The 56,997-nt window shown below is 59.4% G+C and carries 54 protein-coding genes and 1 pseudogene (1 of these 55 cut by a window edge); 31 read left to right on the forward strand and 24 right to left on the reverse strand.

Features of this window, described 5'->3' with window-relative positions; genetic code table 11:
• The 4 genes from AC1D2R_RS17120 to AC1D2R_RS17135 all read right to left on the reverse strand — a co-directional run.
• A protein-coding gene (locus AC1D2R_RS17120; protein WP_477968648.1) for a SulP family inorganic anion transporter crosses the window boundary here: on the reverse strand, positions 1-1,326 show its 5' portion. 429 nt of this gene lie to the left of the window's left edge; only the first 1,326 of its 1,755 coding nucleotides appear in the window; it begins with the start codon at positions 1,324-1,326; its stop codon lies off the left edge, out of view.
• 71 nt (positions 1,327-1,397) lie between these two features.
• Positions 1,398-2,228: a polyphosphate kinase 2 gene (gene ppk2 / locus AC1D2R_RS17125; protein WP_477968650.1), complete on the reverse strand. Its 831-nt coding sequence runs from the start codon at positions 2,226-2,228 to the stop codon at positions 1,398-1,400.
• Positions 2,229-2,595: 367 nt separating this feature from the next.
• Positions 2,596-4,761: a mechanosensitive ion channel family protein gene (locus tag AC1D2R_RS17130; RefSeq protein ID WP_477968652.1), complete on the reverse strand. Its 2,166-nt coding sequence runs from the start codon at positions 4,759-4,761 to the stop codon at positions 2,596-2,598.
• A gap of 28 nt (positions 4,762-4,789) precedes the next feature.
• Entirely contained in the window at positions 4,790-6,073 is a 1,284-nt protein-coding gene (locus tag AC1D2R_RS17135) for an alpha/beta hydrolase (protein ID WP_477968972.1), read from the reverse strand.
• Between the two features lie 511 nt (positions 6,074-6,584).
• Here AC1D2R_RS17135 and AC1D2R_RS17140 point away from each other — a divergent pair.
• The 5 genes from AC1D2R_RS17140 (at position 6,585) to cax (ending at position 10,860) form a co-directional block, all read left to right on the forward strand.
• Complete coding sequence (locus AC1D2R_RS17140; RefSeq protein WP_477968654.1) at positions 6,585-6,887, forward strand: hypothetical protein; 303 nt, start codon at positions 6,585-6,587, stop codon at positions 6,885-6,887.
• A gap of 342 nt (positions 6,888-7,229) precedes the next feature.
• Entirely contained in the window at positions 7,230-7,538 is a 309-nt protein-coding gene (locus AC1D2R_RS17145) for a hypothetical protein (RefSeq protein WP_477968656.1), read from the forward strand.
• On the forward strand, positions 7,535-7,981 hold the full coding sequence (locus AC1D2R_RS17150) for a hypothetical protein (RefSeq protein WP_477968658.1): 447 nt from the start codon (positions 7,535-7,537) through the stop codon (positions 7,979-7,981). Before AC1D2R_RS17145 ends, AC1D2R_RS17150 begins: the two co-directional genes overlap by 4 nt.
• Position 7,982: 1 nt before the next feature.
• The gene (locus AC1D2R_RS17155) at positions 7,983-9,209 is read left to right on the forward strand and encodes an HlyD family secretion protein (RefSeq protein WP_477968660.1); all 1,227 of its coding nucleotides are present in this window, start codon (positions 7,983-7,985) and stop codon (positions 9,207-9,209) included.
• A 556-nt stretch (positions 9,210-9,765) separates the two neighbouring features.
• On the forward strand, positions 9,766-10,860 hold the full coding sequence (gene cax / locus AC1D2R_RS17160) for a calcium/proton exchanger (RefSeq protein WP_477968662.1): 1,095 nt from the start codon (positions 9,766-9,768) through the stop codon (positions 10,858-10,860).
• Positions 10,861-11,341: 481 nt separating this feature from the next.
• On the opposite strand, the gene AC1D2R_RS17165 is transcribed toward cax, so the two are convergent.
• The 18 genes from AC1D2R_RS17165 to AC1D2R_RS17250 form a co-directional block, all read right to left on the reverse strand.
• A complete protein-coding gene (locus AC1D2R_RS17165) occupies positions 11,342-11,641 on the reverse strand; it encodes a hypothetical protein (RefSeq protein WP_477968664.1) in 300 nt (99 codons plus the stop codon).
• A gap of 37 nt (positions 11,642-11,678) precedes the next feature.
• Complete coding sequence (gene ccoS / locus AC1D2R_RS17170) at positions 11,679-11,837, reverse strand: cbb3-type cytochrome oxidase assembly protein CcoS (protein ID WP_477968666.1); 159 nt, start codon at positions 11,835-11,837, stop codon at positions 11,679-11,681.
• Positions 11,834-14,149, reverse strand: coding sequence for a heavy metal translocating P-type ATPase (locus tag AC1D2R_RS17175; RefSeq protein WP_477968668.1), 2,316 nt, complete (start codon positions 14,147-14,149; stop codon positions 11,834-11,836). Before AC1D2R_RS17175 ends, ccoS begins: the two co-directional genes overlap by 4 nt.
• Positions 14,122-14,928 carry a DUF2189 domain-containing protein gene (locus tag AC1D2R_RS17180; RefSeq protein ID WP_477968670.1) on the reverse strand — a complete coding sequence of 269 codons (807 nt, stop codon included), beginning with the start codon at positions 14,926-14,928 and terminating at the stop codon, positions 14,122-14,124. The genes AC1D2R_RS17175 and AC1D2R_RS17180 overlap by 28 nt, the downstream gene beginning before the upstream one ends.
• Before the next feature lie 18 nt (positions 14,929-14,946).
• Positions 14,947-15,084, reverse strand: a complete 138-nt coding sequence (locus AC1D2R_RS17185) for a hypothetical protein (protein ID WP_477968672.1) — start codon at positions 15,082-15,084, stop codon at positions 14,947-14,949.
• Positions 15,085-15,137: 53 nt separating this feature from the next.
• Complete coding sequence (gene ccoP, locus AC1D2R_RS17190) at positions 15,138-16,016, reverse strand: cytochrome-c oxidase, cbb3-type subunit III (protein WP_477968674.1); 879 nt, start codon at positions 16,014-16,016, stop codon at positions 15,138-15,140.
• On the reverse strand, positions 16,007-16,177 hold the full coding sequence (locus AC1D2R_RS17195; RefSeq protein WP_477968676.1) for a cbb3-type cytochrome c oxidase subunit 3: 171 nt from the start codon (positions 16,175-16,177) through the stop codon (positions 16,007-16,009). The genes ccoP and AC1D2R_RS17195 overlap by 10 nt, the downstream gene beginning before the upstream one ends.
• Positions 16,178-16,195: 18 nt before the next feature.
• Positions 16,196-16,948, reverse strand: a complete 753-nt coding sequence (gene ccoO / locus AC1D2R_RS17200; RefSeq protein ID WP_477968678.1) for a cytochrome-c oxidase, cbb3-type subunit II — start codon at positions 16,946-16,948, stop codon at positions 16,196-16,198.
• Positions 16,949-16,951: 3 nt separating this feature from the next.
• Positions 16,952-18,598 (reverse strand): cytochrome-c oxidase, cbb3-type subunit I, encoded by a 1,647-nt coding sequence (ccoN, locus tag AC1D2R_RS17205; RefSeq protein WP_477968680.1) that lies wholly within the window; start codon positions 18,596-18,598, stop codon positions 16,952-16,954.
• Between the two features lie 580 nt (positions 18,599-19,178).
• Positions 19,179-20,150: a quinone oxidoreductase family protein gene (locus tag AC1D2R_RS17210; protein ID WP_477968682.1), complete on the reverse strand. Its 972-nt coding sequence runs from the start codon at positions 20,148-20,150 to the stop codon at positions 19,179-19,181.
• A gap of 11 nt (positions 20,151-20,161) precedes the next feature.
• Positions 20,162-20,572 (reverse strand): carboxymuconolactone decarboxylase family protein, encoded by a 411-nt coding sequence (locus AC1D2R_RS17215; RefSeq protein ID WP_477968684.1) that lies wholly within the window; start codon positions 20,570-20,572, stop codon positions 20,162-20,164.
• Positions 20,573-20,585: 13 nt separating this feature from the next.
• Positions 20,586-21,440 carry a branched-chain amino acid aminotransferase gene (locus AC1D2R_RS17220; RefSeq protein WP_477968686.1) on the reverse strand — a complete coding sequence of 285 codons (855 nt, stop codon included), beginning with the start codon at positions 21,438-21,440 and terminating at the stop codon, positions 20,586-20,588.
• Positions 21,441-21,475: 35 nt separating this feature from the next.
• The gene (locus AC1D2R_RS17225; protein ID WP_477968688.1) at positions 21,476-22,987 is read right to left on the reverse strand and encodes a sugar ABC transporter ATP-binding protein; all 1,512 of its coding nucleotides are present in this window, start codon (positions 22,985-22,987) and stop codon (positions 21,476-21,478) included.
• A gap of 1 nt (position 22,988) precedes the next feature.
• Positions 22,989-24,047: an NHL repeat-containing protein gene (locus tag AC1D2R_RS17230; protein WP_477968690.1), complete on the reverse strand. Its 1,059-nt coding sequence runs from the start codon at positions 24,045-24,047 to the stop codon at positions 22,989-22,991.
• A complete protein-coding gene (locus tag AC1D2R_RS17235; RefSeq protein ID WP_477968692.1) occupies positions 24,044-26,167 on the reverse strand; it encodes an ABC transporter permease in 2,124 nt (707 codons plus the stop codon). Before AC1D2R_RS17235 ends, AC1D2R_RS17230 begins: the two co-directional genes overlap by 4 nt.
• Before the next feature lie 78 nt (positions 26,168-26,245).
• The gene (locus tag AC1D2R_RS17240; protein ID WP_477968694.1) at positions 26,246-27,268 is read right to left on the reverse strand and encodes a sugar ABC transporter substrate-binding protein; all 1,023 of its coding nucleotides are present in this window, start codon (positions 27,266-27,268) and stop codon (positions 26,246-26,248) included.
• Positions 27,269-27,333: 65 nt separating this feature from the next.
• Positions 27,334-28,311 (reverse strand): ABC transporter permease, encoded by a 978-nt coding sequence (locus AC1D2R_RS17245; protein ID WP_477968696.1) that lies wholly within the window; start codon positions 28,309-28,311, stop codon positions 27,334-27,336.
• A gap of 137 nt (positions 28,312-28,448) precedes the next feature.
• Positions 28,449-29,393 (reverse strand): LysR family transcriptional regulator, encoded by a 945-nt coding sequence (locus AC1D2R_RS17250; RefSeq protein WP_477968698.1) that lies wholly within the window; start codon positions 29,391-29,393, stop codon positions 28,449-28,451.
• Positions 29,394-29,650: 257 nt separating this feature from the next.
• Here AC1D2R_RS17250 and AC1D2R_RS17255 point away from each other — a divergent pair, with 257 nt between their 5' ends.
• From AC1D2R_RS17255 to AC1D2R_RS17310, 12 genes are all read left to right on the forward strand, one after another.
• Positions 29,651-30,457 carry a transglutaminase-like domain-containing protein gene (locus AC1D2R_RS17255; protein WP_477968700.1) on the forward strand — a complete coding sequence of 269 codons (807 nt, stop codon included), beginning with the start codon at positions 29,651-29,653 and terminating at the stop codon, positions 30,455-30,457.
• 588 nt (positions 30,458-31,045) lie between these two features.
• Positions 31,046-32,455: an LLM class flavin-dependent oxidoreductase gene (locus tag AC1D2R_RS17260; RefSeq protein WP_477968702.1), complete on the forward strand. Its 1,410-nt coding sequence runs from the start codon at positions 31,046-31,048 to the stop codon at positions 32,453-32,455.
• Entirely contained in the window at positions 32,455-33,222 is a 768-nt protein-coding gene (locus AC1D2R_RS17265; protein WP_477968704.1) for an ABC transporter ATP-binding protein, read from the forward strand. Before AC1D2R_RS17260 ends, AC1D2R_RS17265 begins: the two co-directional genes overlap by 1 nt.
• A gap of 10 nt (positions 33,223-33,232) precedes the next feature.
• Positions 33,233-34,114, forward strand: coding sequence for a branched-chain amino acid ABC transporter permease (locus tag AC1D2R_RS17270; protein ID WP_477968706.1), 882 nt, complete (start codon positions 33,233-33,235; stop codon positions 34,112-34,114).
• A 2-nt stretch (positions 34,115-34,116) separates the two neighbouring features.
• Entirely contained in the window at positions 34,117-35,175 is a 1,059-nt protein-coding gene (locus tag AC1D2R_RS17275) for a branched-chain amino acid ABC transporter permease (protein ID WP_477968708.1), read from the forward strand.
• Positions 35,176-35,262: 87 nt separating this feature from the next.
• Positions 35,263-36,603, forward strand: a complete 1,341-nt coding sequence (locus AC1D2R_RS17280) for an ABC transporter substrate-binding protein (protein ID WP_477968710.1) — start codon at positions 35,263-35,265, stop codon at positions 36,601-36,603.
• A gap of 25 nt (positions 36,604-36,628) precedes the next feature.
• Complete coding sequence (locus AC1D2R_RS17285; RefSeq protein WP_477968712.1) at positions 36,629-37,399, forward strand: ABC transporter ATP-binding protein; 771 nt, start codon at positions 36,629-36,631, stop codon at positions 37,397-37,399.
• Between the two features lie 32 nt (positions 37,400-37,431).
• Positions 37,432-38,661, forward strand: coding sequence for an acyl-CoA dehydrogenase family protein (locus tag AC1D2R_RS17290; protein WP_477968714.1), 1,230 nt, complete (start codon positions 37,432-37,434; stop codon positions 38,659-38,661).
• 3 nt (positions 38,662-38,664) lie between these two features.
• Positions 38,665-39,690: a methionine ABC transporter ATP-binding protein gene (locus AC1D2R_RS17295; protein ID WP_477968716.1), complete on the forward strand. Its 1,026-nt coding sequence runs from the start codon at positions 38,665-38,667 to the stop codon at positions 39,688-39,690.
• The gene (locus AC1D2R_RS17300) at positions 39,680-40,339 is read left to right on the forward strand and encodes a methionine ABC transporter permease (protein WP_477968718.1); all 660 of its coding nucleotides are present in this window, start codon (positions 39,680-39,682) and stop codon (positions 40,337-40,339) included. The genes AC1D2R_RS17295 and AC1D2R_RS17300 overlap by 11 nt, the downstream gene beginning before the upstream one ends.
• A 28-nt stretch (positions 40,340-40,367) precedes the next feature.
• Positions 40,368-41,180, forward strand: coding sequence for a MetQ/NlpA family ABC transporter substrate-binding protein (locus AC1D2R_RS17305; protein ID WP_477968720.1), 813 nt, complete (start codon positions 40,368-40,370; stop codon positions 41,178-41,180).
• Positions 41,181-41,231: 51 nt separating this feature from the next.
• A complete protein-coding gene (locus AC1D2R_RS17310; protein ID WP_477968722.1) occupies positions 41,232-42,479 on the forward strand; it encodes an SfnB family sulfur acquisition oxidoreductase in 1,248 nt (415 codons plus the stop codon).
• Between the two features lie 90 nt (positions 42,480-42,569).
• On the opposite strand, the gene AC1D2R_RS17315 is transcribed toward AC1D2R_RS17310, so the two are convergent.
• Complete coding sequence (locus tag AC1D2R_RS17315; RefSeq protein WP_477968724.1) at positions 42,570-42,974, reverse strand: RidA family protein; 405 nt, start codon at positions 42,972-42,974, stop codon at positions 42,570-42,572.
• 77 nt (positions 42,975-43,051) lie between these two features.
• On the reverse strand, positions 43,052-44,320 hold the full coding sequence (locus AC1D2R_RS17320; protein WP_477968726.1) for an SfnB family sulfur acquisition oxidoreductase: 1,269 nt from the start codon (positions 44,318-44,320) through the stop codon (positions 43,052-43,054).
• 576 nt (positions 44,321-44,896) lie between these two features.
• Here AC1D2R_RS17320 and cysE point away from each other — a divergent pair.
• From cysE to AC1D2R_RS17390, 14 genes and pseudogenes are all read left to right on the forward strand, one after another.
• Positions 44,897-45,742 (forward strand): serine O-acetyltransferase, encoded by an 846-nt coding sequence (gene cysE / locus AC1D2R_RS17325; protein ID WP_477968728.1) that lies wholly within the window; start codon positions 44,897-44,899, stop codon positions 45,740-45,742.
• A 41-nt stretch (positions 45,743-45,783) separates the two neighbouring features.
• Entirely contained in the window at positions 45,784-45,966 is a 183-nt protein-coding gene (locus AC1D2R_RS17330) for a hypothetical protein (protein WP_477968730.1), read from the forward strand.
• A 275-nt stretch (positions 45,967-46,241) separates the two neighbouring features.
• Complete coding sequence (gene msuE, locus AC1D2R_RS17335) at positions 46,242-46,802, forward strand: FMN reductase (RefSeq protein ID WP_477968732.1); 561 nt, start codon at positions 46,242-46,244, stop codon at positions 46,800-46,802.
• A gap of 39 nt (positions 46,803-46,841) precedes the next feature.
• Entirely contained in the window at positions 46,842-47,015 is a 174-nt protein-coding gene (locus tag AC1D2R_RS17340) for a hypothetical protein (RefSeq protein WP_477968734.1), read from the forward strand.
• A 39-nt stretch (positions 47,016-47,054) separates the two neighbouring features.
• The gene (locus tag AC1D2R_RS17345; protein ID WP_477968736.1) at positions 47,055-47,231 is read left to right on the forward strand and encodes a hypothetical protein; all 177 of its coding nucleotides are present in this window, start codon (positions 47,055-47,057) and stop codon (positions 47,229-47,231) included.
• 211 nt (positions 47,232-47,442) lie between these two features.
• Entirely contained in the window at positions 47,443-48,144 is a 702-nt protein-coding gene (locus AC1D2R_RS17350; RefSeq protein WP_477968738.1) for a gamma-glutamylcyclotransferase, read from the forward strand.
• A 73-nt stretch (positions 48,145-48,217) separates the two neighbouring features.
• On the forward strand, positions 48,218-49,201 hold the full coding sequence (locus AC1D2R_RS17355; RefSeq protein ID WP_477968740.1) for a PLP-dependent cysteine synthase family protein: 984 nt from the start codon (positions 48,218-48,220) through the stop codon (positions 49,199-49,201).
• Positions 49,198-49,794: a DsbA family protein gene (locus tag AC1D2R_RS17360; protein WP_477968742.1), complete on the forward strand. Its 597-nt coding sequence runs from the start codon at positions 49,198-49,200 to the stop codon at positions 49,792-49,794. The genes AC1D2R_RS17355 and AC1D2R_RS17360 overlap by 4 nt, the downstream gene beginning before the upstream one ends.
• Before the next feature lie 41 nt (positions 49,795-49,835).
• A pseudogene (locus tag AC1D2R_RS17365) lies at positions 49,836-51,024 on the forward strand (cystathionine beta-lyase).
• A gap of 663 nt (positions 51,025-51,687) precedes the next feature.
• On the forward strand, positions 51,688-53,043 hold the full coding sequence (locus AC1D2R_RS17370; protein WP_477968744.1) for an LLM class flavin-dependent oxidoreductase: 1,356 nt from the start codon (positions 51,688-51,690) through the stop codon (positions 53,041-53,043).
• 14 nt (positions 53,044-53,057) lie between these two features.
• Positions 53,058-53,906 carry an ABC transporter ATP-binding protein gene (locus tag AC1D2R_RS17375; RefSeq protein WP_477968746.1) on the forward strand — a complete coding sequence of 283 codons (849 nt, stop codon included), beginning with the start codon at positions 53,058-53,060 and terminating at the stop codon, positions 53,904-53,906.
• A 23-nt stretch (positions 53,907-53,929) separates the two neighbouring features.
• Positions 53,930-55,003: an ABC transporter substrate-binding protein gene (locus tag AC1D2R_RS17380; protein ID WP_477968748.1), complete on the forward strand. Its 1,074-nt coding sequence runs from the start codon at positions 53,930-53,932 to the stop codon at positions 55,001-55,003.
• A 30-nt stretch (positions 55,004-55,033) separates the two neighbouring features.
• Positions 55,034-55,852: an ABC transporter permease gene (locus tag AC1D2R_RS17385; RefSeq protein ID WP_477968750.1), complete on the forward strand. Its 819-nt coding sequence runs from the start codon at positions 55,034-55,036 to the stop codon at positions 55,850-55,852.
• A complete protein-coding gene (locus tag AC1D2R_RS17390; protein WP_477968752.1) occupies positions 55,852-56,637 on the forward strand; it encodes an ABC transporter permease in 786 nt (261 codons plus the stop codon). The genes AC1D2R_RS17385 and AC1D2R_RS17390 overlap by 1 nt, the downstream gene beginning before the upstream one ends.
• Positions 56,638-56,997: the final 360 nt, after the last annotated feature.

The following is a 56,997-nucleotide window of genomic DNA, read 5'->3' on the forward strand; positions in this document are numbered from 1 at the left end:
GTAGAAGCCGTCGCGTCCGGGAATGCGACCGAGCAATGCATCGCGCGGGGTCATTCCTTGCATCACGAGATATAGCAGCGTCGCGACCACAGCTACCATCACCCCCTGCAGGACGCCGAGGCTGAGGGCGCCCGCAATACTGATAAGGGCAAAGAGAAACTCGATCCGACTGATCCGCCACAGTTCGCGAAGGCCCTTAAGGTCGATGAGGCTTACCGCGGCAGACGCCAGTACAGCCCCGAGCGCGGGCGTCGGCAGGATCGCCAAAGCATCGGTCAGAAACAGCACCGTCAGGGCGAGGGCGGCAGCCGAGAAGACAGCGGCCAATTGGGTCTTGCCGCCCATGAGGTCGTTGATGGCAGTGCGGGAATCGGAGGCGGTGACAGCAAATCCGCCGAACAGTCCTGAGGCCAGGTTCGCCGCGCCAAACCCAAGGAGTTCACGATTGGCGTCGACCGGGTATCGGTTCTTGGCGCCGAAACTGCGCGCGGTCACGATGCCCGCACCAAAACTGACGATCAGCACGGCGGCAGCCCCAAGGACCAGGTCGCCGATGGCAACATTCGGGATTGGTATCGACGGCGATGGTAGCTGTGAAGGGACGGCGCCAACAACACGAATACCCAGCCCCTGGAAATTGAAAGCGTAGGACAGGGCCGTCGCGAGTGCCATGGCAACAAGCGGCCCCGGCACAGATGGGAGCCATTTGCCGAGAAACCGGAGCATGACGAACAGTCCTGCCCCCAACCAGAGCGAAGGCCAGTGGATCAGGTCCGACTTTTTTGCGATTTCGAGTAGCGGCCCGAACAGCCCGTCGCTCTCGATCTTCACGCCGGTGAAGCGGCCGATCTGTCCAATGAGAATCGACAGCGAGATGCCGGTCATAAATCCGGTCAAGATCGGACGCGAGAGGAGGTTGGCGATGAAGCCCAGCCGAAGGAAGCTTGCCAGAAAGCAAAGGAGCCCGACCATTGCGGCGATGGCCGCGGAAGCCATGACGTTTTCGGCTGGCGACGATAGCCCGAAAGAAACGAGAACCGCCGCCAGCACCGTCACCGTGCCGGCATCGGGCCCCACGATGAGCTGGCGCGACGAGCCGAGCAGGGCATAGCCAAGTACCGACAGGATGCTGGCATAGATTCCGACCTCCGGCGGCAACCCGGCCAACGCGGGATAGGCGATTGCGCTTGGCAAGCCAACCGCGGCGATGGCCAGCCCGGAGGTCAGATCGTACCGGAGCCACTCGGCCCGATACTCTTTCAGGCTTGATATCAGAGGAATGTTCAGCACGGCGACGAACATCTCCAACGTGAAATTCTGACCCATTCGGTTTGGCGGGTGCCGTCGCATCAGTTGACACGCCGATCACCCCTTCTGCGATGGAGTCGGCACGACCCCTAGCTTGTCAGGTCGGGCACAACATGCACGACGCTCGTACTTTCGTGATAGTCGGATGGCCGCTTCTGGCGCTTGCCGAGATCCGGTTCGTCGAATTTGACGCGCTGGTAGGGGATGGATTTGAGTATGTGCGAAATGCAGTTGATACGGGCACGTTTCTTGTCGTCCGACGGGACGAGCCACCAGGGAGCCTGCTCATGGTCGGTGGTACGGAGCATATCGTCATAGGCACGCGTGTAATCCCACCATTTGCGATAGGACTCCACATCCATCGGGCTCAATTTCCACTGCCTCAGCGGGTCTTCGATACGCCGCTTGAAACGACGTTCCTGTTCTTCCTCTGTGACCGTGAGAAAATACTTCAGCAGGACAATTCCGCTTTCCACGATTGCCGCCTCAAAACGCGGAGTAAGCTCCAGAAATCTCTGCACTTTCTCTTCACTGCAAAACCCCATGACACGGTCGACCCCGGGACGGTTGTACCAACTGCGATCGAAGATCACGATTTCCCCGGCCGCAGGCATGTGGGCAAGATACCGCTGCATGTAGATTTGCGACTTCTCGCGGTCGGTCGGCGCAGGCAGGGCAGCGACACGAAACACACGCGGGCTCACTTTCTCGGTAATTCGTTTGATCATCCCGCCCTTGCCCGCGGCGTCCCGCCCTTCGAAGATGATCACGATCCTCGCGCCCGATTTCTTCACCCAGGCCTGCAGGTGCGCCAACTCAACCTGAAGCTTCTTGATTTCCTTGTCGTAGTTCCACGACTTGTCCTTCTTCTTCTTCCCTTCTGCAGGGGCTTCAAGGTCTACGGCGTGTATTTTGGTCATGGCTCCCTCCAGTGAATCAAGTTGTTGTCTCAGTTATGCAATCGCCACGAGGACGCGAGCTCAGCCTCCAGCCTGCCGGTCTGTCGATAGCGGCGATTCTAACGCGTTTGGAGACGATATACCCGTAGCATCGCGTAGCATCTGTGGCCGACTTGGATGACGGACCGGCAACAGTGCCCAGGGGCCCCATCCCTCAGTTCAACGGAACAGCGATCCCGACGACTCGAATGCCGTTCAGACAAATTTTTTGTTGGGAACGACGTGAGCCAATGGGCTGACAATCATGAGAACGGCCGGTTGCAAGCGTCTTCGAAAGGATTCAAGTTCTTCCTTCGAGTTGTATCTCGCTGATGTCGGAGCGCCGGCTTCACGTGGAGCCCGCCGTGATCGCCGCGTTCTGTGCTGCGAGCGTCTGCTGGGCGGCAGCGGCAATGCCATCGTCCTTCCCGCCCGAGACCTGCACTGTCGGCACAGCGATCTTGATCCCATTCTCGTTGAATGCCTGATGGATCATCCGCAGCGCCCGTCGCTTCAACGTGAACTGCTGGCCTGGCTGTGTCATCACCTTCATTCGCAGGAGAAGTCCGGAATCGCCCAGGCTGTCGATACCCTGCATCTTCAGTGGCTCGATGGTGGTTGCCTTGAACTCAGGATCCTCGAACAGCTCCAGGCCGATCTTCTTGATGATCTTGCGCGCCTTCTCGATGTCGGCATCGTAGGTCACGGTGATCGTCATCTTCTCGATCACCCAGTCGCGGCTGAGGTTTTGAACGGCGCCGAGTTCGCTGAAGGGGACGATAAAGACTGCACCGCGATGATGTCTGAGCTTGATGGACCGCAGGCTGAACGACTCGACGTTGCCCTTGTAGCTGCCGCTCTGGATGTATTCGCCAACCCGGAAGGCGTCGTCGAGCAGATAGAACATTCCGCTGATGACGTCCTTCACGACCGTCTGTGCCCCGAAGCCGATGGCGACGCCGACGACACCGGCACCAGCGATCAACGGCCCGATTTCAACGCCCAAAGAGGACAATGCCATCATGATCGCGATTGCGGCGAACAGGATCATCAGGAAGTTGCGCAGGATGGGCAGCAACGTCCTTAGGCGCGTCCGACGCCGCTCCCGCTCGCTGCCGATCTCGAGGACGGCTTCCGTGTCGTAAAGCTTGCGATCGATCAGGACCTTCACGACGCTCCAGGCAAGATCCACGACCATGAGGATGATCCCGGCGCTCAACACGCCACGGATCAGCCGGAGGGCGGGGGAGTCCTGCATCGTCATCCGTGTCAGCTCGATATCAAGCATATCCGCGAGGAAAAAGATCGCGCCAACGATCAGGACAGCTCGTATGCCGCGCTCCACGATAACCGATGCGACGGTGCTTTTTCTGCTCTCCTCTTCCGCATTCGCGCTGTGCAAAACGTTGTTGACAGCGGCCTTGGTGAGGGCGATCGCCCCTGGGAGCACGGCACACACGACCACGATCCAGAAGAGCCTGATCGCGCCGACCACCCATAGCAGCCAGACCGCGGTGAAGTAGGCGGTCCACAGCCATTTACGGGCGTTGATGCCGATCCAGCTTTGAGCCAGCGAGAACTCGACGGGCCGTCGCCAGACAGCCTCTATGCCGATGACGAGAAGGACGACACCAAGCGAATAGGCCACGAGCTGCCGCGCCTCAACGGAGAAGCCAAGACTGCCGAGCAGGCGGATAGTAACCCAGCCGAAGGCATACCATCCCACTGCATAGCCCAGCCGTTTTGCCCAGTGCTTGGCGACCTCATCGGTGACCGGCACAAGTCGGAACTGGTTCTGTTCCAGTCGATGCGGGGCCAGGATCACGTCGAAGACGGCACTCGCAAGACGGAAGATGACGACCGCAAACAGATAGCCGACGACAATCTCGCGCACGAGCGGCGACCACTCGAACACAAGGAAAAATCCGATGCTGCCCAGCCCGAAGGCGAGAACGTAGCAGACGGCCCAAAGCAGTCTTGCCCCTATAGCCACCAGTCTCTCCCGGACAGTGAAGATGGGCGCACGCGACGACATCCATTGCCGCCATCCCGTGCTGAACCGCCAGAACACCCATTGCGTCGCAAGACCTGCTATGACGAAGGCCGCGACCAGGAAAATCGGTCGCGTGCCGATTGCTTCGACGTCGCGCTCAAGGAGCGCCGCCCCACGCATCGCCTCGGTGGGGAAGGACCGCGCCGCTGCAAGCAAGATAGTGATGTGGCGGCGAAAGCGTGTTGTAAACTCACCGAAGGAAACGTCGGTGTCTCTCGCCTGCGCCGCGGGTTCCGGTGTCGTCCGCGCAGCGGCAGCCTGCTGCTGCAGGAAGGTCTGGACCGCGGGATCGGCGAACATCGCCAAGAACCGTTGAACGCTTTCCGGCTGCGAGTTCGGAACTGGCTGGCTCTGATTTGGCTGGGTCTGCGCTGCTGCCGGAACGGTGATGAGGGCAAACAGCAGCAATGCCGCCGCACAGAACACCCTTCGAACCGATGCAAAGTTCGGGACTGCTGCCATGTGTCTCTCCTGTCCTGTCATCTGACGGCTAGCGCGCGCACGTCTCTTGCGAGTGGACGCCGGGATTGCAGGCAGATGACTTCCGCTTGGCACCCGTGGGACCCGTCAGTCCGCTCACCTGGCTCGCATAGTTGTCTCTGGTGTCGGCATCGACGACCGCCACAGGCGCCGCGAGGATCAAGCCCGCCGCGCTGCCAGCCGCTGCAGCCGTGCTAGTGGTGGCAGCGAGGATCTTGTCGCCGAGGCCGACCTTGCTGTCGGTGAGGGTCTGCCCTTCGGAGATCCGGGCGCCGATGAGCTGAACGACCTCGGGCGATTCCGCGAACTTCCCGTGGTTGAGACTGTCGCCCGCCTTCACTTTCGTAAGGTCGATGACGGTGATCTGGTTGTCTTCCAATTCCTTCTTGTAGGGCGCCTGCTCAGGGTCGATCGCTCCGAGCCGTGCCACGTCGCCCCACACCCGCCGCGAGACTGCCAGCGCGCGGTCATCGCGGGATACGAACAATGTGAAGTTCGGATGCTGTTTGCCCATGTCGGCGATCTGCTGTCGGAATACGTCGACATCGACGTCCGGCGATGCAAGCATCACGTTTTCGAACTTGGCAGGTAGCCGGCCGTTGCGGATGGCCATCTGGCGCAGTGCCTCCAAGGCAAGCCAGTTGCCCATGGAATGCGCAAGGATGGAAACCTCCTTCACCTCGGGATCCTTCGCGAGAAACTGGAAGAGGTTCTCCAAGGCATTGCGGGTATAGTTGGTGCTCTCTCGATCATAGCCGTAGGCCAGCAGACTGCCGCGCGATGGCCACGTCACCAGCACCGGCGCGCTGTGAATGCGGGAGTCCTGGACGATCTGGGCGAAGCGGTACACGGAGTCTTCGAAGCGATTGTTGAATCCATGGATGAACACCAAAACGCTGCCGTCGCGGCTCTTTCGAACTGCCGCGCTCAACCACTTCTTGGCGTCGTCGCGCGTGATCTCCTCGGCCTTTAGCGTCGCAAAGTCCGTGCTTGGATTGGACGGGAGCTTCTTGGGCCAGGCAACTTCTCCAACCTTGCGGACGTTTGATGGCGGGATGGACACGGTGATGTCGGCAAAGGCTGGAGCAAGCGCCCGTTCGCCCGTAAACATCTCGCCCGGTACGGTGGAGCGGCTGCGCGTCGTCGTGATGAGCATGTCGACCTTGGTCGACATCGGAGAGCTGTCGGCGACCGGAGTCAGCACGTCCTTCGGTCGGCCGCCGCAGCCGACCGGCACGGCAAGAACGGCACAGACGATGATCGATTTCAGGAGGCGGGGAACATGCAGGTTCATGCAATCGACAACACAATTCACTCTACTCACTACTGGCTCCTCGTGGCCCCGACTTTGGCCCCGTCTCCGCCCAACATCGGCGGACAACTCGAGGCCTGAGAAGAGACGCTATGCGAGGTCTGCAGAACTTACCCGTAACATCGCGTATGTTACGGTCCCGAACGGCTTCCTATCGAGGCTGTAGATCGGACGCGTCTGCCGCGGTGACCACCCTCGAACGGACGGTACAAGGGACCGGCATCCCTGTCTTGCAAGGACCCTCGAGCAGACGATCGCGATCGGCGGTCAGCATGTTCCGCAGAGCGTTCGAGGTCTCGCGGCCAAAGACCTTGATCTCCTTGAAACGGGGCAGAGCGGGCAGCAGTTCTTGCGTCAATCCAGCGAAATAGAGCCGGGATCCCGGTTCGTCATCGAGATTGGCGAAGGGTGCCACCTCAGAGGTCGGACGGTCAGGCGAAACCAGGCTCGCCGGCGGAGCGACGGATCAGAGGGTGATCGTTCTGCGATCCAGTTGGCTGAGATCATCACTGTTGCTGCGGCAACGGTTGCGGCGAGCATGGATCGTCTTGCGCGCCACAACGGTTCGTCCTGGCCGCGGGGCAATACCACCGCCGTGGCGACGCTGAGTGGCGTCATTCCAGGGGAACACCGGAACGTATCCGTCTTTTGGGATGTCGATCCGAACGGAGACGTCCTGGCCCGGGATCAGATAGTGACGCTCGCCCGGCGCAGCCGTTTCCGCCTCGATACGAACGACCGGGTCGTCCTGCTGAAGTCCGCATCCCGGGTGAATACCTCTATCGCAACCGAGTAGCCATTGATAAGGTTGACCCGCCCTTCGACCCGCGTCCTCGACGACGTACCAAAGAAATATGGGCCTCGCTTTGACGCCAGGCGATTCCGCACTGGACAAGATGCGCTCCAGTTGAGCGCGTTCGTCCAATGATGCCGGTGGCGGCCGGACTGGAGGGATGGCGACCCCTCCGGGGGCATCATCGTCTGCATGGATTGCTCCCGATTCTGCCGGGAGAGATGTCATCGCGTGCCCGTATGCTACGGTAACATACTGCCCAACCATGGCGCCGTCCACGTACTACAGCAGTGCATGGTCGACGTTTCGGTGGAACGTGCCATGAGTCGTGAAGCGGGGTGAACGATGGACGAAGGCATGGCCGCAGCGGCGCGGCATTTTCCAGCCTGCGCCAAGGCGATCGAAGGTCGAGCGAAGCGGGATAAATCGCTTCGGGAGATCTGCATGGCCCTTCCCGAGGCAAAGGCCGAGCTTGCGAAGTGGGAGGCCTCGACGGATCAGCGAGACGAACGACGCAGCGTGTACGAGGAATTGGTCGCGGCTCTTTCGAAGGAAATCGAAAACGCTCTCGACGACGGGATGGACCCGGCAGTTATACGCAGAAAACCATGGCTTTTACGAATGCAATCTATTTCTTCCAGGTGGCAACAATGACGCAATCAGTTCATCCAGCGGCGATCGAACACTTGCCGTTTTTCATTACGCCTCCCGGACAGACAGACTACCTATTCATTGGCGTCCTTGTCTTTCTGCTGGTGGCGGTGCTGGCCATCGGCAATTTTTATTTCCAATTGCATGCCCTTCCTGAGCGCAGGGCCCACAAGACGAGCAAAGTGCAGATGGAGATCGTGGCGGTTCTGGCGCTCATCTCGCTGTTCACCCACAACCATATTTTCTGGATTGCAGGCCTGCTTCTGGCTTTCATTCAAATTCCAGACTTTTCCACTCCGCTCTACTCAATCGCCCAATCTCTCGGCAAACTCTCCGGCCGCAAGGCTGATGTAACGGGTGATCCTGCTCTGATTGTGGAGGATCCTGGAGATGGGGAGACGATAGAGCCGCCGTCCAAGACCAGCGCGCATGGAGAGGATATCTAAAATGTTTGAGCTGCTCCTCTGCTCCATGTTGACGATCCTCCCCGACTATTTGTTCCGGCGATACGTGCAAGGAAAACGGATCGGTCGGGATATTACGCTTTATACGGTATGGTACGAGCTCCGATGGGGCATTACCGCCTGCCTGCTCCTCACCGTTTCCCTGATTACCATGATCTTCTACTTCCACCCGGCGACCAAGGACGTCACGGCGATATTTCGCACCGTCACGATTTTGCCGGAGACAAACGGGCGCGTCGAAGAAGTGTTCGTCGGGCTGAACCAGAAAGTCGAGGCCGGAGCGCCACTGTTCAGGCTCGATAGCTCCAAACAGGAGGCCGCACTGGAGACAGCCCGTCGGCTCATTGCCGAAGTCGAAGCCGGGATGAAGGTGACCCAGACTGAGCTTGCAGGCGTGGATGGCCAGATCAAGCAGGCTCAGGGAGCCTATCAGACAGCCGTCGAAGAATACGAGATGAAGGCTCAGCTCCTGACCAACAACGCTGTCGCCAGGCGCGAGGTCGAGCGCCTCGTGACGACTATGGACAGCCTCAAGGGAGTGCTCGACTCAGCGGTTGCGAAAAAGCAGACCCTGGAGACAAAGATTTCCACGCTCTTACCGGCTCAAAAGGCAAGCGCCGATGCGGCGTTGGCGCAGGCGCAGGTCGAACTGGACAAGACCATCGTCCGGGCAGGGATCACGGGCACCGTGCAGCAGTTCACGCTGCGTCGGGGCGACGTCGTCAACGCGTTGCTGCGGCCCGCTGGCATTCTTGTTCCAGAAGGCGCTGGGCAAGGCACGCTGATTGCCGGCTTCGGCCAGATCGAGGCGCAGGTTATGAAAAAAGGAATGATCGCCGAGGCCACCTGCATCGGAAAGCCGTTTACGATCATACCGATGGTAGTGACAGAAGTTCAGGACGTTATCGCCGCCGGACAACTGCGCGCGTCGGATCAACTGATCGATGTGCAACGGATGGCCCAGCCGGGAACACTGACCGTGTTCCTACAGCCGCTCTTTCCGGGAGGGCTCGATAGCGTTCCACCTGGAAGCAGTTGCATCGCCAATGCCTATACGAACAATCACGACGCGCTCGCCGATCCAAACATTGGCACAGTCAAGGGGTTTGCCCTGCATATGGTCGATGCCGTAGGACTTGTGCATGCGATGATCCTGCGAATTCAGGCGCTGCTTCTGCCGGTTCAGACGCTCGTCTTTCAGGGTCACTGAACTGGAGCAGGCGTTGCTCGGTCCAGAGGCAGAGATGGTATTCGTATGGCTCGCGTGACCATCTCGGACAGAGTGGATTGGCAAAGCTCATTGATGTTCCTCGCTGCCGAGAAGACCGAGGACTTCGTCGATCGACGGGAACACTGCGATCTGACATGCCTTCGGAGGGGCGTTCAACGAGTGCATAAAACGGGGGCACTATCGCCTTCACTTTTCACCGACATGCCTGCCAGAGAGGAAGCCTATCATCAAGGTGGATTCCGTGGGACGCCGACAGACCAGGCTCGCCTTTTTCAGATTTCGTTCGCTGCGGGTGCTGTGGCCAATCTTGTGTGGTGGTCATGCTGGGTTGCGGACGTCTCGCCGGACGAATTGAAGGTTGGCCGTTGACCGATGCCCTCTATTTCGCCTTTGTTGTCGGCGTTCTGGCGGTCGCCATCGGCTTCTCCGGCATCGTCCTCACCGGGCTTGTTGCGGCAGTGAGTGTATAGTGGGGCGGGGATCGATCCCAACTCGTAAGCTCGACTTCATTCAAGCTTTCAGCAGGAGGTTTTCAATGAGCTATGTGTGGAATGAAATCCGACACAACCCGGTCCTGTGGCTCCTCGTCATGGTGCCCGTCGTGATTGCGGCGCAGCAGATCAGACCCGAGGCGCACACACTCCTTTTTGTGCTTGCGCTGCTTGCCGTGATTCCTTTGGCCACCTTGCTCAGCAACGCCACGGAATCGGTCGCGGCCAAAACTGGCGATGCGGTTGGAGGGCTTCTCAATGCAACGCTTGGGAACCTCACCGAACTGATCATTGCACTCACGGCGCTGCGCCTTGGCCAGTTCACCCTGGTGAAGGCATCGGTGGCCGGTGCCATCGTCGCCAACACTCTGTTCCTATTGGGCGCATCGTTCCTGCTTGGTGGGTTGAAACACCACATCCAGGACTACAATCGGGGCAACGCCCGTCTGCAGACAAGCCTGCTGTTTCTGGCGACGGTCGCCTTGATTATCCCTTCGGCCGTGGGCTCGGCCGGTTCTGAAGCTGCGCCGGAATTTCTGCAACAACTGAGTGTCGGCCTGTCGGTGCTCCTGATCGCGGCCTATGGGTTGGGCCTCCTCTTTTCGTTGAAGACCCACCGCGAACTGTTCGGTGCCACCGAGGAAGTCGCGGAGGAGCACGCTCCCTGGCCCCTCAAAGTGGCCCTCATTACGCTGGCCGGAGTGACGGTGCTTGTTGCACTTGTCAGTGAAATATTCGTCGAGTCCGTCCAGGCGGCTGCCGAGACGTTCGGAATGACCCCGGCATTCGTCGGCTTCATCGTCGTGGCGCTGGTTGGCGGAGCGGCGGAGATGGCCTCCGCCTTTTCGGCGGCCCGGAAGAACAGGCTGGACTTGAGTGTCGGCATCGCTCTCGGCAGCGCCGCGCAGATCGCCCTGTTCGTCGCCCCGGCCCTTGTGCTTCTCAGCTATGTGATCGGCCCCACCCCGATGAACCTCGAATTTTGGCCGGGGGCGGTCATCATGATCATAGTTGCCATGATGACTGCGACCATCGTGACGAACAGCGGCCGGTCGACGTGGTTTGTCGGCGTTCTGATGCTGATCGTCTACCTCATACTCGCCATGACGCTGTACTTGCTGCCTCCACAAAGCCAGTAGCAGCAGATCGGGGCCTCGATCATCGGTCCCGATAGGGTCTCCAGTGTTGAGGCAAATGACGTCACGAATAGGTAAGAGCCATCAAACGGGAGAAAGCCATTCACGTCCCTCGAATTGAAGCTGCAAGATTTTCGGCCATGCATTTCATCCTTCAGCGGGCGGAGTCGCAATGATTGGGCCACCCCGCCGTACCGGGTCGCGCATGGCGATATCCAGCCAAGGCGACGTTGTGCAACGAGTGGCGTAACGGTTCTTCATGCTGTTCTTCCGGGCGGCAGATCGCGATATCGAATTCGAGCTTCCGACGGGCCGAACGACGGGTTGGAGCACGGTTCGCCGCTAAGCCCGAATTTATAGGAACGAGCACTCCGCCGAAGGAAAGGGATGTCGTCGTTCCGGAGATCTTCACATCGAATTCCTAAAAGGATGGCCCGCAGCTCTCTGACCGGCTCGGACACACCCGACTGCGGCTACCGCACCGTCAGCGGCTGCGTCCGGAGCCGGTCTCCCCTTTGATCACGCCAAAGATTGCTCCAAACATTCCGCCCACGACGATGCCCGCCGATCCCCCCGCCAGCCCGCCAATCAGGCAGTATACGATCCAGAAGCCGACGCTGGACGCCTGGGCCATGAAGACAGTCGAAACCACGCCGATCACCGCACCAAGGATGCCGAACACAATGCCCACCCCGGTAACGGATTCCGACGGATCGATGGTGCGGATACGCGGAGTTTGAGGGGTGCCTGAGGCACCTGACGGAGACTGATCCGTATTTCCCATTCGAACCTCCTTCTTGAAGTGTTCTACCAACGTGTTCTCAGCCGCCGAGAGGCTTGTCGTCCTTCTCGAACAATATCCTCTCTGCCGCACCATCCAGGTCGTCGTACTGGCCGCTGCGCAAGCACCAAAGGAACGCGCCAAGGCCAGCGACACCCATCAGGAGAGCTACGGGGATCAGAAACGACAACGTGCTCATGGTTTTGCTCCGATCAACTCATGTGCCTGTCTCAGGTCCTGCTCGTGCCGCGGTGGTCCATCAAGTTCAAGTCTCATCGCATTCGCCACGACCAGTATGGACGACGTGGACATCGCTATCGCGGCGATGAGCGGGTTGACATAGCCGAGCAATGCGAGGGGAATGCTGCACAAGTTGTAGACGATCGCCAAACCAAAATTCTGGCGGATCAGCGCTGCCGCACGCTTGGCCGTTGTCACTGCAATTTTCACTCCGCCCATGTCTCCATTGAGCAGGATGAAGTCGGAGGCACTTCGACCGATGTCGCTTCCCGATGCCGGTGCCATGGAAACATGCGCGGTCTTGAGAGCCACCGCGTCGTTGATCCCGTCGCCGATCATCATCACCTTGCGTCCACTGACGCGCAACGCTTCGATCGCGTTGGCCTTGTCGAGCGGGAGGGCGGCAGCCGTTACCGTGTCGATGCCGACTTGCCTTGCCACGGCAAGTGCTGCATCCGGGACGTCGCCTGTCAGCATCTGTATGGAGACGCCGCTGCCCTTCAGGAACTGCACCGCCTCGGCCGAGCCCGCTCGCACCCTTTCTCCGAAAGTGAAGGAAGCAAGAATTTCCCCGTGTCGTGTCAGTACGACCGTGGAGGCTGCGGCAATCGGATCCCCCGCCGGGCCACCCGCCGCCCAGGCCGATCGTCCAAGTCGGTAGAGCTGCCCCTCGAAAGATGCCTCGAGACCGTGCCCCGGAATTTCTCTGACGTCGTCGAGCGCGAGGGCCTGCGGCCCGCGCCGTGAGGCATAGTCTGCAACCGCCTTCGACATCGGATGGGTAGAGAACCGCGCCATCGAAGCTGCCACCGAAAGCTCCGTTGGCCCGATCCAACTCCCTGTCGACAGGGTCAGCTTGCTTTGCGTTAGGGTGCCGGTCTTGTCGAACACGACGGTGTCGATTTCCGCCAGACGTTCCAGCGCCGAACCGTCCCGCGCCACGACGCCGTGCTTGAACAACTTGCGTGCGGCGACGACCTGGACCATCGGTACCGCGAGCCCGAGGGCGCAAGGGCAGGCTATGATCAGGACGGAGATCGAGGTCGTCAGTGCGAGGTGGACATCGTTCGTCGTCACGAACCACAGAATGAATGTCAGAGCGGAGAGGCCGTGGACAATTGGCGCATAGAGGCGCGCGGCCCTGTCCACGAGCATCCTGTATTGAGACCGGCCGTCTTCGACGGCTTCCAGCATTCTGTGCAGTTCGCAGAGCGTCGAATCTACGGGCGCCGCGGTGGCTTCGACAGTCAGGGGATGGCCAACGTTCAATTCGCCTGCGCGAACCTGTCCGCCTGGTCCGACGGTCTCAGAACGGCTCTCTCCCGTCAGCAGCGAGCGATCAAGCTCCGAAAGGCCGGAGAGAATGGTGCCGTCAGCCGGAATTCTATCGCCGGCGGCAATCAGAGTGCGGGTTCCGGGCGCGATTTCCTCCAGCGGAACGTACTCGATCTGTCCGTTGGCGCGGATTACATTCGCGCCTTTCGGCATCATGTCGGCGAGCGCCGCTGCGGACGAATGTGCCTTCCTTCGCATCAGATTGTCCAGTGTGCGGCCCACGAGCAGGACGAACAGCAGCGAGGTGCTGGCCTCGAAGTAAGCTTGCCGTCCTCCGATGACCGTGTCGTAGAAACTGAGACCGAAGGATAGCAGGACGCCGATGCTGACAGGAACATCCATGTTCGCCCGACCATGCACGAGCGCCCGCCAGGCCGATCGGTAAAATGTGGCTCCGGAGTACATCACCGCGGGAAGAGCGAGGGCCGCCGACATCATATGGAAAGCTTGACGGGTCGCCGGGTCGGCGCCCGCCCAGACCGATACCGACAGCACCATGATATTCATCGAGCAGAAGCCTGCGACTGCAAGCGCTCGCAACAGTCCGGACATCTCGTCGTGCAGAAGGTCGCCGGTCTCCGTCGGCAAGGCGGCGGTGTAGCCCATCTTTTCGATCAGCGTGGCGAAATCCGGCGGCGCGCCACTATCAGCCTGCCAGTTGACGGTCACCCGCTTCGCCGTCAGGTTGGCACGCGCCAATCGAACCTCGGGGACCTTGCCCAGTGTCGATTCCAAAAGCGCCATGCAGGCTCCGCATCGCATATCCGGGACCGACAAGGTGATTTGTCGGAGGCCATTGCCAAGATCCCTGCTGGCCAACGCAATCTCGTCCACCCCCGGCCTTCTGGGTCCGGGCTCGTGGAGAGACGAGGCAATCGACGCGCAGCAGGTCATTGGGCGTTCCTCGCTTACCTCATTGCCTTGTACGCATGCCATGTGGCATGGCCGAGCAAAGGAAAAACGACGATCAGTCCAACAAGTCCGGTCAGCAGACTGGCGATGAAGAGGGCGAGCACGATCGCTCCCCAGACCATTGACGGTCCCATGTTGTTCCAGACCATTGCAACGCTCACTCCCATCGCAGTGAAGGCGTCTATGCGCTCATCAAGAAGCATCGGGATGGAGAACACTCCGATGGCGAATGCGAACCCAGCGAACAATGCGCCGACGCACAGGCCTACGACCAGCATGCCCCAGCCCGACGGGGTGGTGACCAACAGCCTTGCAACGCCATCAAGACCCGGGAACGGGTTAACACCGAAAAAGAGCGCGTAGATGATGACCGCGGCCCTCATCCAGAGGAGCATCAGCATGCACAGCAGCATCCCCGTGAAAAAGACCTGCCCTCCGGCTCTCGGCCGGACATTCAGCATCGCACCGAGCGTAATGCGCTCCCCGTTCGCCAAGGTCCGGCTTTTGACATAGAGCCCGGCGGCAAAGAGCGGCGCGACGATCAACACTCCCGCGAGCGCCGGGAAAAGTAGATAGTCGCGGCCGAATCGAAACAGCATCGCGGCGGCCGCCAACGCGAGTAAGAACACGACGAACCCGTAGGCGAGGCTTGGCAAGGGTTGCCGGATCAGGTCCCGCCAGCCTTGGCCAAGCCAAGCGAACGGAGCGCCGAGCGGCAGATGCCGCTGGAACTTGGGATTCATGGTCTCTTCGATCCCTGATACCTCGCTCCGATATCGGCCGGAATTGTCGCCCTGCGGCATCTGATCCTCCCTGTGCGTTCAGCAAGCTGAATCGGCGGCCCTGAATTGGTTCGGTTGTTGGCCTTTTTCCTTGATATGCTCGATGCAAGGGGGATCGGTGGCGATCGCCATGTAAACAAGATGCGCGTTGGCCCCAACGAAGGTAGCGCCGATCATGCCGATCACCAGCCATTTAAAGGCTCTTGGTATAGGTCTCTTCCTATGGGCCATCACGGCGGTCCCCCGCCCAGCTTGTTCACATAAAGCGCGAGTATCTTTATTTCTGCAGGGCTGAGACGCTCGTCCCAGGTGGGCATATGTCCCTGCCGGCCGCCATGGATCGACTGGATGATCCGTTCGATACCCCCGCCGTAAATCCAGTGACCATCCGTCAGGTTCGGCGCGCCGACGTCCTGTTTGCCTTTTGCATCGGCGCCGTGGCATGCCACGCAGGTAGCCATGAACACCTGACGGCCAGCAGCGATCTGGCTGGCGTCTACGGCTTCGGCAGACGAATTGCTTAGCGAGTAGACATAGGCGGCGACGTCGCTGACCTGTTTTCGGTTGAGCATTTCGTCCGCTCCGAAGGCAGGCATCTGCGAAACGCGGCTTTGTGAGTGCGTCGTATTTACTCCCACCGTCATCGTCTGGACGATCTTTTCCGGTCCACCACCCCAAAGCCAGTCGTCATCGGTAAGATCGGGATAGTCACGTCCGCCCTTTCCGTCTCTCCCATGACAGGCGGCACAGTTGTCTCCGAACAACTGGTGACCACTGGAGGCCACCTTCTGCATCAGCTTGTCGTCTGCGCGAATTTCGTCGAAGGAGCTGGTCTCGATCTTCTCGATCCACTGGGCGCGCGAAGCATCAGCCTCGACGATCTTGCGCTCCACCACCTGCCTTTGACCTGTCCCGATCAGGCCCCGCGTATACGTGCTTCCAAGCGGCCAGGCTGGATACAGGATCCACCATAGAGCTGCGAACAGGTGCGTTATGATCAGGAACACCAATACTCCGCGCGGCACCGGGGTATCCAGCTCCTTGATGCCGTTCCAGATGTGCCCCGTTGTCTTCCGGCCTGTTACGGGATCGACTTCCTCTATCGCCATGGGGTGTCGTCCTTGTCGAATATGTCCGTTTCCGCCCGGTCGAAACGCGCTTTGTTTGAAGGCCAGAAAGTGTAGACGACCACCCCGATCGAAAACAGGATGAGATAGAACAGGCCCCAAACCTTGGACAGTTCCAACATTGTCTCGTGGGTAACATCCATTTCAAATCCCCTGAGGATTTAGTTGTTGGGGTCTGGCATCTTCTCCGGTGCCGCAGTGTTCTGATAGGCCGCCTTTGTCAGCCGACCGAGGACCTGCAGATATGCGACCACGGCGTCCATTTCAGTCACGCTGGTTTTTACGCCGTCAAACGCAGAGACCTGTGTATCTTGCCCGTAACGTTCCACGACGCCTGAGGATTGATCGCTGTCCGGATTGGCTTGGCCGAGGGCGTCGGCCGCTGCGTTTGCGACCATTTCATCTGTGTAAGGCACTCCCACGGTTCTCAGTGCCGCCAGCTGATCGCGCAGATCGGCAAGATCGAGGGTGGTTGTTGCCAACCATCGGTAGGACGGCATGTTGGATTCCGGGACGACGTCGCGAGGGTTGATCAAATGCGCCACATGCCAGATATCGGAATACTTGCCCCCGATGCGGGCTAGATCGGGACCTGTGCGTTTCGAGCCCCACAACATGGGATGGTCGTACTTGGATTCGACGGCAAGCGAGTAAGGGCCGTACCGCTCGACTTCGTCCCGCAGCGTCCTGATCATCTGGCTGTGACAGGCGTAACAGCCTTCCCGCACATAGATGTTGCGTCCGGCCGCCTCGAGAGGGGTGTACAACCTCATGTCGGGGGCGTCTTCGACCGTCTCGTGGATCGTGAATAGCGGGGCGATCTCGACGAGCCCACCGACGCTTCCCGCCACGACGATGGCCAACATGAACCCGACGGCCGTCCGTTCCAGTCTTCTGTGCAGAGGGTCGCTCATCTCTCACTCCGCCGGCGCGTTGTCGAAAACGCCCGAAGGCAGCGGCGCGTCGTGAGGCGCTCCCGCGGCGGCGGGAGCCGTCCGGACTGTCATCCAGACATTGAAGCTCGCCACGATCGCCCCAAGAAGAAATAGCAGCCCGCCGAAGGTGCGTGCGATATAGTAGGGATACATCGCCAACAGACTGTCGACGAACGAAAAAACCAAGGTGTTGTCAGCCGAATATGTACGCCACATCAAGCCCTGGATGATGCCGGAATTCCACATGGCGAAGACGTAGATGAGCGTGCCTGCCAGCGCCAGCCAGAAGTGGACTTCAACCAAGGTCGACGAATACATCCTTTCGCGCTTCCATATCGATGGAATGAGTGTGTAGAGCGAGCCAAATGTCATCATGGCCACCCATCCCAGCGCACCGGCATGAACGTGGCCTACGGTCCAATCGGTATAATGCGAGAGCGAATTCACGGGGCGGATTGCCATGAACGATCCTTCGAATGTCGACAGCCCATAGAAGAACGCCGCCATCATCATGAAACGGAGAGTGGCGTCATCACGGACGCGGTGCCAGGCACCATTCAAGGTGAGCATTGCGTTTCCGGCGGACGCCCATGACGGGACAAGTAGCATCACGGAAAACGTCATCCCAAGGTTTTGCACCCAGATCGGCAACGCAGTGTAATGGAGATGGTGGGACCCTGCCCACATGTAGAAGAAGGTGATCCCCCAGAAGCTGAGAATGGACAACCGGTAGGAAAAAATCGGTCGTTCGGCGCGGATGGGAAGGTAATAGTAGAGCATTCCCAGGAAGCCTGACGTCAGAAAAAACGCCACGGCGTTATGCCCGTACCACCATTGGACCATCGCATCCTGTACGCCCGGCCACACCGTGTAGCTTTTCGCATGTGCCAACGACACGGGCACCGCCAGGTTGTTGATGATGTGGAGAATCGCCACGACGATAATGAAGGCGAGATAGTACCAGTTGGCGACGTAGATGTGAGGTTCCTTGCGCCGTGCCAAGGTGCGTACAAAGAGTGCGAAATAGACCACCCACACGATCACGAGCCAGAGGTCGGCGTACCATTCCGCTTCCGCATATTCCTTGGATTGGGTGACGCCCATGAAGTACCCGGTGACGGCGATCAGACAGAAAAGGTTGAAGCCGAAGACCACGAACCAGGGCGAAAACTGATCGGCCAATCTCGCGCGCGAAGTTCGTTGAACGACATGGAATGAAGTGGCGATCAACGCGTTTCCGCCGAAGCCGAAGATGACCCCGGTCGTATGGGTGGGCCGTATTCGGCCGAAGCTCGACCACGCCGTATCAAAGTTCAGGATTGGCCAGGCGAGCTGGGCTGCCGCCCACACGCCCATGAACATGCCAAACACCGCCCACGCCAATGTGAGCGCCACGCCGACCTTGATCGGATCATCATAGTAGCTGGAGAAGCGCGCGGCGTCGGGCTGCTTGCCGAAAGCCAGCGACAGGACGTACCAGAGCAGCGCTCCGGCATAGAGGAGGACGACAACGCCGTGAATGCCAATGGGATCAAAACGTCCGGCCGCCGCCATCGCGACACCGATGACCATCAACGCCACGAGTATGGCTGCTGCGAGGTCTCGTTCCCCGGTTGTAAGCTGTCCCATGCTCCATCCCCCCGGCTGAGGCAGCGATGGTGCTCTATAACGATATGAAAAGCAATCGCTTCTGGAATTTACAGCCCGCGAGGCGCAAGCATGCTGCTTCCTAAGGAACCGACCGAAGGTCTCGAGTTTTCTGGAGACGGGACGCCAGTCGAAACCGAGTTGCTGCGGGGCGGGCCAACGTTGTCGACCTACTCTGATTTCAGGGAGTGGTTCGACAGCCGCAAGCACGACTTCGGGAAGTGCAGGTTTGGAAGGAGCTCCCCGACCCCGAATGCCGGCTTCTCGTTGGTCAGTGCTTCGGCTCACCCGACTTGACGATGAAGGGAACGTGTCGGTCGCAAGGACGACGAACGACGCTGAGCAGACGGCGTCGGACAATCGAGGATCGACGAAATGCGTTCAAGCCATGCTTCGGCGCCCGTACATGTCGAAAAGGTCACGACGTCTCGGTGGCGATGTTCGTCAAAGGGCCTCGAGATCCAGAGCAATAAAAGGCTCCTCCTCGAGAAGCCGAATTGGACGTGAGAAGGGACTTCTCATATGTCTGGTGCAGAATGGTCCCCATCAATCTGCCGACCCTTCAAGGTATCAGCACAGACGCACCCACGGTTTTCCTGGCTTCGAGCAGAGTATGTACGGCTGCCGCCTGACACAGCGGGCGTGTTGTCACGATATCGGCCCGAAGCTGTGACCTCAGCAGTCCGCTGAACAGGTCGGCGGCCCGTGCCTCCAGATCCTTTCGGCAGGCAACATAGTCAAACAGCACCGGCCGGTTTGCAGAAAGCGACCCCGCCGCCAGGTCCGAAAGCGCGAAATCCCGGATCATGCCGGAGGATTGCCCGAAATTCACATACATCCCGAAACGTTGCAGGCATTTCAGCGATCCGCGCCAGGTGTCTTGCCCTACGCTGTCATAAACGACGGCGCATCCCTTGCCCGCCGTCAGGTCGCGGACAGCAGACACGAAATCATGCTCACGGTAATTTATAACGTACTCGTAGCCATGCCGCAGGGCCAGTGCGACCTTATCTGCTGACCCCGCGGTTCCGATCGCATGGACACCCAGCGAGTTCAGCCACTGCCCCAGCAGCAAGCCGACGCCGCCCGCCGCGGCGTGGACCAGCACGGTATCTCCCGGCTTTACGGCATAGGATGATGTAATCAGATATTGTGCGGTCAATCCCTTGAGCAGCACGCTCGCGGCGGTCTCGTCGCTGATACCGTCGGGAATGAGAACCAATCGATTTTCCAGCATGATACGCTGCTCACGATAAGCACCGTATGGCGTGACGTAGGCAACGCGGTCTCCCGGGCGAAGACCTGTCACACCCGTGCCAATCTCCTGGACGACCCCGGCAGCTTCGCCACCGGGGATCATTGTCTCTTCAGGCCAAGCGTAAAGGCCGCTGCGGTAATAGATATCGATGAAATTGACGCCGATGGCCGTTTGGCGCAACAGGACTTCGCCAGGCCCGGGGCGTCCCGTCGCGACGTCGCTCCAGACAAGCGCTTCCGGGCCGCCGGGCTTGAAGGCAACCAGACCCTTGCTCATTGTCGCCTCCGTCAGCTCTTAACGTCGAATTCCGGGTCCACCGGGATCTGCATGGCGGTAACAAGATGGTTTGTCTGCGCCGCAAGACCGATGACCGCCAGCAATTCGGCATGCTGCGCTTCGCTCATGCCCTTGGCGCGGGCCGCCGCAGTGTGAGAGTGAACACAATACTGGCAGCCATTGGCCGTCGATACCGCAATGTAGATCATCTCGCGCACCAGCGGGTCGAGGACACCATCGGCCACCATCACGGCTTTCAGCTGCTCCCAGGTGCGTTTCAACAGAGCCGGATCGAAGGCGAGCCCACGCCAGAAATTGTTGACGAAATCCGACTTTCGTGTCGCGCGAATGTCGTCGAACACCGCCTTCACGGCCGGAATGGCATCAGCGTCTGCGTCAGTCAGCAATTTTACGGTTGTCATGGTCTTTCTCCTCTCAGGCGTGCGCCCAATCCCAGTAGAGCGAGCGAGCCTTCTTGGCTATCGGCCCGAAATCGAACGCCTTGTCATCGAACCCGATGACCGGGACGACCTTGGACATGTTTCCGGACGAGAAGATTTCATCGGCCTGTCGAAAATCCTCGACCCGCAACGACACTTCATGAACCGTCACGCCTGCTGCACGCAGAAGTGCTATGACACGTTGGCGCGTGATGCCGTCCAGAAAGGTGCCGTTTGCCACCGGCGTGAACACTTCGCCACCGCGTGCCATGAACACGTTGGACGTCGCCAGCTCGGCGACGTTGCCATTGCCGTCGGTCACCAGTGCGTTGTGAAAGCCTCTCGCCTTGGCTTCGCGCATCATGCGTGCATTGTTGGCGTAAAGGCAGGCGGCCTTGGCGTTGACCGGCATCACCTCCAGCGTCGGGCGGCGAAAACTCGTCGTGGTGATCGTGAAGCCCACCGGGTCCACCATCGGGATTTCTTCCAGACAAAGCGCGAAATCGGTGGATTCGGCCAGCGGGGGCACGGTGCCAGAATCGCTTTCCTCTGCCCAGTACATCGGCCGGATATAGACATCGGTGCCGGCCGGGAATTTCTTCAGTCCTTCGCGCGTCAACGCCTCGATATCGCTGCCGGACAGTGTCGGCTTCAGGCCCAACACTTCAGCAGACGCGTTCACGCGGGCCGAATGGCGATCGAGATCGGGGCTGACGCCCTCGAACAAGCGGGCGCCGTCAAAGACCAGCGAGCCGAGCCATGTCGCATGTGATGCCGCGCCGAGAATACGCACGTCGCCCTCATGCCAAGCGCCCTTGTAGTAGGTCCAGGTGGTGCGTCTGTTTGTCATGTCAAAGTCCTCATCGATTTTGGGTGCCTCGCCCGTCAGTGAACGGCGGCGTACATGATTTTCTCTTCCGTCGCCTCGGAGGGCGAGAATTCCTCCACGATACGGCCCTGCCGGCAGACGAGAATACGGTCGGAAAGGTTCTTGATCTCCGGTAGATAGGAGGAGATCACGACGACAGCGAGACCTTCGTCAGCGAGCCGATTGATGATCTGGTGAATTTCCGCAATCGCGCCGACATCGACACCGCGTGTCGGCTCGTCGAAGATCACGATCCGAGGTTTCTGTACCAGCCCCTTGCCGATTACCACCTTCTGCTGGTTGCCACCGGACAGTTCGACCACGCGAGCGTTTTCGTTGATCGCTTTAATGTTGAGGTTCCTCGTCCATTCGGCCGACAGGTCCCGCATCTCCTTGCCGTCGATGATCCACGCCTGCTCATGGCCGGCGGCAAGCAGTCCCGAGAACAGGTTTTCGGCAATCGACATGGTTTCGAAAAAGCCTTCGCTTTTGCGGTCTTCCGTGACGTAGACGATGCCGTCCTTCATCGCCTGGCGCGGAACAACGTAGCGCACCGGCTTGTCGTCAAGTTCGATGGTTCCGCCGCGTTTGAAGTCGCGCTTGTAGATACCGGCGACAATCTTGAACGTCTCGGTACGGCCGGACCCGATCAGGCCGAACACACCCGTGATCTGTCCTTCGAAGATGGAAAAGGAGTTGTTGCGCACGATGTTGCTCATCGAGATGTCCTGCACCGACAAGACCTTCTTTCCCGGCTTGCGCAGCGTGGCATCGTCACGCTGTTTATAGAGTTCGGCCGATAACGTACGTCCGACCATGGCAGCGATGATGGCTTCGCGATCGAAGCTGGCGGTATCGCCGCTCGCCACCACTTCGCCGTCGCGAAGGATGGTGATGCGGTCGGAAATCATCAGTGCCTCTTCCAGCGCATGGCTGATGAAGACGATGGAAACACCTCGTGCCTTCAGCCGCCGAATTAATGCGAAGAAGTGGCGCTTCTCCTCTGGTGTCAACGTCGCAGTCGGTTCGTCGAAAATGATGATCTCTGCGTTGTGGTGGACCGCACGGGCAATTTCCACCATCTGTCGTTTGGCTGCTCCGAGCGTCTCCACCATAGCCGAAGGATCGACCGCAAAATTGAGCGACTGCAGGAACTGCTGCGCAGAAATATAGGTTCCCCGCAGACGGTTCAAAAATTTCTCTGAACCAAGATAGAGGTTCTGCGCCACCGTCATGGACGGCACGAGGCTTGTCTCCTGAAACACCATGGCGATGCCGGCGCTGAGCGCCGCATGCGGCGTGGCATAGGCAACCTCGCACCCATGATGAAACAGCTTTCCCGATGTCGCTTCCACGACGCCTGCAATGATCTTCGTCAGCGTCGACTTGCCAGCGCCGTTCTCGCCGAGGAGCGCATGCACTTCACCCTTGCGCAGATCGAAGTTGACAGACTTCAGGGCGGGTACGCCGCGATAGGCCTTTGTTGCACCTTCGAGACGGACGATCGTTTCCGGATCGGATGGGGTCATGTCAGTGCGCCTCTTCGGGGTCTGCGGGGAGCGCCAGAATGCAATCGCCTCCCTTCGATGCCGCAAACAGCTGGCCGTTCATTTCCACAGCGCTGCAGATGCCGTGGCGGGCGCCATTGGCGCGGCTATGCAGGCTGTCGAGCGGTTGCATGGCATCGTCGAGACGCACGACAAGTCCGTAGGAGCGGCTCGGAGACCAGGGCTTGTGGATCCCCATCGTCTTGATGCCTCCGCACTGCAGCGGTTCAAGGAAACTGCGGCTGGAGGCTAGCGCCGGCGCGATCCAATATTCGCGCGGCACTTCTGTCATCATGTCGCGGCGATACTGGCTTTCCTGCAGGATGAACTCGATCAGGCGGTTGCGCGGCGCAAACAATGACAGCCAAGCGCCGCCTGCGGCCGCTTTGCTCAACCGCGCGGGATAACCAGGCAGATGATCGAGAACCGTCTTGCGGCTCCCATCTATACCATTGACGTGGACAAGCCGGTGCGCCCAGCTTTCACTGAAAACGACACCGTTTGCGGTGGGATAGAGCCCATAGGGAAAGGCAATCTTGTCCGCGATCAGCTTGAACTCAGTGCTGTGCAGATGTCTTTTCCATATCGAGCCGGAGCGACCCTTCTGCATCAGATCTGAGGCCCAGGCGGATGGGGAATGCTCGGATGAGCCGTTGGCCAGCCACAGCGCACCGTCCGGGGCAAAGGCAAGGGCGGTGATGCATCGCACCGCGCCGGGCAATTCCACATCATTGCCGCTTATCAACAGATGTCCGGTGTCAAGCCCGACAGCAAGCTCGCCGGTGGAAGAAGCGGCAACGGCCGTAACCATCGCGTCAAATGTCTCGACAACCACCGGCTCTTTGCCAGCCTCGATCACAAACAGACCATTGCCGCTGCTTGCGATCAGCCGTCCGTTGGAAATCGTCAGATTGTCCGCATCGGACAGCGTCGAAAAGACATCGGCTTCATCCAGTCTCGTGTTCGGCCGGAATGCACCGTCGAGAGGGGGGATGGTCACCGCCTTGCCGCGGAACAGATCCAGGAACGGATCGAAAATCATGGCGTGGTCCCCCAATAGGAGGTGGCGCTGGTCCAGGTCTCGTCTGCCCCGGGTATCCTGTAGCGTCCGATGCGGTTGTTGAGGATGCCGCCGATGAACAGGTAGCCCTTGTGCTCGCGCATCGATGTGACCATGGGGTGAGACGTGCCGGAGAGATCGCCGAACGTATCGACGATTTTGCCCGTTTCGTTGAATTTCACCACACCGCCGGTGTTGATGTTCGGAAACAACCACTCGTCCTGCGGCAGGCGCCGGGTCATGCGCTTTCGCATGGCGGGATGGCGCAGCGACAGGTCGAAACTCGGCGTGCGCATGCCAAGCCAAGCCATCCAGTAGCTGCCGTCGGAGGCTCGGTTGATATTGTCGGGGTATCCGGGCATGTCCTTGATGATGCACTCCGCGGTACCGGCCTTGGGGCCCTCCAGCCAGTAGCGGTGGACGCGACAGGCCCAGCTTTCGGCGAAGAACAAAGACCTGCCGTCATGGGCGATGCAGACGCCATTGGTATAGCGATAGCCATCCAGCAATGTCCTGGTGGAACCGTCCTTGGGATCGTAGACGAGCAGGCGACCGGTCGGCCGGTTTTCGATCGAATCCAGAGCCCAATCGTGCGCATCGTAGCGCTTGGTGGAGTCGGTAAAATAGATGCGGCCATCCGGGGCAATGTCGCAGTCGTTCGGATCACGAAGACGGGCATCGTCGACCACCGACGTCCAGGAGCGTGCCGTTTCTGCAGACAGCTTGGCGACCTCGCGTTTCGGCGAAATCGAGTACAGCCCCATGGCCCCCACGCAACTGATGAGGTTTCCGGAGCGGTCAAAGGCGAGGCCGAGCGGAAACCCGCCGATATGAGCGAACACTTCGGAGCGATTGTAGTCAGGCGCGAAGAACCGGATAATTTCGCCATGGCGCGTACCGCAATAGAGGTGATCGTCGCGGTCGAGGATCACGTCCTCCGGACCTTCCAGTTGACTAAGGCCGATGAAATCGGTCTGCGATAGTCGATCGTTGAGGGCATAGCCTGTACCAGAGCCGGGGACGGCAGACTGGGTTTCGCCCATTTTCAGGTAGACGGGTGCGACGTAGACCTCGTTGAGGACCTTGTGCCGGTTCTTCAGCCAGCGGATATCGATGGTGACGGCCGCGGCCAGCATCAGGCCCAGGACCATCTGGTTGGTACCGGTGCCATAACCCAGCCGGATCAACCCATTTGTCATGACTAGCACAATAATTGCGCCCATCATGCCTTTTACGACCGAACCGCGCCCGCCGCCAAGACTGTTGCCGCCGACAACAGCCGCTGTCAGCGCCAGAATTTCAAGATTGAGACCTGTTCCCGGACCGGCGCCGCTTAACCTGCAGGCCAGCAGGAAGCCTGCGATCGAGGCGCAGAAGCCGGAGAAGACATAGGTCATGAAGACCGTCTGCCGGACCTTGATCCCGGCATTGTGAGCCGAGCGGCGCGAACCGCCAACGGCCAGCACATGCCAGCCGGGGCGCGAACGCGTCAATGCGATATGGGTGACGACCGCCAGAACGACCGCGCTCAAAACGGAAATCGAGAAGCCGTGGAAGGTGCCGTCGCCGATGTAGTCCCATGCCTCAGACGAGGCGAGCGACATCTGGATCCGGGCTGCGAAGTTGATGACCAGGATATCGAAGATGGCCCGACCGATGATGAAGGTGACCAACGTCGTCAGAAAGGCGCGAAGCCGCAAGAAGCCGACGAGGTAGCCGTTGAGAGCGCCCAGCGCCACGCCGGTCGCAAGCGATGCGAGCAGCGCCATCCAGACGGGCTGCTCGAAAATGAAGAACACAGAGACCGCGGCGAAGGTCGATAGTGCAAAGATCGAGCCGACCGACAGATCTATGCCGCCCCCGAGCATGACCACGGTCAAGCCCGTGACGACAATCGAGAACTCTCCCAGCTGTCGGGTCGAATCCTGCAGGGAGGAGAGTTTGAAGAACCCCTGGATCGCGGAGCCGAAGGTCGCCACGGTGATCACCAGCGCGAGGAACGGAATCGCGTTGTCCGTCCAGCGTTTTGTGAGGATCTCACCGACCAGATGATCGGGAATCAGGTTGTATCGCCACGACTGCAGGCGTTCGCGAAGGGACATTGCGTTATACCAAGGCACTGGAAGGGAAAAGGACAGACGGCCGGAAATGGTCCGGCCGTCTGTCGCGAGGGCAAGTGCTTACTTGGCAGCTTCGGCCTGCAAGGCCTTCAGATCCCAGCAACTGTCGGCCTTGAGATCAGCCTTGGTGGTCGCCTTTTCCAGCGTGTAGATAAATGTCTTCGACGTGCCAGCCGGCTGACCGCTCTGCAACAGGAACTTGATGATGGCGTTGATGTCGCGCGACTGGTGGTGCAGGTCGGTCATGACGACGGCACCGTAGGTCCCGTTTTCCAGGTTGTCACAATCAGCAGCCTTCTCGCCGCCACCGGTGGTCACGAGGAAGACCTTGTCCTGAAGCTTGGCATCGCGGATCGCAGCCGACGCACCCGTTGCATCGCCGTCCCAGAAGTCGATGATGCCGCACATGTCGGGGTTCTGCTGCAGCATCGTGGTCGTCACGTTGCGCGACGTAGTGGCGTCCCAGTTCGAATCCGGCTTTGCAACGACCTTGAAGTCAGGGTTCTTTTCAAGAACCTTCATGATGCCGGCATATTGGTAGAGACTGGAGGCGTTGACCTGATCGCCCTGCACAAGGCCGATCTTCTTGGAGGAGTTCGGGCCGCAACCCTTGATGACGGCTTCTGCCTCGAGCTGACCAAGCTTGTCCCAATCCGAACCCACGAAAGCGTCAGCCGGGAAGTTGGCCGGGTTGTCGATCAGGATCACATAGATGCCGGCTGCCTGCGCCTTCTTGAAAAGACGCGAGTAGGAATTGAGATCCGGTGAATGCACGATCAACACATCCGGCTTGTTGTCGGAGGAGATCGCTTCGGTGATCGCCTGAGCACCCGCTTCCGTGCTCCAGTTGGGGTCTCGGGTCTCGAAGGTGCCTCCGAAAGCGTCGACTTCCTTCTTGATGTAGTGTGCCCAGCCCTGCGCCAGGTCGAAGCCCATGGCGAGAGGGATGAGCATCACGCGCTTGCCCTTGAGCGCCTGGGCATAGGCAGCCGGGCCCGGATCTTCCTGCGCCTGCGGCGCGGTGGCAAAAAGTGAAATGGAAAGCGTGGCAGCAGCAGCCATAAGCAAATTCAGATATTTCATCATGTTTCCCCTCTGCGGTAACGATTGGTAGTATGGCTATCCGCCCTACAGGCGGCAGTGATCGATTAAATGTCGCCTTGCTGGGCAGTCTGCTCGTCGCGCGGATTGATCACGCCATCGACAATGATGGCGGCGAGCAGGATCGTCGATTTAATGAGGTTTTGGTAAATCAGCGGAATGTCGATGATCGTCATCGCATTCAGCATGATGCCGATCAGGGCTGCGCCGAACAACACGTTGCGAACGCTGCCTTTGCCGCCCGCAAGGCCAATTCCGCCGATCACGGCAACCAGCACGATATCGTAGAGCAGGGTCGAATTGACGATGCGCGTGTTGATGGAGTGAAGGCTTGCCGCCGTCAGCAACCCAGCCGAAAAAGCAATAAGCGCCGATAGGACATAGCGCAACACGAGCATGGGCCGAACGGGAATGCCGATGTTTCGTGCCGCAACCGGATTATCGCCCGCGAAATAGACGTAGCGGCCCCATTTCGTATAGCGCAGGAAAAGGAATGTCGCGAAGGCGAGGGCGGCGAAAATGAAGACTTCCACCGGGACATTCAAGAAACGCAGGCCGCCGAATAGCTCGATCCAGTGGCCAGGTGGCACCGGCACGGCATCCTGGGTGATCAATTGCGAGCGCACAGCGCCGAAGACGAAGGATCCGCTGGCAAGAGTTACGAAGATTGCCGGGACGTCAGCATAGGCGACCAGAAACCCGTTGAGCAATCCAACTCCAAGCACGCCGGCAAGTACCAGCGTAAGCGCCACCCCATCACTCGTGCCGTTGCCAAGAAGCTGCAGATACCACGCAACCGACATCGCCATGATCGCCACGGCCGACAGATCAATGCCACGCCCGATAATGACAATGGCCATTCCCAGCGCCAGGATGCCGAGAACCGAGACCGAGCGAACGATGGCAACGATGTTGTCTGCCGTGAAAAATCCGGGCAGGCCTATCGAGGCTGCGACAAAGATGAGGATCGCTATGATCAGGACAACGCGTTCCTGATCAAGGCTCCTCCAGCCGATATTGCCCATGAATGTCCCCGCGCCCCATATCGTACCTTGGCCTTATTCTTCATCGGCCCGAGGTAGCGCGCAAAGATAATCTTGTTAAAATCAATTCGTCCAATGAATCTTTTCACTCTTCATCCATGCGGATTTGGAATGATTTGTCAGGCGACATGCAATCGATTGCCGCGCCGGGGAGCCGCCTCATAGGTCGCATCATCCTTTTCATTGAGGATATGCAGACGCAGGGCTTCGACGAAACGGACGCCATAGGATGGCAGGGGTGCCCGGCTGTTCCACATCGCGCAGATATCGAAATGAATGAGTTCTCCGCGAAGTGTGATTGGCCGCATGACCAGCGGTGTCTGCAACCGCGCCGAGGAAGGCACGACGGCGACACCGTTTCCGCCAGCAGCCATGGCAAAGAGCGTATGGGGTGAATAGCTTTCCAATATCACCGAAGGCGTCTCGCCGCTCAGACGGCAAGCCGCCTCAAACACCTCGCGCGAGGCATGACGCTTGTTGAGTGTGAGGATCGGCAACGCCAGAAGGGCAGTGATCTCTATCGGTTCTTGAATGTTGTCCAGGAACTCTGTGGTCGCGACAGCCAGAAAACCCAATTTGCCGAGGCTGACCATTTCGAATATATCGATCGGCGCCGAGGGCGCCGCGCTGATGGTCAGCTGGATGGCCCCTTCGCGCAGCTTTTCGGCAAGTTCCGGACCCCCGCCGTCCTCGAGGCGTATATTCACGCCGGGATTACCCGCCTTCCATTCCTTCAGGAACGATGGCAGGTACCGCTCGATCAATTGCGAGCAGGCCCCGATCCTCAGGATGCCGGTCTCGCCCTGTGACAGATCGTCTGCCAGTGTTCTGAGGTTTTTATCGGCAATGAGGACTCCGTTAATTCGCGCAAACAGCGCCTCGCCTTTTGCGGTCAGGCGAACATTGCGGCCAGACTTTTCGAACAGCTTGACGCCCAGATAGTCCTCAAGTCCCTTTATCTGACGCGAAAGGGCAGACTGTGTCACGTTCAGCCGCTGGGCAGCCAACGTAATATTCATCAGCTCGGCAGCCATGACAAAGCCGGTAAAATTGCGAATATCCATTCGTTTGCCCTTAGTCCCGCACGAAGCCGATTATGGCCGGTGTCTCCGCAATTCGGAAGGTCTGCCGGCCGGAATTTTGCGAGAACGCGAAAATCGACAGCACGCCACGGCACGGGAGATTCTTCGATACCTGAAGGGCAGACATGCTATGCCTATAGCGAGTTGCTGTTTTTTCCGGACTGTAGCGCGGATTGTCCGCTTGGCTGACGGCGGCGCACCGATCATCCTGCCATCTCGAGCGTCGAGGAGTTCCCCCAATGCTCATCCGCTATGGTTACGATATTACCGTGACCTGCCAACAAGCGACACCGATGCTGACGATGCTGGCTCCACGCAGCGAACGCGCGCCTGATGTCCGTTCTCCCGATGTGGTCGTCACAAGCCCGCAGACGAAAACGACCACTTACGCCGACCTCTTCGGCAACATTTGTCGCAGATTTATTGCCCCCGCGGGCGACCTGCAGATCTGGGGCGACGGCACGCTCGAAGATAGCGGCGATCATGATCCGGCTTTTTGGGATGCCAGAGAGGTTCCGGTCGCAGACTTGCCGGACGAATGTCTCATTTATCTGATGGGGAGCCGATACTGTGAAACCGACCGTCTCAGCCAGATCGCATGGGATACGTTCGGACACGTCCCGGCTGGCTGGAGCAGGGTCCAGGCAATTTGCGATTTCGTGCATCAACACATCACCTTCGGCTATCAGGATGCCCGTTCGACGCGCACGGCGCTGGAAGCCTATCAAGAGCGCATCGGGGTGTGCCGCGATTATGCGCATCTCGCCATCGCGCTGTGTCGCTGCATGAATATTCCGGCGCGCTACATCAATGGTCACCTTGGCGATATCGGCGTTCCGATTCTGGATCCGATGGATTTCAGCGCCTGGATTGAAGTGTATCTAAATGGCCAGTGGATGACGTTCGATCCGCGAAACAACATCCCCCGCATCGGTCGCATTGTCGTTGCTCGCGGGCGCGATGCTGCCGATGTCCCACTGATCGTTTCTTTCGGTCCGCACGTGCTGAAATCCTTTCGCGTTTGGACATATGAGCTCAACCTTTGAGTTTTGGGCCGCTTCGGTGAGGCATTGCGGCTGGAGGCTTTCTGACCGGAATTCGATAGTTTGGCGCAGTGGTGAGTGAATCCAACCGCCTGCTCCAAGCAATAGGCCAAGCGAGAGGCTGAAGTCCGACCTCTCGTTGCCGCACTGCCTTGCTCGAGGCCCTGGTCGCAACCGAGCCTTGGCAGCGGATCGGCACTGGCACCATAGCCGCTCCCGCCGCTTCGGGCATCTCACCCTGTCGAGGGGCGAAGCATCGCTCCCCGTTGACGAGGATCAAACGGGCACCTTTCTTGATTGGTCTTTTCTTGATGGCTCTCTCAGCGGAAATGGAACCCGCGCAGCGCGATGCTCTCGTTCCGTTACGGACGCTTGGCGCCCGCAAACAGGAGGGCGCGATCGTGTCTCGTAGCTGGCCGGCGGCTGGATTGCTGCCCAATCGTCGTTGGCTGCAAGGGTAGGTCTTTCGCGCGAAGACAGCTGAACCGGAAAAACTTCCTGATTAATAGTCTATAAAAAACATAGAATACCTGTTTATTGATGGCCCGATGACTAGTCTCTGCGCATCGTTAGCTTTCTTCTGGAGACGGCATGTCCCGCCATATTCGCTTCAACGCCTTCGACATGAACTGTGTCGGACATCAATCGCCTGGCCTTTGGAAACATCCGCGAGACAAATCTTGGAAATACAAGGATCTTGACTATTGGCAGGACCTGGCGCGCACGTTGGAGCGAGGGATCTTCGACGGCATCTTTATTGCCGACGTCATCGGCTACTACGACGTCTACAAGGGTTCGAACTATCACGCGATCGAGCAGGCCGCCCAGATTCCCGTCAACGATCCCTTGCAACTGGCGGCGCCAATAGCGCTCGCGACCGAGCACCTCGGAATCGGCATCACGGCTTCAACATCATTCGAGCATCCCTACACTTTCGCTCGGCGTCTCTCGACGGCCGATCATCACACCAAGGGACGCGTCGGTTGGAACATCGTCACCTCGTATCTGGAGAGCGGTGCCAGGAATGTCGGCCAAGCGGGGCTGCAGCGACACGACAACCGGTATGAGATCGCGGCCGAATACGTAGAGGTCCTCTACAAGCTTTTCGAAGGCAGTTGGGAAGAGGGCGCCGTCCTTCGCGATCCGACGCGAGGCATCTTCACCGATCCGAGCAAGGTGCATGAGATCGGCCACAAGGGAAGGTTCTTCGACGTGCCCGGCTACCATCTCTCCGAACCGTCCCCACAGCGTACGCCTGTACTCTATCAGGCTGGAGCATCCGGCCCAGGGAAGGCCTTTGCCGCGGGGCATGCGGAATGCGTCTTCGTCGGGGCGCCGACAAAGTCGCTGCTCAAGGCCTACGTGTCAGAGATCCGGCAGAAGGCCGCAGCCGCCGGGCGTGACCCGCGCAAGCTACTCATCTACAATCTGACTACGCTGATCATCGACGAGACTGACGAGAAGGCGCAGAAGCGGTTCGAGGAATATCAGAACCACTCGTCGTACGATGGCTCGCTGGTGTTCATGTCGGGCTGGAGCGGCGTCGACTTCGGGCAGTATGCCCCGACCGATGCACTGCAGAAAGTCGAGACCAACGCTATCGTCTCGATGGTCGAGCATTTCGCCGGCAAGGACAGGGAGTGGACCGTCGACGAGCTCGCGAAATGGGGCGGCATAGGCGGCGTTGGGCCGGTCTTCGTCGGCTCGCCGAGCACGATTGCCGATATTCTCCAGGAATGGGTGGAAGAAACCGACGTCGACGGCTTCAATCTTGCCTATGCCGTGACGCCCGAGAGCTTCGAGCAGGCGGTGGACCTGCTGGTGCCCGAGTTGCAGAAGCGCGGCGTATATCCGACCGCCTACAAGCCGGGCACCCTGCGCGAAAAGCTGTTCGGCGAAGGTCCGTATCTTCCGAAGAGCCATCCAGCCGACGCCTATCGTGACATCGAGGCCGTGAAGCGTCGGGAAGCGTCGGCTGAACCGAAGACGGTAGGTGCGTGATGCCGGGGCTTCTTCAACTCCACGACGTCTCGTTGTCCTTCCAGGGCGTCCGGGCGATCAACGCGCTGAGCTTCTCCGTGGCGGCGGGTGAGATATGCGCGTTGATCGGCCCGAACGGCGCCGGGAAAAGCTCGTTGCTGAACGTGATCAACGGCGTGTATCGCGCCGACTCTGGCGACGTGGTGTTCGACGGGACGCGCTTCGAAAAGATCCATCCTCAAAAGGCCGCCCGCCTGGGCATCGGCCGCACCTTTCAGCACAACGCGCTTTTTCGCCGATTGTCGGTGAAGGAGAACGTGCTCGCCGGCCTGTCGCGCGAGGGTAGGGCCACATTCGCGGAAAACATATTCCGGTTTGGTCGCGATGGCGGCGAACGGCGGAGCTTCCAGGCTCGTGCGGACCGGATCATCGATTTTCTGGGATTAGGCCGATACGCCGACAGCGTCGTCTCGACACTACCCTATGGCGTGCAAAAGCGCGTCGACCTTGCAAGAGCGCTCGTGGCGGACCCGAAGCTCCTGCTTCTCGACGAGCCGATGGCTGGAATGAACCAGGACGAGAAGCAGGAGATGAGCAAGGCGATCTGCGAGGTCAACAGTTCGTTCGGCACCACGGTCGTCCTCATCGAACACGATGTCGGCATCGTGCTGAACCTCGCGCATCATGTCGTGGTGCTCGACTACGGACGCAAGGTCGCCGACGGCGCTCCGGAGGAGGTTCGAAGCAACCCTGACGTCATCGCCGCCTACCTCGGCACGGTCCATTGAGGAAATCATCATGTCGTTCTTCTTCGAGACTTTAGTCGGCGGCCTCTTCGCGGGCGTGATGTATTCGCTCGTCGCGATCGGGTTCGTGCTGATCTACAAGGCGTCGGGCGTCTTCAACTTCGCCCAAGGCGCGATGCTGCTCTTTTCCGCGCTCGCCTTCGTGACCTTCACCGAGAAGGGAATTCCCTTCGTCGTCGCCTTCGCGCTGACCACCGCACTGATGGTCGCGATGGCGATTGCCATCGAATGGCTCGTTCTGCGTCCGCTTCGAAACCGGGATCCGCTCACGCTGTTCATGGCGACGCTGGGTCTGAGTTTCGTCGTCGAGGGTCTGGCGCAGCTAACGATGGGCACGGATGTGCACATGCTGGACATCGGCATTCCGGACATTGGGGTGGATGTCGGCGGTATCTTGGTCAGCCAGTTCGACGTCGTGGCATCCGCCATCGCCCTTTCGCTTGTCGCGGTTCTGGCTGTGGTCTTCAACAAGACGCGCTTGGGCATTTCGTTGCGTGCCGTCGCAGACGACAAGGTCGCTGCCCAATCGATCGGAATACGGCTGCCGGTCATTTGGCGGACCGTCTGGAGCGTTGCTGGCGTCGTGGCGCTGGTTGCGGGGCTGGTCTGGGGTTCCCGCCAGGGCGTGCAGTACTCGCTGTCGCTCGTGACGCTGAAGGCGCTTCCTGTCCTGATCATTGGGGGTTTCTCCTCCATTCCCGGCGCGATCGTCGGCGGCCTGATCGTCGGTGCTACGGAGGCCTTGGCCGACATTTACGTCGGCCCTCTGGTCAACGGCACGGTCTCCACATGGTTTGCCTACATCCTCGCAGTCATTTTCCTCCTCATACGTCCAGCCGGCCTGTTCGGCGATCGTGAAATCGAAAGGGTCTGACGATGACGGTTCTGCAGGAAACCGATTATGCAACCCCGGCGGCCTCACCGGTCAAGGTGCCGCTGATACTGAGCCTGCTTGGTCTCGCCTTCGCATTCGGCGTCGTACCGGCGGTCGCAGACGATTATTGGCTGAGTTCGATCGTCATTCCGACCATCGTCCTGGGGCTGGCCGGGATCGGTCTCAATCTTCTCCAAGGCTACACCGGACTGGTGTCGCTCGGGTCTGCGGCGTTCATGTCGATCGGCGCGTTCTCGGCATACAACCTCTTGCTCCGGGCGCCGTCTTTGCCGTTGCCGGCCGTGTTCGTCATCGCGGGTCTGATCGCCGCGGTCGCGGGGGTGGTCTTCGGTCTCCCGTCGCTGCGCATCAAGGGCTTCTATCTGGGCGCATCGACCCTTGGCGCGCAGTTCTTCTTCGAATGGCTCTTTACGAACTTCAGCTGGTTCTCGAACGACAGCCAGTCCCTGACGATCTCAGCGCCGCGGCTTGATTTTCTTGGATACGACCTGCAGTCGGCCACCGGTCGCTATTATCTCACGATCACGGCTACCGTGGTTCTTATCGTCCTGGCATTTGCTGTCGTACGCAGCCGCGTCGGTCGGGAGTTCATGGCGATACGCGACATGGACACGGCGGCATCGGTGATTGGCATAAGGGTCGTGCGTCGAAAGCTCCAGTCGTTCGGGATCAGTTCCTTTATTCTAGGCGTTGCGGGCGCGCTGTGGGCCTTCGCTTACCTTGGAATGTCCGACGCCCATGCTTTCAATCTCGACAAGTCCTTCCAAGTCCTCTTCATCATTTTGATCGGTGGGCTCGCGACGATCTTCGGAAACTTTCTTGGCGCGGCGTTCATCGTTCTCATGCCGATCCTACTCGACCGCCTGTCGCTGGTCGTCGATCTCTCGATCCTCGGCGACCAGGGAGCCTTGGCGAACCTGCAGCGCATTATCTTCGGGGTGATTATCATCCTGCTTCTCATCAAGGAACCGGACGGTCTGTCCAGCCTCATCGGCAAGATCGCCGACGGTCTTTTCCGTCGCAAGAAACCTAGCAGCTAGCTGAATTGGCGGGACTTCGGCGTCGGGTCTTCGCCAGGGACAGGGGTACGACGACACCATTTCAACCATCATCAGAGGGACACTTTTATGACACTTCTAACGAAAGCGCTCGCCCTTGCGACCGCCGCTGCGATCTCAGCGGGCGTCCTTGCGAGCCCATCCTTCGCCGAAGACGGGACCGGGCAGCAGCTCTACCCGCTTTTCACCTACCGGACCGGTCCGTACGCTCCGTCCTTCATCCCGTTCGGCGCGGGCAATATCGACTATCTCAGCTACGTGAACGAGGTCGAAGGTGGCGTCGACGGGGTGAAGATCCTGATCCAGGAATGCGAGACCGCCTACACGATCGAACGCGGTATCGAATGCTACGAGCGATATAAGAACGGCTACAACGGCGCACTGACGGCGGCGATCTACCCCCATTCCAGCGGTCTCGACGTCGCGCTGACCGACAAGGCCCGCATCGACAAGATTCCAATCGTCAGCCCCGGCGGCGGTCAGAACATCGCGACAGACGGTCGCGTATTTCCATACCAGTATCCGCTGATCTTCGACTACTGGAGCGAGGCCCAGATCATCGTGGACTACATAGCGAAGCAGGCTGGCGGCTATGACAAGCTGAAGGGTCTCAAGGTAGCCACGCTCTACCACGATTCCGGCTATGGTCGCGACACGATCGAACCGCTCGGCATCCTCTCCAAGAAATACGGCTTCGAAGACATTCAGATCCCCGTACCGCATCCAGGCGAACAGCAGCAAACCCAGTGGCAACAGATTCGCCGCTCCGGTGCGGACTGGGTGTTCCTTCGCGGGTGGGGCGTCATGACGCCCGTCGCCATCAAGACGGCGGCCCGCGTAGGCTTCCCGGCAGACCGTATCATCGGCGACATCTGGAGTGGCTCGGAGGACGACGCCCGACCGGCCGGCGCTGCCGCCAAGGGCTACCTCGCGGTATCCGTCTTCCCACCTGGCACCGACTACGGGATCCTCAAGAAGCTCAAGGAGACCATCGTCGACACCGGCAAGTCCGACCTCAAGGACCAGAGCAAGTTCGGTACTGTGTACTACAATTACGGCGTCATCGAAGCGATCACCTTCGTCGAGGCGCTGCGTACAGGTCACAAGAAGTTCGGCAACCGCCCGCTGACGGCGGCAGAAGGGCAGTGGGCTCTTGAGAACCTGAACATCGACGACAAGCGTCTCGCCGAACTCGGCGCCGAGGGGCTGATCAGCCCGCTCAAGACGACGATCGACAATCACAAGGGAGAGTCTGTCGCCGCGAAGATCATCCAGTGGAACGGGCAGACCTGGGACACCAAGTCCGACTGGATCAAGGCGGATTCGACGCTGTTTGCCGACGTGATCAAGGCGAAGGCAGCGGCCTACGCCAAGGAAAAGGGCATTGAACCGCGCGGCGCGCAAAATTGATCGATAGGACGGGCAGGAGAATTTCATGACCACGCAAACCAACGGGTTTCTCGAGATTTCCAACGTGGAAGCCCTGTATGGTCAGGCGATCCTGGCCGTCCGTGACGTCACCCTCAAGGTGGAGGAGGGCAACATCGTTGCCCTCCTCGGTGCAAACGGCGCCGGTAAGACGACGACCCTCAAGGCCATCTCCAATCTCCTGGGACCAGAAAGAGGCAAGGTGAGCCGCGGCTCAATCCATTGGAAGGGTGAGCCAGTTAACGCGATGTCGGCCTCCGGCCTCGTCGCCAAGGGCGTCGTCCAGGTGCTCGAGGGGCGTCACTGCTTCCAGCATTTAACGGTCGAGGAGAACATCCTCGCGGGTGGTTTCGTCCGCAAACCGTCGCGCGAAGCCCTGCTTGCAAGCCTCGAGCAGGTGTACACTTGGTTTCCCCGACTAAGGGACAAGCGCAAGACGAAGGCCGGCCTCACCTCCGGGGGCGAACAGCAGATGGTCGCCATCGGCCGTGCGCTGATGACAAAGCCCAGCCTCGTCCTTCTCGACGAGCCTTCGATGGGGCTGGCGCCCATCATTGTGCAGGAGATCTTCGAGATCATCCGCGCGCTCAACCGGGAATCCGGCGTCAGTTTCCTGCTCGCTGAGCAGAATGCCAATCTGGCACTGAAGTACGCAGACTACGCCTACATCCTCGAAAACGGCCGCATCGCCCTCTCCGGAACAGCAGAAGAACTGCGGGCTCGGGAAGACGTCCATGACTTCTATCTGGGCGGCGCCGCGGCAACGCCGCTTCGCTGACGACGGCAGCAAACCAACAGCAAGGACAAACTATGACACAGATAGATCTGGCGTGGGGGGCAGGCCCTACCGTGCGATACGAAGAACTCGCCGCCCGTTTCCGGCCGTTGTTCGAAGAGATCGCCAAGGGTGCAATCGAACGGGAGACGACCCGCGGGCTCCCTCAGGAGGAGATCGTCCAGCTGAAAAAAGCTGGCCTCGGCGCGCTTCGCGTTCCTGAGGCCGAAGGCGGCTTCGGGGCGACGCTGCCGGAATTTGCCAACCTTCTCATCGAGTTGTCGGAAGCGGATTCCAACATCACGCAGGCGCTGCGTGGACACTTCGGTTTCGTCGAGGACGTCGTCAACAAGAAGCCTGGCGACGCGCGCAAGAAGTGGGTCGGCCGCATCTCGAGGGGAGAGATCGCAGGCAACGCCTGGAGCGAAATAGGCGAGGCCAAGCAGGAAGCCTTTTCGACCCACATCTCCAGGAAGGACGGCAACCTGGTGGTCAATGGCACCAAGTATTACACAACTGGATCTCTTTATGCGGACTGGATCGACGTGGGCGCCACAGGGCTAGAAGGCGAGGGCGTCGTGCTTCAGGTCAGGCGTGACGATCCGGGCGTGAATGTGGTTGACGATTGGGATGGGTTTGGCCAGACGTTGACGGCCAGCGGAACGACGACATTCACGAACGTCAGGGTGGATCCGGACAACGTCGTCGTCGACGAAGAGAAGTTTCGCTACGGGGCCGCGTTCTACCAGCTCGTTCATCTTGCGACGCTTGCAGGGATCGGGCGGTCGATCGCCAACGAGACGGCACAGGCAGTCGCCTCCCGCAAGCGAGCGTATACGAACGGTGCCGGTCCTCGTTCGAGCGAGGATCCTCAGGTCCTGCAGGTGGTCGGGCGCCTGCGCGGCAACGCCTATGCGGCTGGCGCGATCGTGCTGCAGGTCGCCGCGGCAATTGAGCGGGCCTATCAGGCTCATTTTGCGGGCGACGAGGCGGCAGAAGAGCACGCGAACGCCATCGCGGAACTGGAAACCTCTCAGGCTGTCACGGTCGTGTCGAACCTTGTGCTCGATGCCTCTACGCTGATTTTCGATGCTCTGGGCGCGTCCGCTACAAAAAAGCCGACTGGTCTCGATCGCCATTGGCGCAATGCCCGTACATTGTCATCGCATAACCCCCGTATCTACAAGGATCGCATCGTCGGCGATTTTGCCGTCAATGGAACGCCGCCCCCCTATCAGTGGCGCATCGGCTTGAGCGCGGCCTGATTGATGATCCGGCTCGTGGACATTGCGCGCGATTTTTCCACGGAGGCAGGTGTCGTGCGGGTATTGCACGGCATCAATCTGGAAATTCCGGCCGGACAGATTTTCGGCATCATCGGGGCCTCGGGCGCGGGCAAGTCGACGCTGGTTCGGACCATCAACCTTTTGGAGAGGCCCGATGAAGGCGATGTCTTTCTCGGCGACGAGCGTATCACCGACGCACGGGGCGAGGGCCTCAGGCGCTTGCGGCGGCGCATCGGTATGGTGTTCCAGCACTTCAATCTACTGAACTCCCGTACCGTCGCGGGAAACGTCGCCTATCCACTCGAACTGGTCGGACGCCTCGACCGTCGGCAAATCGACGAAAAGGTCGCCTCGCTTCTCACCCGTGTCGGGCTGGCGGAACATGCAAGCAAGCACCCCCGTCAGCTTTCCGGGGGCCAAAGGCAGCGCGTCGGTATTGCCCGAGCGCTCGCCAACGATCCGGAGGTATTGCTGTGCGACGAGGCGACAAGTGCGCTCGACCCAGACACCACCCGTTCAGTGCTTTCCCTCCTTCGCGAGATTAACCGCGATCTCGGCGTGACCATCGTGCTCATAACGCATGGGATGGACGTCATCCGCCAGACATGCGACCGCGTCGCGGTGCTCGATCACGGTCGCGTCGCCGAAACCGGCCCTGTCATCGACGTTTTTCTGCATCCAAGACATCCGGCGACGCTGAAGCTGGTGCGCGAGGCGGAGCATCTGGATCCCTCGCTGGACATAGAAGGTATCGACAAGGGCCAGATTTTCCGGCTGACGCTGATCGGAGAGACCGCGCACCAGCCCATACTCGGCCGTACGGCGCGTGTGACGGGCGTGGATTACGAGATCATCGAGGGACGTGTCGGTCATATTCGTGATGTCCGCTACGCCCAATTCGCGGTGCGCTTTTCCGGCGGAAACGCGGGCGCGGCCGTCGAAGTGCTCAGCCATGCCGGTGTCCACGTTGAAATCCTTCCGCGTCAGGAATTCGCCCATGTCGTTTGATGCCATCTATTGGGGCGACATCGTTCGTGCGCTTGGCCAGACGCTGGCCATGCTCGCAGGCTCGCTGGCCTTCACCGTGTTTTTCGGCCTGCCTATCGGCATCCTGCTCTTTCTCACAGGCCAGCGGCAAGTGCTCGAACAGCCGGTCGCCTATGGCGCTCTGTCATTCGTTCTCAACATCATCCGATCGGTGCCTTTCATCATCTTGCTCATCGTTCTGATGCCGGTCACGGTGATAGTAACCGGAACGTCGCTGGGTGTACGCGGCGTCATCTTTCCCCTTGTGGTCGGTACGGCGCCGTTTTTCGCCAGACTGGTTGAGACTGCGCTGCGCGAGGTCGATCACGGGATCATCGAGGCGAGCGAATCGATGGGCGCGACCACGAGACAGACGATCTTGCGCGCCGTCCTTCCAGAGGCCTACCCCAGCCTAGCTGCCGCCATCACGCTCACCGCCGTCGTCCTGATCGACTACACGGCGATGGCCGGCGCGATCGGTGGCGGCGGCCTTGGCGATCTCGCCATCCGCTTCGGCTATCAGCGGTTCAAGACCGAAATCATGCTGGTGTGCGTCACTGTTCTGATCGTGCTTGTCCAACTGATTCAGATGACCGGCGATCGCGTCGTCCGATACTTTTCTCGCAACTGAATCACGAATAATCAACCAGGAGATAGACATGAAAAGCGTAAAATCCATCCTCGTCTCGGCCGTTGTAGCGTTCGGCCTGGCCGCAAGCGCCCAAGCGGGCGAAAAGCTTACCGTCGGCGCAACTGCCATTCCCCACGCGGAAATTCTCGAATTTGTTAAGCCGATCGTAGCCAAAGAGGGCGTCGATCTCGATATTCGCGTGTTCACCGATTACATCCAGCCGAATGCGCAGCTCGTATCGGGCGAACTCGATGCCAACTACTATCAGTACAGGCCTTTTCTGAACGACTACAACCGTGAACGAGGCACCGATCTTGTGCCGATCGTGCCGGTGCACATTGAACCCTTCGTTGCCTATTCGACCAAGATCACCGCCGTCGACCAACTCAAGGACGGAGCAACTGTCGCCGTTCCCAATGATCCGGTCAACGGCGGTCGCGGACTGCTGCTGTTGCAGCAGCTCGGTCTCATCAAGGTCAGTGGAAAGGCCACGCTGACCTCTCCCGAAGACAAGCTGCCGACCATCAAGGACATCACGGAAAATCCGAAGAACCTAAAGATCGTCGAGCTTGAATCCGCCATCCTGCCGCGCGCCCTAAGTGAAGTCGATCTTGCTGCGCTCAACGGCAATTACGTGTTCGAGGCCCAACTCGACCTTTCCAAGTCAATCCTGATCGATCGCGGGCAGGACGGCTACAACGTCTGGAGCGAATATCTCGTAACCCGTCCGGAAAACAAGGACGACAAGGCCATCCGCATCCTGGCCAAGGCGCTGAACAGCGAAGAGACACGCAAGTTCATTGCCGACCACTACAAGGGTCAGATCATCGCCGCGTTCTGACTTCCTCGCGGCGGACAGAACGGGCCGCCGCTTCCCGAAAGGAAAAGTTTCATGGGTGAAACCATACAAACGAAACCTGCGCCAGATCATCAGGGCTGGCTACCTGAAAAGCCGCGTGAGCGGGCGCACGTCATTACCAGCGACGAGGAAGCGATCGAAGTCGCAAAAGCCCTCGTGCCCGTCTTCGCCAAAGAAGCAGGCGAACGCGACCGTGACCGCCTGTTACCATTCGCCGAAATCGACACGTTTTCCCAGAGCGGCCTCTGGGGGATTACGATCCCGAAGGAATATGGTGGTGCGGGCGTTTCGCTCGCAACGCTCGGCAAGGTTTTCGCCATCCTCGCCTCGGGCGACGCCTCACTGACGCAGATCGCTCAAAACAGTTTCGAGATACTGGATGTGATCCGCCAAACCGGTTCGCACAGTCAGAAGCGCGAGCTCTTCGATCTTGTTCTCAAGGGCTACCGGCTCGGAAACGCCTTTTCGGAGTTCAAGGGCAAGAATGTCGAGGCCTTCGAAACCCGCCTCACGAAAGAAGGCGACGGTTTCAGGGTCTCGGGCGAAAAATTCTATGCCACCGGCGCACTTTTCGCGCATCTGGTACCGATCGTCGCGATCGACGATGACGGGCATGTGGTCGTCGCGGTCGCCGACCGTGATGCGACCGGGCTTGAGGTTGTGAACGACTGGTCGGCCTTTGGACAACGGACCACCGCGTCGGGAACTGTGTTGTTGAAAAACGTCCATATCCCGGCCTCCCGCGTTCTGCCCGCACATCTCGTCTACGAGAGCCAAAGCGCTGTCGGTCCGCAGAGCCAGCTGCTTCATTCGGCGATCGATATCGGCATCGCGCGCGCGGCGATCCGCGAAACGATCAATTTTGTGAAAACAAAGTCCCGGCCATGGATCGACAGTGGTGAAGAAAGCGCGTCCGCCGACCTTTACACGATAGCGGCTATTGGCGACCTTAAAATCCGGTTGCACGCGGCAGAAGCACTCCTGGAACGGGCCGGCCGCGTGCTGGATGCCACAATTCTTGACCAGAATGATGCGTCCATTGCGAAGGCGAAGATCGCCAACGCCGAAGCCAAAGTCCTGTCGACGGAAGTGGCGCTCGGGGCTACCAACAAGCTGTTTGAACTTGCCGGCACTCGATCGACGCTTGGTGCCTACAATCTCGACCGCCTTTGGCGCGATGCCCGTACGCATACCCTGCATGACCCCGTCCGCTGGAAGTACCATGCCATTGGAAACTTTTATCTGAACGGTGTCCAACCGCCACTTCATTCGTGGATATGATAACCCTGCTTCGGGGCGCCAACTGCCAAGAGAGCGATTGCCACGGGTCCAGCAGAAATTCGGCCTGGTTTTCCTTCGCTTGAAGAGGTCTCAACTTCTTGCCACAACGAGATCGATTTCAACCAGAGCGTCGCGGCCCAGTTTCGCGACGCCGACTGTCGTGCGACCCGGAAGACGCTGCTCGTCATGGAAATGCTGGTGAAAGATCCGGTTAAGACCGGTATAGTCGCGATCGAAATCCGCCAGGTAGATGCGGGCAAAGACCGTGTTTTCGAGCTGGTAGCCCGCAGCACGGAGAATGCGGTGGAGATTGACGAAGACCAGTTCGGTCTGCGCCTCTATAGATACAGGCAGTGGGGCCTCCGGCGTGTCGGGATCGATCGGCAGCTGACCGGTAACAAAAAGAAGCTCTCCGATTTCGACGGCATGGGCATAGCTGGCAGTTTTCGGTGCCGGCGCGGCATCGGAAACCAGGAAGCGGCGCGGAGTGGGCATTGTGGTCGTGCTCGCATGGCAATGAGATTATCGAGGATGAGGGGCGCCGGGCCGAAGCAGCCGGCGCCTCTCTGCAATCAACTCCAGGGATGACGAGGCGGGTTGAGCCCATTCAGATAGAAGTTGCCGACGTGGAACAACTTCCAACGCACAGGGTCGTGCAGCGTATGTGCCCGGGCATTGCGCCAATGGCGATCGAGATTGTGCTTTGCGAGCGTCGAGCGCGTGCCGGACAGTTCGAACAGCTTGTTCGTGGAAAGGATGGCAATTTCCGTCGTCAGGACCTTCGCTTCGGCGGTTTTGATGGTGGCGTTGGCGATCACCTCTTCCGTCGGGTTTTCGAGCCCCGCATCGATCGCCTCGCCTGCGATGTCCAGCAGGGCTTCTGCGGCATGCAGCCTGATTTTCAGGTCGCCAATTGCGGCGATCGTGAAGGGATCTTCGCCGGCCGTTTCCTTGCCACTGTCGATCCAGGGCCGACTCTCACTCTTGACGAACGCGATCGTTTCCTCGATCGCGCAGCGTGCTATTCCAGCGTCGATGGCGGCCTGGATGATCTGTGAAACCGGGCCGGCGATCGTCGGCCGGTCGAAGGCTGCCACGGGAAGAAGGCGGCTCGCCGGGACGCGGACGTCTTCGATCTTGACCGAACCCGACGCTGTCGTGCGCTGGCCGAAGCTGGACCAGTTGTTCGTGACGGTGATGCCGGGAGCGTCGCGATCCGTGAAAACCAGGAAGCCCTTGCCCTCGTCGTCGACAGCCACGATGGGAATGATGTGGGAAAGCAGGGCTCCCGTGGTGTAGAACTTCTCCCCGTTGACCACGACATGGTTGCCGTCATAGGCAACCTTTGTCTCGAATGCTGCCACTGTCTTGCTGTTGAGCTCCGAGAAGGCATTGCCAAAGCGCAGGCCGGAAAGCACCCATGCGAAGAATTCCCGCTTCTGCTCCTGCGTGCCGTCTAGGTCGATATGGCCGTTAATGGCAAGATGGTTTTGCGTAATCTGAGCGATCGAAGGATCAGCGGCGGCGAGAATAGCGATTACGCGTGCAAGCGTTTTGTATGAAACGCCCGGCCCGCCATAGGCCTTCGGGACATTGATGCCCCAGAGACCGCTTTGGGAATAGGTATCGATCTCCGCAAGGGGGAGCAAACCTTCGCGGTCACGGAGCGCTGCGCCAGGCGCAAATTCACCGGCGAGGCGTTTTGCAACGGCGATTGCCTCTTCGTCGCTTGATATGACGTGCGCATGCGTCTCCGGGCGCGGGCGAGGCGGAACCGGATCGTTTGAATTTACACGCGGGTGCCGCGCGTAGTCTATGGTCTGTTGTTCAATCACTCCCATGGCGGGTGCTCCTTGTTGACGACGCTTCAGTTTGGCAGAATTATTATAATGTCTATAGAAATTATATATTATTGGATCGAGGTCCTGCGCAAAATCCTTTGTCGTATGCTCGGGTTGGGAATAATCGTGCAGTCAATGTCCAAGGCCGGACCATTGCCGGGCAAGGCCGTGCGCGAAACCCGAGTTGAGAGCCGCGTGACATTTCCCGCGCGAGGCGACCCGGTCGCCCGCAGTGGCGATCAAATGGACACGTGCGAACCGATTGCTCGCTCCTTGACCGGGAAGGTGATCGCCACGGTCGTGATTGCAAAATCCAGGTCTCATGCCGAGCGCCAGTTCGTGCCACTGTCGATCCGCGATCGAGGTACCCGGATGAGGTGTTGGGGTCTGACGCCAGGCGGCCCTTGTCGTCAAGCCGACGGACCGGAAATGGTCCATCGAACGATTTTTTCGTGCTTTGCGAAGCGCCGGGAAATATTTGCCGCCGCGTGGATAAATATAAACTATCCCGCCTTTCATTGAGTGGCGCAGATATCTTAGCGTTTGCTGCGACAGGCACACATTGGGGTGAGGTGTATGAGGGTCCAGACCATCAGTTTCAGTAGTCTCTCATATGTCTCTCCGTCTCCTGGGGTTGCGGCCGTATGGGAAGCCCTCAACATTGAAGCCAGTGACGCAGCATTGAAGGACCCGGTGCTGACGCGGGCCATGAATTCGGCAATTCTCTTTCATGCGAGCTTCGCACAGGCACTTGCTCAGCAGATTGCGTTCAAGCTCGCCAACCACGACCTGGATCAGGACGAATTGCTGTCGGTGATTGCGCAGGTTTTCAGTAACAATCAAAGTGTTGTCGAGCATGCGGCCGACGACCTCAAGGCGATCAAGGAGCGTGACCCGTCGAATGCCGATATTCTGACGCCGTTCCTTTACTTTAAGGGCTTTGTCGCCTTGCAGGGGCAACGTGTAGCAAATTGGCTGTGGAACCACGATCGCCTGCATCTGGCGCGCCACATCCAGAGCCGGATCTCCGAAGTCTTCGGTGTCGATATTCACCCTGCGGCGAGGATGGGCAAGAGCATCATGCTGGATCACGGTAGCGGCCTTGTTATCGGTGAAACAGCCGTTGTCGAAGATGACGTTTCCATACTGCAGAATGTAACGCTTGGCGGCACCGGCAAGGAACGAGGAGACCGTCATCCCAAGGTTCGGCGGGGTGCACTCATTGGAGCCGGAGCAAAGATCCTTGGAAATATCGAGATTGGTGTTGGCGCCAAGGTGGGAGCGGGCAGCGTCGTGGTCAACGCCGTGGCGCCCTACACGTCCGTTGCCGGTATTCCTGCCAAACCGATTGGAAGACCGCATTCAACCCTTCCCGGCATCACGATGGATCAGATCTTGTCGGAGCCGGAATACATCATATGAGGCCGAACACACCCCAACGCTGAATTGGAGGGAAGAGTATCATGGAGCCTTTGGATATTGATCTACCTTCTGTCGTGAAAAAGCAAACGGACGACGGCTGGACCATTGCCACCTACAATTTCGGGGGAGTGCCGCTGAGCGACAAATTCTTTCTGAGAGAATCGGATGCCGACCTCTACCTTCAGGAACAGCAGGATTTGATCAATCCGTACAATTCCCGCTAGGGGCGGCGCTTTTGCTTTTATACCCGGAGGCCGCTGATTGAGGGTGGCGACGCCTCGACGATCGCGTTCGAACTCGAACTCGACCTGGATTTGGCCAAGGCTTCGAAGCGTGAGTACCCCGTCAATGTCGACGACCGTCGCCGTCGCGTCGGGGAGGCGACATGAGGCTCGAGACGGATTTTCCCCGATTCAATTCAAAGTGGGATCATCGTTCCTTTAATCTACAAAATTAATAGACAATGTGATGCTGGCTTCTTCATCTTGAGGGAAACGGCATGTCATTCCCAAGACTGGTAGGACTCGTAGGCAGTTTCAATCGTCCGTCGAAGACGTATGCTCTGGCGGAACATGTGGCTGATCTTGCCAGCAGACGATTTGGTTTTACGAGCTCCATCTATGACCTGCTCGATGTCGGACCGTCGCTCGGGCAGGCTCTCGGGCGCAAGGATCTTGACGCCCAGGCACGCAAGGTCGTGGACGAGGTTGTCGCGGCGGATGTCCTGATCATCGGTTCGCCCACCTATAAGGGCTCTTACCCCGGGCTGTTCAAGCATCTCATCGATCTGATCGAGCCCAATGAGCTTAGGGGTAAGCCGATTATCGTGACCGCGACTGGCGGAGGCGATCGCCATGCGCTGATGGTCGAACATCAGCTGAGACCGCTGTTCGGCTTCTTCATGGCTCACACATTGCCCACGGCAGTTTACGGGTCGGACCGCGATTTCAAGGACTATCGGGTGTCGTCAGACGCTCTTGCCGAGCGGATTGGCGAGGTTGTTGGCGAACTGGCCGCCTTTTTCCCGCAGCGCGTGGCGGAGCTGAGAGCGGTTGAATAGTGGCCGCGGTCAATTTTCAATGACAACCAGGAGGTAGGCATGGACATGGCGGACAAAACGATCCCCCTCGACGAGCTCTGGAGCGTCTTGGAATTCTCACGGCGCTATCGGCTCGATAAAGAGGAAGAAGCCCGCCTGATCAGGATTTTTGGTCCGTTTGCCTCACCCAGGGCGTTGCTGAGCAATGCGCGCCGGTATTCGCTGGCCGGTTGATCCATGGCAGTCCCACTGGAAAAAATGGAGGATCACGTGATGGCGAAGTTCGTCCATGACTGGAAAGAGCGTTTCAAGCGGTTCCTTTCGCTGCCCCTTGACACGAATTTATACGACCGAAGCCGGAACGGGACCTCGCTGCGCGAAAGCGGCGAGGATTCCTTGCATGACTATGAGCGCTACCATTGGGGCTCGGGTCCCGGACCTTGGTATTGAGGGGAGCGGTCATGGCACTCACGTTTGATCACCGCCTGCCGGTGTCCAGGACGCGCACCGCAATCATCCAGTCGAAAGCCTTGCATTGCCTGGCAGTGGCGCCGACGTGGATTCATTCTGTCCATTGTCATTGGAGCGTTTCGAGCCGCTGCCGGCTGGTTTGTCGCTGAAAAGAAGAGTGCGAATGATGATGCAAGGTTCGATACACGGCATGTCCAAGATGTCTCTGACGGCAGATCTGGTTTCGCGCAGCGTTCGCCCAGAAGTCGATCCCGGCCCGGAACCGCATCGAAAGCCGCTGACCGATGACGAAGTCGAAGCCCTGGCCCGTCGCATCTTTGCCGAATGCGCAGATGGCCCCCTTTGGGTTTTTGCCTACGGCTCGCTCATTTGGAAGCCCGATTTTGATGCCGTGGAAGCGTGCCGCGACACTGCGTCTGGATGGCATCGATCCTTTTGCCTGGAAATGACACGCTGGCGGGGGTCGCGGACGCAACCCGGACTGATGATGGCACTTGAACGTGGCGGACGCTGCAATGGCGTTGCCTTCAAGCTCAGCGACGAAGACAGGATCGGCCAGATTCGCCGCATGATCCGGCGTGAGATCGGAACATTGGAAGATGTCTCGACGATACGTTGGCTACCAGTCCAGACAGTGCAGGGAAGAGTGCGCGCACTGGTTTTCTGGGCCGGCCCGACGGGCGATCGCGTCTCGCGCAAACTGCCATTGGAGGCAGTGGCGGGTGTGCTCGCGCGAGCCTGCGGCCATATCGGGTCGTGCGCCGAGTATCTGTATCTCACGGTGAAGCACCTGGACGAGCACGGAATCCGGGACCGGAACCTCTGGCGGCTTCAGCGACTGGTGGCCGTGGAGCTCAAGGTGATCCATGGCCTGAGCACAATCCGAACCTGACCATCCTCAGGCGTTGTGCGGTCGGCTGCGCCGTGGCTTTGGCCGTGAAATGTGTATTTAAAGGGAGCCAAGAGTGGCAGGAATATATGACAGCCTTTCGGACCTCATCGGCAACACGCCGCTCCTTGAGCTCCACAACTATCGCCGGAACAGGAACCTTGGTGCTCGCATCCTCGCCAAGATTGAATATTTCAATCCAGCCGGCAGCATCAAGGACCGCATAGCCTGGGGCATCATCAGGCAAGCGGAGCAGGCAGGGCACATCAGTCGCGGCGACCTGCTTGTCGACGTCACGAGCGGCAATACCGGCATAGGGTTGGCGGCAGTTGCGGCAGCCAGGGGTTACCGCACAAAATTCTACCTCAGCGACAATATCAGCCAGGACAAGATTACGCTTCTTCGCCTCTACGGCGCCGAAATCGTCAAGGTGAAAAACGAGTTCTTCCTCGATCCGCAAGCGCTGGAAAAGATAACGGCTCGGGTCAAACAGGAGAACCCGACGGCCTTCTTCACCGATCAGCTCGCCAACCCGGCCAATCCGCAGACCCACTTCGAAACGACCGGCCCGGAAATCTGGAGAGACACGGATGGCACTGTAGATGTATTCGTGGCCGCGGTGGGAACCGGCGGAACGATCTCCGGCGCGGGGCGCTATCTGAAATTGCAAAAGCCCGGTGTGAAGGTGGTGATCGCCGAGCCTGCCGCTGAATCCCTGCCGACGGAGGAAAATCCCTATCCGGATCAGGTTGATGGGGTCCATAAGGTGACCGAGGTTCCAGCCGAGCAATTGCCGGGAAATTTCGACAGCACCATCGCCGACGAGGTTATCGCCCTCAACACCCCACAAGCCCGGCAGACCGCCGCTGCCCTGGTGGCAGAGGAGGGAATTTTCGCCGGCACATCGTCGGGCGCTGTGCTCTTTGCCGCAACCGAGCTCGCCACCCGGCCGGAGAATGCCGGCAAGGTCATCGTCGCCGTGCTCCCGGACACAGGCGAACGGTATCTGACGTCGTCGGCGTCCGCAGAGCACCGCTCCGACTATGGGATTCATCAGTGACGAAAACGGTAGAATACTTCTTTTCCATCGGCTCGCCGTGGTCGTATGTCGGCCTCGACGCATTCATGGAACTTGCCGCAAAACATGACGTCGCCATCAAGCCGTATCTGACAACTGTCGTTGAAGAGAACGGGGGCATTTTCTCACGCAACCGTCCCGAAATTCGTCGTGCATACTGGACGCGGGACCTCAGGCGCTGGGCGCGCGTTCGCGGCAAGACCCTCCGTCTTGACGATCGACCTTCGTTGAGCGACCCGACGCCGGCATCGCTTTTTGTCATTGCAGCCTATCTCGACGGTCAGGACTGGCTGGGCGTGGTTCGCGTGCTGCAGCACGCTTTCTGGAGCGAGGCAAGGGATATAGGCAGGCCGTACGAGCGGGAAGCAATCGTCACGGCGGCAGGTTTTGACGGAGCAGCACTTCTACGCCGGCAATCCGACGAGGACGTGCAGAACAAATGGGCCATCGACCGGGTCCATGCGCGCGAAAGTGGCGTGTTCGGGTTTCCCACCTATGTCCATGATGGTGAGATCTATTGGGGGCAGGACAATCTGCCCTTTCTTGAACGCCATCTTGGAGGCGACAAACCATAAGTATGCGGTCCAGCCCGGCTGCAATGACATCAGGGGACACGATGAACGACACCGAAGACACCTCAAAGACGTTTGGGCAGAACACACAACTGGTCAGGGCGGGTTACGATCCGTTCGACTATCACGGTTTCATCAACCCGCCCGTGGTCCACGCCTCGACTGTCCTGTTTTCAAATGCCGCAGCGATGGAGAAGCACGATCAGAAATACACCTATGCGACGCGCGGAACCCCCACGACCGATGCTCTGTGCGCGGCCATCAACGAACTTGAAGGTGCCGACGGAACGATCCTCGTCCCGTCGGGGCTCGCTGCGGTTACACTCGCCTTCCTGGCTTACCTTTCGCCCGGCGACCACGCGCTGATTGTCGATTCCGTCTACGGCAACGTCCGTCATTTCTGCGACACGATGCTTGCCCGCTTCGGCGTTGAGGTCGAATACTACGACCCGGCGGTGGGTGCGGCGATCGAGAAGCAGTTCAGGCCGAATACAAGGCTGGTCCACACCGAAGCACCGGGATCGAACACCTTCGAGATGCAAGACATCCCTGCCATCGTGGATGTCGCGCATCGACGGGATGCAATCGTCACGATGGACAATACCTGGGCGACACCGTTGTATTTCAGGCCGCTCGATTTCGGCGTCGACGTGTCCATCCAGGCATCGACGAAATATCCGGCCGGTCATGCGGATATTCTCATGGGAACGGTTTCGGCCAACGACAGGAGTTGGAGGCGGCTGAAGCAAACCAACGGTGCACTTGGCATATGCGGTACGCCCGACGACGCCTACCAGGTTCTGCGCGGCCTGCGCACGATGGGCGTTCGGCTAGAACGTCATCAGACAAATGCACTGGAGATCGCCCGTTGGCTGGAAGCGCGCGAAGACGTGGCTCGCGTTCTGCACCCGGCACTGCCAAGCTTTCCAGGTCACGATTTGTGGAAGCGGGATTTCAAGGGTGCAAGCGGCGTGTTCTCGTTCGTGCTGAAGGTCGCCCGGCGCGAGGATTTCAGGCCCATGGCCCAGGCTTTCCTCGACGGTCTCTCACTGTTTGGCCTCGGCTATTCGTGGGGCGTTCCCCAGTCTGGCGCTTGAAGTTGACTTGGACGATCGGCGTGTCTTGTCGGCCCCGGCCGAGGGACCGCTTTTGCGTCTGCAGATCGGTCTCGAAGATGTTGGTGATCTCAAAGCCGATCTGGCTAGGGGATTTGATGCCGTCCGTGCAGCGTGAGGTGCGACGCGATGGGGTCTGGCGTTATCTGCCCGAGCAGAGGGCAAGTAGGTTCAAAGTGCCACCGCTCACTTTTTGAAACCTGGTGGCGAATTATATCGACCCACTGTCGCTGCCGGTGGAGTGGCTCTTGCCGGGGTCGGTCATTCCGGCGCCAGGTTGTGTCGATGGACCTGCCGATCTGCTTTCCGACCGAACGACGTGATATGGTCAGGCGATGATCGGAGCGGCCTGCCGGTTACGATAGCACGGGTTTTCGACAGACCGGATTCACGCCGGCTTCTCGCAACTACGGATGACGGTGGAACGCTCGAAATCGATGTGCCTGCCGATACCGCGGTCTGGGCGGCTCGAAGGGATATCTTCACATAAGGCGCGCCCACGATTTCGCGTAGGTCGGTGTTCAGGCCCCCATGCGTGACCGTCTTTAAGCGCAGCGCTCCCAAAAAGTGGCAGATGGAGACGTGAAATCGGGTCGGTCGGGTTTGTCCGCACCCGTGACTTCGGCTTCAACGCGCTGCGTGGAAAGTCCGGAACTTTATCCGCGTAATCGACAGGTTGCGCGGCAACTAAATCGCCCAGAGGGGACTATATAGAATATAATTTCTATAGATTAAATCGGCAGGTGGTAACCTTTCCTGGTCCAAATGCCAGGAGCTCACCATGACCGGTCAAAAACGCCAGCTCAAGCTTGGAGCTTTTCTCTATCCGACCGGTCACCACGTCGCTGCCTGGCGCCATCCGGATGCCCAGGCGGATGCGGGATCGAACTTTTCGCACTATATCGCACTGGCGCAGCTTGCCGAAGCGGCGAAGTTCGACCTGATATTCATGGCAGACGGCGTCGGCACCCGCGGAACGGATATCGAGGCGCTGAGCCGCACGGCCATTCGCTATGTCGCGCAATTCGAGCCGATTACCCTCATGTCGGCGCTTGCCGCCGTCACGAACAATATCGGCTTTGTCGCGACCGCCTCGACATCTTACAACGAGCCCTATCATATTGCCCGCAAGTTCGCCTCCCTCGACCATATCAGCGGCGGCAGGGCAGGCTGGAACCTCGTTACGTCCTCCAGCGAGCACGAAGCGCATAATTTCGGGCGCGACGAGCACTACGCGCACGCCGAGCGTTACGAACGAGCCGAGGAATTCGCCGATGTCGTGCGTGGCCTCTGGGACACGTGGGAGCAAGACGCGTTCCCGCGCGACAAGGAAAGCGGCATCTATTTCGATCCCGACAAACAGCATGTCCTCAATCACAAGGGCAAGCATTTCAAGGTGCGCGGCCCGCTCAACGTTTCCCGCGCGCCGCAGGGGCATCCCGTGCTGGTGCAGGCCGGGTCGTCCGAGCCGGGAAGGGAGCTCGCCGCCCGCACCGCCGAGGTGGTCTTCACGGCACACCAGACCATCGTGGACGCCCGTGCCTTTTATGCCGATCTCAAGGGCAGGCTCGCTCGATACGGCCGCGCCGCGGATGACCTGAAGATCATGCCCGGCATCTTCCCGGTCGTTGGCCGAACCGAGGAGGAAGCGCAGGAAAAGTTCAAGCAGATCCAGGACCTCATCCACCCTGCCGTCGGTCTCTCCATGCTCGCCGGCATGGCTGGGTCGCTCGATCTCTCGCAATATCCGCTGGATGGTCCGGTGCCTGAATTGCCGGAGACCAACGGCAGCAAAAGCCGCCAGAAGCTGCTCCTTGATCTCGCGCGGCGTGAAAACCTCACCATCCGCGATCTCTATCTGCGTATCGCCGGTGCCCGCGGCCATTGCCAGATCGTCGGCACGCCGGTTCAGATCGCGGACAGAATGGAGGAGTGGTTCACCACGGGGGCTGCCGACGGCTTCAACATCATGCCGCCGCACCTGCCCGTGGGGCTGCATGACTTCGTCGAGCACGTCCTTCCCGAGCTACGCCGCCGCGGTCTTTTCCGCAGCGACTACGAAGGCCGCACATTGCGCGAAAATCTCGGCCTGCGGGTTCCCCAACACCCGGCGTCTGCGCAGATCGCAGCCGAATGAGCGAGGAGCCACTGATGAGCAATCCAACCCATCTCGAGATCCGTGGCGTGACGCGCCGATTCAGCGTGAATGGCAGTCAACTGACGGCCCTCGACAATGTCAGTCTCGATGTCGCGGAAGGTGAATTCGTCAGCGTCGTCGGTGCCAGCGGCTGCGGAAAATCGACGCTGCTGCGCCTTGGCGCCGGCCTCGATACCACCTTTGACGGTTTGATCCGCCATGCCGGCCAGACGGTCTCGGGCCCAAGCCTCGATCGCGGCATCGTTTTTCAGGAGCCGAGGCTTTTTCCCTGGCTCACCGTTTCGCGCAACGTCGCGCTCGGCCTGGAAAATTCCGGCTTTGGCCGGGCGCAGAAGAAGCGGCTTGTGGAAGAGCATCTGAAGCTGGTTGGGCTGTCCGGCTTCGCCGACGCCTATCCGCATCAACTTTCGGGAGGCATGGCGCAGCGGGCCGGCATTGCACGCGGGCTTGTCAATCGACCAAACGTCCTCTTCCTCGATGAGCCTTTCGGGGCACTCGATGCGATCACCAAGGCCCGGTTGCAGGATGAGCTTCAGGAAATCTGGGCCAGGGAGCGGATCACCATGGTGCTCGTGACCCATGATGTGGAGGAGGCCGTTTATCTCGGCGACCGTGTTGTCGTGATGGCGTCGGCGCCCGGCCGCATCCGCGAAGTCTTCCCCGTCAATCTGACACGTCCCCGCGAGCGCACGTCGCCTGCACTTGCCAGCATCCGCAATCGCGTCCTGGAGAGCCTCAACAGCCCGGCAATATCGCAGTCCGCAGGGCCGGAATTCTCGGGCGCGCCCGACAAGAAGCGCGAGGTGCCCGATCGCCGCCCTTCGATCGCAGCAGTTGGCTAAGTCAATCAAACGGAGATAAACGAATGAAACTCGCATCCCTTTGCAACCTCGCGGTCGGTGTCGCCTTGGCGCTCGGCTTTCTGACCAGCGCACATGCCGAAGAGCCGCTCACCATTCATGTCGGCTATGCCGCCATCGGTGTCGATAACCGCCCCTACTCGGAAGGCACCTCCGCTGCAACCGCACGCGCCGGCGAGTATCTGGAGAAAGAATTTGCCGACGATCCCAACATCAAGATCGAATGGACCTTCTTCAAGGGCGCCGGGCCGGCCGTCAACGAAGGTTTTGCCAACGATCAGCTCGACTTCGCCTACCAAGGCGATCTTCCATCGCTGATCGGCCGGGCAACGGGGCTGAAGACAAAGTACCTCTTGGCAAGCGGGGCGAGAAAGCCGCTCTATCTGGCGGTTGCAAAGGATTCCGGGATCAAGACAATCGAGGACCTGAAGGGACGCAAGATCGCTCTGCAGCGCGGCACGAACGGCCACCTGGCAGCCATCAAGATCCTCTCGGCGCACGGCTTGACGGAGCGCGACGTGCACGTCGTCAATCTCGACAGTGCCGGGACCGTAGCGGCGTTGACCAGCAAGGACATAGATGCGGCCTTCGGCGATACGCAGTTGATCAACCTTGCGGCCAAGGGAAGTGCCGATGTGATCTACACCACGAAGGGCGACGATCCGCGCTTCGGCCGCAATGCGGGCATCGTCGCCCGTGAGGCATTCATCGAGGCGCATCCCGAGATCACGCAGCGTGTGGTCGATGCCTTTGTCGAAGCCGCCAAATGGTCGTCAGATGAACCAAACCGCGCGGCTCTTTTCGAACTCTGGCACAAGTCAGGCACGGCGATCCCGATCCTCGAGGAATATTTCCGCAACGACAAGCTTGCCTATCGCAACTCACCGCTGATCGATGACCTTTTGCTGTCGCAGTACCAGGAGCAGGCGGTCAAGAGCAAGGAATACGGGCTGATCCGGCGTGATATCGATCTCAATGGCTGGTTCGAACCGAAATACCTCAACAACGCGCTCGAACGGCTGGGCCTTAAATCCTTCTGGCAGCCTTACGGTGCGGACGGAAAGCCGCTGGCCTCCTGACCTCGAAACGCTTCATCTGGGAAGGCCGGCATGGCTATGTCTCTTGAAACTGCCGGGCATGCCGGCATTCGCCTTCCGTCGACATGGCGCCGGAAAATCTATTCCGGCTTGACGGCTGCGATTGTCCCATTGGCGCTGGTTCTCCTGTGGTGGGTCGCATCGGAAAGGGGCTGGCTGGCAGAACAGATCCTGCCGCAGCCAGTCCTGGTCTATCAGACCGCCCGGGACATGGTTTCAAGCGGCGAACTGTTCCACCACGCCGGCATCAGCCTGCAGCGCGTGGTCATCGGATTTGCCTTCGGCGCCCTCGCTGGTCTCACCCTCGGAATCGCAATGGGGCTTTCACAACGGGTCGAGGACTACGCTAAACCCCTATTCCTCGCTTTTGCCCAGATACCGACGCTCGGCTGGATACCATTGCTGATGTTGCTCGTCGGCATCGACGAAACGCTGAAAATAATCATCATCGCCAAGGGCGCGCTTGTGCCGATGACGCTCAATACATTTTCGGGGATCCGCAGCGTCCCACCGAAGTATATCGAGGTGGGGAGGGCACTCCGCTTCAGCAGATGGCAGACGCTGCGCTTCATCGTTCTTCCCGGTGCCATTCCTTCCATCTTCACCGGCATTCGCTATGGTCTGACCCACGCCTGGACATCGCTCGTCGGCGTCGAATTGCTCGCTTCGTCGGAAGGCCTCGGCTACCTGCTCGTCTGGGGAAGGCAGATGTTCTGGCTCGACACGGTCATCGTCGCGATGATCGTGATTGGAATTGTCGGCTTTGCCATGGACAAGTGTCTGGATCGTACAGAGCTGTTTGTGCAACGCTGGAAGCGCGAAGAGATTTGATGGTCACCGAAGCAACAGCAAATCGTGCTGTCCGTTTGCGCCGGGGCGTTACCTTGCCCATCCTTGTGCTGATCCTGTGGGAGATATCCAGCCGCACCGGCCTGGCCGATCCGCGTTTTCTACCGTCGCTCGAAGATGTGGCGATGACTGCCAAGCGCGAGTTGATTGATAACGATCTGATCGGTGAACTCGGTTTCAGCCTGATGCGAAACATAGCTGGATTCCTGATCGGCTGCGCGGTGGGCGTCGTTTTCGCCTCTGTGCTGGCGCTGTCGCGCACGGCCGACAAGTTGATCACACCCACGTTCAACGGACTGAAGCAGATCTCGCTACTCGCGTGGATCCCGCTGATTTCGGTCTGGTTCGGCTTCGGCGAACAGGCAAAGATCGTTTTCGTCGCACTTGCGGCCTTCATTCCAATCGTTCTCAACACTTATGAGGGCATGCGAAATGCGCCGGCCGATTTGATCGAGGTCGGAAACGCGCTGCGTTTCAACGCGCGCCAACGCGTATTTCGCATCTTCCTGCCATCGGCCATGCCCTCGATCGCAACGGGCGTACACCTCGGGCTGATCTACTCGTGGCTGGCGACAGTAGGGGCTGAATATTTTCTTGCGGTAGGTCCCGGCATCGGCGGTCTGGTGATCGCGGGCAGGGAGCGCTTCGACATGGCCCTGGTGATGGTCGGTGTCTTTATTCTCGGCTTTGTCGGGTTTCTGCTTAACCGGTTGGCCACGGCATTGGAAGATCGCCTGCTGCGCTGGCGGCCTAAAGCGGTGCTCTAGCCTGAAACTAAATTCCTCGCACAACCCGAAATTCGAACTGCGGTTGCTTTCGTCTACATCCTTTATGGAGGATATTTTCGAAGCATTTAGGAGATGAGAATGGCCTCTCGGATTGTTGGTGTCGCCGGTCGTTTGAACCGCCCGTCAGCAACCCGGGCACGCGTCGCCCACCTACCTGATCTGGCGTGTCGCGTAACGATCTCGAGGGTAGAATTCTTGATCTGAACGAGGACCAGCTTTTGCCATCCCTCAGGATGCGCTTGCATGGTCCCTCTCGTACATCGTCCTATCAGGCTTTCGAAAACGCCAAGCGCGGCCGGGCGCGGCAAATGGTCAATGAGCTCGTCGCGGCATTGACGG

This window comes from Rhizobium sp. P1_C7, from assembly GCF_056406295.1.

Excerpts from the sequence above, each read along its gene's own strand:
- ppk2 (WP_477968650.1), bottom strand. The coding sequence starts at position 2,228 with ATGACCAAAATACACGCCGTAGACCTTGAAGCCCCTGCAGAAGGGAAG.
- AC1D2R_RS17130 (WP_477968652.1), bottom strand. The coding sequence starts at position 4,761 with ATGGCAGCAGTCCCGAACTTTGCATCGGTTCGAAGGGTGTTCTGTGCG.
- AC1D2R_RS17135 (WP_477968972.1), bottom strand. The coding sequence starts at position 6,073 with ATGAACCTGCATGTTCCCCGCCTCCTGAAATCGATCATCGTCTGTGCC.
- AC1D2R_RS17145 (WP_477968656.1), top strand. The coding sequence starts at position 7,230 with ATGGACGAAGGCATGGCCGCAGCGGCGCGGCATTTTCCAGCCTGCGCC.
- AC1D2R_RS17150 (WP_477968658.1), top strand. The coding sequence starts at position 7,535 with ATGACGCAATCAGTTCATCCAGCGGCGATCGAACACTTGCCGTTTTTC.
- AC1D2R_RS17155 (WP_477968660.1), top strand. The coding sequence starts at position 7,983 with ATGTTTGAGCTGCTCCTCTGCTCCATGTTGACGATCCTCCCCGACTAT.
- cax (WP_477968662.1), top strand. The coding sequence starts at position 9,766 with ATGAGCTATGTGTGGAATGAAATCCGACACAACCCGGTCCTGTGGCTC.
- AC1D2R_RS17165 (WP_477968664.1), bottom strand. The coding sequence starts at position 11,641 with ATGGGAAATACGGATCAGTCTCCGTCAGGTGCCTCAGGCACCCCTCAA.
- ccoS (WP_477968666.1), bottom strand. The coding sequence starts at position 11,837 with ATGAGCACGTTGTCGTTTCTGATCCCCGTAGCTCTCCTGATGGGTGTC.
- AC1D2R_RS17175 (WP_477968668.1), bottom strand. The coding sequence starts at position 14,149 with ATGGCATGCGTACAAGGCAATGAGGTAAGCGAGGAACGCCCAATGACC.
- AC1D2R_RS17180 (WP_477968670.1), bottom strand. The coding sequence starts at position 14,928 with ATGCCGCAGGGCGACAATTCCGGCCGATATCGGAGCGAGGTATCAGGG.
- AC1D2R_RS17185 (WP_477968672.1), bottom strand. The coding sequence starts at position 15,084 with ATGATCGGCGCTACCTTCGTTGGGGCCAACGCGCATCTTGTTTACATG.
- ccoP (WP_477968674.1), bottom strand. The coding sequence starts at position 16,016 with ATGGCGATAGAGGAAGTCGATCCCGTAACAGGCCGGAAGACAACGGGG.
- AC1D2R_RS17195 (WP_477968676.1), bottom strand. The coding sequence starts at position 16,177 with ATGGATGTTACCCACGAGACAATGTTGGAACTGTCCAAGGTTTGGGGC.
- ccoO (WP_477968678.1), bottom strand. The coding sequence starts at position 16,948 with ATGAGCGACCCTCTGCACAGAAGACTGGAACGGACGGCCGTCGGGTTC.
- ccoN (WP_477968680.1), bottom strand. The coding sequence starts at position 18,598 with ATGGGACAGCTTACAACCGGGGAACGAGACCTCGCAGCAGCCATACTC.
- AC1D2R_RS17210 (WP_477968682.1), bottom strand. The coding sequence starts at position 20,150 with ATGAGCAAGGGTCTGGTTGCCTTCAAGCCCGGCGGCCCGGAAGCGCTT.
- AC1D2R_RS17215 (WP_477968684.1), bottom strand. The coding sequence starts at position 20,572 with ATGACAACCGTAAAATTGCTGACTGACGCAGACGCTGATGCCATTCCG.
- AC1D2R_RS17220 (WP_477968686.1), bottom strand. The coding sequence starts at position 21,440 with ATGACAAACAGACGCACCACCTGGACCTACTACAAGGGCGCTTGGCAT.
- AC1D2R_RS17225 (WP_477968688.1), bottom strand. The coding sequence starts at position 22,987 with ATGACCCCATCCGATCCGGAAACGATCGTCCGTCTCGAAGGTGCAACA.
- AC1D2R_RS17230 (WP_477968690.1), bottom strand. The coding sequence starts at position 24,047 with ATGATTTTCGATCCGTTCCTGGATCTGTTCCGCGGCAAGGCGGTGACC.
- AC1D2R_RS17235 (WP_477968692.1), bottom strand. The coding sequence starts at position 26,167 with ATGTCCCTTCGCGAACGCCTGCAGTCGTGGCGATACAACCTGATTCCC.
- AC1D2R_RS17240 (WP_477968694.1), bottom strand. The coding sequence starts at position 27,268 with ATGAAATATCTGAATTTGCTTATGGCTGCTGCTGCCACGCTTTCCATT.
- AC1D2R_RS17245 (WP_477968696.1), bottom strand. The coding sequence starts at position 28,311 with ATGGGCAATATCGGCTGGAGGAGCCTTGATCAGGAACGCGTTGTCCTG.
- AC1D2R_RS17250 (WP_477968698.1), bottom strand. The coding sequence starts at position 29,393 with ATGGATATTCGCAATTTTACCGGCTTTGTCATGGCTGCCGAGCTGATG.
- AC1D2R_RS17255 (WP_477968700.1), top strand. The coding sequence starts at position 29,651 with ATGCTCATCCGCTATGGTTACGATATTACCGTGACCTGCCAACAAGCG.
- AC1D2R_RS17260 (WP_477968702.1), top strand. The coding sequence starts at position 31,046 with ATGTCCCGCCATATTCGCTTCAACGCCTTCGACATGAACTGTGTCGGA.
- AC1D2R_RS17265 (WP_477968704.1), top strand. The coding sequence starts at position 32,455 with ATGCCGGGGCTTCTTCAACTCCACGACGTCTCGTTGTCCTTCCAGGGC.
- AC1D2R_RS17270 (WP_477968706.1), top strand. The coding sequence starts at position 33,233 with ATGTCGTTCTTCTTCGAGACTTTAGTCGGCGGCCTCTTCGCGGGCGTG.
- AC1D2R_RS17275 (WP_477968708.1), top strand. The coding sequence starts at position 34,117 with ATGACGGTTCTGCAGGAAACCGATTATGCAACCCCGGCGGCCTCACCG.
- AC1D2R_RS17280 (WP_477968710.1), top strand. The coding sequence starts at position 35,263 with ATGACACTTCTAACGAAAGCGCTCGCCCTTGCGACCGCCGCTGCGATC.
- AC1D2R_RS17285 (WP_477968712.1), top strand. The coding sequence starts at position 36,629 with ATGACCACGCAAACCAACGGGTTTCTCGAGATTTCCAACGTGGAAGCC.
- AC1D2R_RS17290 (WP_477968714.1), top strand. The coding sequence starts at position 37,432 with ATGACACAGATAGATCTGGCGTGGGGGGCAGGCCCTACCGTGCGATAC.
- AC1D2R_RS17295 (WP_477968716.1), top strand. The coding sequence starts at position 38,665 with ATGATCCGGCTCGTGGACATTGCGCGCGATTTTTCCACGGAGGCAGGT.
- AC1D2R_RS17300 (WP_477968718.1), top strand. The coding sequence starts at position 39,680 with ATGTCGTTTGATGCCATCTATTGGGGCGACATCGTTCGTGCGCTTGGC.
- AC1D2R_RS17305 (WP_477968720.1), top strand. The coding sequence starts at position 40,368 with ATGAAAAGCGTAAAATCCATCCTCGTCTCGGCCGTTGTAGCGTTCGGC.
- AC1D2R_RS17310 (WP_477968722.1), top strand. The coding sequence starts at position 41,232 with ATGGGTGAAACCATACAAACGAAACCTGCGCCAGATCATCAGGGCTGG.
- AC1D2R_RS17315 (WP_477968724.1), bottom strand. The coding sequence starts at position 42,974 with ATGCCCACTCCGCGCCGCTTCCTGGTTTCCGATGCCGCGCCGGCACCG.
- AC1D2R_RS17320 (WP_477968726.1), bottom strand. The coding sequence starts at position 44,320 with ATGGGAGTGATTGAACAACAGACCATAGACTACGCGCGGCACCCGCGT.
- cysE (WP_477968728.1), top strand. The coding sequence starts at position 44,897 with ATGAGGGTCCAGACCATCAGTTTCAGTAGTCTCTCATATGTCTCTCCG.
- AC1D2R_RS17330 (WP_477968730.1), top strand. The coding sequence starts at position 45,784 with ATGGAGCCTTTGGATATTGATCTACCTTCTGTCGTGAAAAAGCAAACG.
- msuE (WP_477968732.1), top strand. The coding sequence starts at position 46,242 with ATGTCATTCCCAAGACTGGTAGGACTCGTAGGCAGTTTCAATCGTCCG.
- AC1D2R_RS17340 (WP_477968734.1), top strand. The coding sequence starts at position 46,842 with ATGGACATGGCGGACAAAACGATCCCCCTCGACGAGCTCTGGAGCGTC.
- AC1D2R_RS17345 (WP_477968736.1), top strand. The coding sequence starts at position 47,055 with ATGGCGAAGTTCGTCCATGACTGGAAAGAGCGTTTCAAGCGGTTCCTT.
- AC1D2R_RS17350 (WP_477968738.1), top strand. The coding sequence starts at position 47,443 with ATGTCCAAGATGTCTCTGACGGCAGATCTGGTTTCGCGCAGCGTTCGC.
- AC1D2R_RS17370 (WP_477968744.1), top strand. The coding sequence starts at position 51,688 with ATGACCGGTCAAAAACGCCAGCTCAAGCTTGGAGCTTTTCTCTATCCG.
- AC1D2R_RS17375 (WP_477968746.1), top strand. The coding sequence starts at position 53,058 with ATGAGCAATCCAACCCATCTCGAGATCCGTGGCGTGACGCGCCGATTC.
- AC1D2R_RS17380 (WP_477968748.1), top strand. The coding sequence starts at position 53,930 with ATGAAACTCGCATCCCTTTGCAACCTCGCGGTCGGTGTCGCCTTGGCG.
- AC1D2R_RS17385 (WP_477968750.1), top strand. The coding sequence starts at position 55,034 with ATGGCTATGTCTCTTGAAACTGCCGGGCATGCCGGCATTCGCCTTCCG.
- AC1D2R_RS17390 (WP_477968752.1), top strand. The coding sequence starts at position 55,852 with ATGGTCACCGAAGCAACAGCAAATCGTGCTGTCCGTTTGCGCCGGGGC.